Source organism: Billgrantia antri (assembly GCF_019430905.1).
Classification (GTDB): Bacteria; Pseudomonadota; Gammaproteobacteria; order Pseudomonadales; family Halomonadaceae; genus Halomonas; species Halomonas antri.
Genome location: NZ_JAHYCA010000001.1, coordinates 113924 through 169629 on the forward strand (window position 1 = coordinate 113924; position 55706 = coordinate 169629).

At 65.8% G+C, this 55706-nt stretch carries 56 protein-coding genes and 1 tRNA gene (2 of these 57 running past the window's edge); 18 read left to right on the plus strand and 39 right to left on the minus strand.

Annotation, left to right across the window (positions count from 1 at the left end; genetic code table 11):
* From KPL81_RS00510 to KPL81_RS00530, 6 genes are all read right to left on the minus strand, one after another.
* Window positions 1-279, minus strand: the 5' end (the start) of a protein-coding gene (locus KPL81_RS00510) for a hypothetical protein (RefSeq protein WP_338035578.1). It extends 843 nt beyond the left edge of the window; 279 of the gene's 1122 nt are visible here — the first part of the coding sequence; the start codon lies at window positions 277-279; the stop codon falls past the left edge of the window.
* Between the two features lie 26 nt (window positions 280-305).
* Window positions 306-2012: a 2-isopropylmalate synthase gene (leuA, locus tag KPL81_RS00515; RefSeq protein ID WP_219790256.1), complete on the minus strand. Its 1707-nt coding sequence runs from the start codon at window positions 2010-2012 to the stop codon at window positions 306-308.
* A gap of 46 nt (window positions 2013-2058) precedes the next feature.
* Complete coding sequence (locus KPL81_RS20690) at window positions 2059-2190, minus strand: hypothetical protein (RefSeq protein WP_276314007.1); 132 nt, start codon at window positions 2188-2190, stop codon at window positions 2059-2061.
* 146 nt (window positions 2191-2336) lie between these two features.
* Window positions 2337-2678 (minus strand): protealysin inhibitor emfourin, encoded by a 342-nt coding sequence (locus KPL81_RS00520; protein ID WP_219790257.1) that lies wholly within the window; start codon window positions 2676-2678, stop codon window positions 2337-2339.
* A complete protein-coding gene (locus KPL81_RS00525) occupies window positions 2675-3718 on the minus strand; it encodes a M4 family metallopeptidase (RefSeq protein WP_219790258.1) in 1044 nt (347 codons plus the stop codon). The genes KPL81_RS00520 and KPL81_RS00525 overlap by 4 nt, the downstream gene beginning before the upstream one ends.
* A 68-nt stretch (window positions 3719-3786) precedes the next feature.
* On the minus strand, window positions 3787-4620 hold the full coding sequence (locus KPL81_RS00530) for an ion transporter (RefSeq protein ID WP_209473474.1): 834 nt from the start codon (window positions 4618-4620) through the stop codon (window positions 3787-3789).
* 242 nt (window positions 4621-4862) lie between these two features.
* Between KPL81_RS00530 and KPL81_RS00535 the strand changes: the two genes are divergently transcribed.
* Window positions 4863-5717 (plus strand): SDR family oxidoreductase, encoded by an 855-nt coding sequence (locus KPL81_RS00535; protein ID WP_219790259.1) that lies wholly within the window; start codon window positions 4863-4865, stop codon window positions 5715-5717.
* A 93-nt stretch (window positions 5718-5810) separates the two neighbouring features.
* Here KPL81_RS00535 and KPL81_RS00540 read toward each other — a convergent pair whose 3' ends face one another.
* The 6 genes from KPL81_RS00540 to pgi form a co-directional block, all read right to left on the minus strand.
* Complete coding sequence (locus tag KPL81_RS00540) at window positions 5811-6071, minus strand: TIGR02647 family protein (protein ID WP_209473476.1); 261 nt, start codon at window positions 6069-6071, stop codon at window positions 5811-5813.
* A gap of 83 nt (window positions 6072-6154) precedes the next feature.
* Entirely contained in the window at window positions 6155-7375 is a 1221-nt protein-coding gene (gene serB / locus KPL81_RS00545) for a phosphoserine phosphatase SerB (RefSeq protein ID WP_209473477.1), read from the minus strand.
* Entirely contained in the window at window positions 7372-9624 is a 2253-nt protein-coding gene (gene parC, locus KPL81_RS00550; protein WP_209473478.1) for a DNA topoisomerase IV subunit A, read from the minus strand. Before parC ends, serB begins: the two co-directional genes overlap by 4 nt.
* 73 nt (window positions 9625-9697) lie before the next feature.
* Complete coding sequence (parE, locus tag KPL81_RS00555) at window positions 9698-11578, minus strand: DNA topoisomerase IV subunit B (RefSeq protein WP_209473479.1); 1881 nt, start codon at window positions 11576-11578, stop codon at window positions 9698-9700.
* Between the two features lie 79 nt (window positions 11579-11657).
* The gene (locus KPL81_RS00560; RefSeq protein WP_209473480.1) at window positions 11658-12290 is read right to left on the minus strand and encodes a YqiA/YcfP family alpha/beta fold hydrolase; all 633 of its coding nucleotides are present in this window, start codon (window positions 12288-12290) and stop codon (window positions 11658-11660) included.
* 55 nt (window positions 12291-12345) lie between these two features.
* Window positions 12346-14025 carry a glucose-6-phosphate isomerase gene (gene pgi / locus KPL81_RS00565; RefSeq protein ID WP_219790260.1) on the minus strand — a complete coding sequence of 560 codons (1680 nt, stop codon included), beginning with the start codon at window positions 14023-14025 and terminating at the stop codon, window positions 12346-12348.
* Window positions 14026-14241: 216 nt separating this feature from the next.
* Here pgi and cmoA point away from each other — a divergent pair, with 216 nt between their 5' ends.
* Both cmoA and cmoB read left to right on the plus strand, forming a co-directional pair.
* Window positions 14242-14985, plus strand: a complete 744-nt coding sequence (gene cmoA / locus KPL81_RS00570) for a carboxy-S-adenosyl-L-methionine synthase CmoA (protein ID WP_209473482.1) — start codon at window positions 14242-14244, stop codon at window positions 14983-14985.
* A 1-nt stretch (window position 14986) separates the two neighbouring features.
* Window positions 14987-15979 carry a tRNA 5-methoxyuridine(34)/uridine 5-oxyacetic acid(34) synthase CmoB gene (cmoB, locus tag KPL81_RS00575; protein ID WP_219790261.1) on the plus strand — a complete coding sequence of 331 codons (993 nt, stop codon included), beginning with the start codon at window positions 14987-14989 and terminating at the stop codon, window positions 15977-15979.
* A gap of 12 nt (window positions 15980-15991) precedes the next feature.
* Here cmoB and cueR read toward each other — a convergent pair whose 3' ends face one another.
* Entirely contained in the window at window positions 15992-16420 is a 429-nt protein-coding gene (gene cueR, locus KPL81_RS00580; RefSeq protein ID WP_219790262.1) for a Cu(I)-responsive transcriptional regulator, read from the minus strand.
* A 143-nt stretch (window positions 16421-16563) separates the two neighbouring features.
* Here cueR and KPL81_RS00585 point away from each other — a divergent pair, with 143 nt between their 5' ends.
* Together KPL81_RS00585 and KPL81_RS00590 are read left to right on the plus strand one after the other, a co-directional pair.
* Window positions 16564-16761: a heavy-metal-associated domain-containing protein gene (locus KPL81_RS00585; RefSeq protein ID WP_219790263.1), complete on the plus strand. Its 198-nt coding sequence runs from the start codon at window positions 16564-16566 to the stop codon at window positions 16759-16761.
* A gap of 57 nt (window positions 16762-16818) precedes the next feature.
* Window positions 16819-19374 (plus strand): heavy metal translocating P-type ATPase, encoded by a 2556-nt coding sequence (locus tag KPL81_RS00590; RefSeq protein ID WP_240548992.1) that lies wholly within the window; start codon window positions 16819-16821, stop codon window positions 19372-19374.
* 29 nt (window positions 19375-19403) lie between these two features.
* Here KPL81_RS00590 and KPL81_RS00595 read toward each other — a convergent pair whose 3' ends face one another.
* The 3 genes from KPL81_RS00595 to KPL81_RS00605 form a co-directional block, all read right to left on the minus strand.
* Window positions 19404-20612, minus strand: a complete 1209-nt coding sequence (locus tag KPL81_RS00595; protein WP_338035579.1) for an MFS transporter — start codon at window positions 20610-20612, stop codon at window positions 19404-19406.
* 279 nt (window positions 20613-20891) lie between these two features.
* Window positions 20892-22211, minus strand: a complete 1320-nt coding sequence (locus KPL81_RS00600) for an erythromycin esterase family protein (RefSeq protein WP_219790266.1) — start codon at window positions 22209-22211, stop codon at window positions 20892-20894.
* An 83-nt stretch (window positions 22212-22294) separates the two neighbouring features.
* Window positions 22295-22969, minus strand: a complete 675-nt coding sequence (locus KPL81_RS00605; RefSeq protein ID WP_209473489.1) for a zinc metallopeptidase — start codon at window positions 22967-22969, stop codon at window positions 22295-22297.
* A gap of 157 nt (window positions 22970-23126) precedes the next feature.
* Here KPL81_RS00605 and hemP point away from each other — a divergent pair, with 157 nt between their 5' ends.
* From hemP to KPL81_RS00635, 6 genes are all read left to right on the plus strand, one after another.
* Window positions 23127-23318, plus strand: a complete 192-nt coding sequence (hemP, locus tag KPL81_RS00610) for a hemin uptake protein HemP (protein WP_240548993.1) — start codon at window positions 23127-23129, stop codon at window positions 23316-23318.
* Between the two features lie 106 nt (window positions 23319-23424).
* Window positions 23425-25422: a TonB-dependent receptor domain-containing protein gene (locus KPL81_RS00615; RefSeq protein WP_219790267.1), complete on the plus strand. Its 1998-nt coding sequence runs from the start codon at window positions 23425-23427 to the stop codon at window positions 25420-25422.
* Between the two features lie 13 nt (window positions 25423-25435).
* Complete coding sequence (locus tag KPL81_RS00620) at window positions 25436-26494, plus strand: ChuX/HutX family heme-like substrate-binding protein (RefSeq protein WP_209473491.1); 1059 nt, start codon at window positions 25436-25438, stop codon at window positions 26492-26494.
* Window positions 26491-27387 (plus strand): heme/hemin ABC transporter substrate-binding protein, encoded by an 897-nt coding sequence (locus KPL81_RS00625; protein ID WP_209473492.1) that lies wholly within the window; start codon window positions 26491-26493, stop codon window positions 27385-27387. The genes KPL81_RS00620 and KPL81_RS00625 overlap by 4 nt, the downstream gene beginning before the upstream one ends.
* Window positions 27384-28442, plus strand: coding sequence for a FecCD family ABC transporter permease (locus tag KPL81_RS00630; protein ID WP_240548994.1), 1059 nt, complete (start codon window positions 27384-27386; stop codon window positions 28440-28442). Before KPL81_RS00625 ends, KPL81_RS00630 begins: the two co-directional genes overlap by 4 nt.
* Complete coding sequence (locus tag KPL81_RS00635) at window positions 28436-29194, plus strand: ATP-binding cassette domain-containing protein (RefSeq protein WP_219790268.1); 759 nt, start codon at window positions 28436-28438, stop codon at window positions 29192-29194. The genes KPL81_RS00630 and KPL81_RS00635 overlap by 7 nt, the downstream gene beginning before the upstream one ends.
* Before the next feature lie 64 nt (window positions 29195-29258).
* Here KPL81_RS00635 and KPL81_RS00640 read toward each other — a convergent pair whose 3' ends face one another.
* The 8 genes from KPL81_RS00640 to KPL81_RS00675 all read right to left on the minus strand — a co-directional run bounded on the left by KPL81_RS00640 (window position 29259) and on the right by KPL81_RS00675 (window position 36258).
* Entirely contained in the window at window positions 29259-29747 is a 489-nt protein-coding gene (locus KPL81_RS00640; RefSeq protein ID WP_209473494.1) for a 20S proteasome subunit A/B, read from the minus strand.
* A 165-nt stretch (window positions 29748-29912) separates the two neighbouring features.
* Entirely contained in the window at window positions 29913-30995 is a 1083-nt protein-coding gene (locus tag KPL81_RS00645) for an App1 family protein (RefSeq protein ID WP_209473495.1), read from the minus strand.
* A 153-nt stretch (window positions 30996-31148) separates the two neighbouring features.
* Window positions 31149-32588 (minus strand): sulfate adenylyltransferase subunit CysN, encoded by a 1440-nt coding sequence (gene cysN / locus KPL81_RS00650; protein WP_209473496.1) that lies wholly within the window; start codon window positions 32586-32588, stop codon window positions 31149-31151.
* Window positions 32588-33559 (minus strand): sulfate adenylyltransferase subunit CysD, encoded by a 972-nt coding sequence (cysD, locus tag KPL81_RS00655; protein ID WP_422674092.1) that lies wholly within the window; start codon window positions 33557-33559, stop codon window positions 32588-32590. The genes cysN and cysD overlap by 1 nt, the downstream gene beginning before the upstream one ends.
* A gap of 119 nt (window positions 33560-33678) precedes the next feature.
* Complete coding sequence (locus KPL81_RS00660; protein ID WP_209478674.1) at window positions 33679-34413, minus strand: phosphodiesterase; 735 nt, start codon at window positions 34411-34413, stop codon at window positions 33679-33681.
* The gene (locus KPL81_RS00665; RefSeq protein ID WP_209473497.1) at window positions 34413-34862 is read right to left on the minus strand and encodes a DUF1249 domain-containing protein; all 450 of its coding nucleotides are present in this window, start codon (window positions 34860-34862) and stop codon (window positions 34413-34415) included. Before KPL81_RS00665 ends, KPL81_RS00660 begins: the two co-directional genes overlap by 1 nt.
* Before the next feature lies 1 nt (window position 34863).
* Window positions 34864-35508, minus strand: coding sequence for an NUDIX domain-containing protein (locus KPL81_RS00670; RefSeq protein ID WP_219790269.1), 645 nt, complete (start codon window positions 35506-35508; stop codon window positions 34864-34866).
* Window positions 35509-35622: 114 nt separating this feature from the next.
* On the minus strand, window positions 35623-36258 hold the full coding sequence (locus tag KPL81_RS00675) for a TRAP transporter TatT component family protein (RefSeq protein ID WP_219790270.1): 636 nt from the start codon (window positions 36256-36258) through the stop codon (window positions 35623-35625).
* A gap of 172 nt (window positions 36259-36430) precedes the next feature.
* On the opposite strand from KPL81_RS00675, the gene greB reads away from it, so the two are divergent.
* Genes greB through KPL81_RS00690 form a run of 3 tightly spaced genes read left to right on the plus strand, consistent with a single transcriptional unit; the run spans window position 36431 to window position 37468 of the window.
* The gene (greB, locus tag KPL81_RS00680; RefSeq protein ID WP_219790271.1) at window positions 36431-36970 is read left to right on the plus strand and encodes a transcription elongation factor GreB; all 540 of its coding nucleotides are present in this window, start codon (window positions 36431-36433) and stop codon (window positions 36968-36970) included.
* A 17-nt stretch (window positions 36971-36987) separates the two neighbouring features.
* A complete protein-coding gene (locus KPL81_RS00685) occupies window positions 36988-37245 on the plus strand; it encodes a DUF4160 domain-containing protein (RefSeq protein ID WP_219790272.1) in 258 nt (85 codons plus the stop codon).
* Window positions 37214-37468, plus strand: coding sequence for a DUF2442 domain-containing protein (locus tag KPL81_RS00690; protein WP_219790273.1), 255 nt, complete (start codon window positions 37214-37216; stop codon window positions 37466-37468). The genes KPL81_RS00685 and KPL81_RS00690 overlap by 32 nt, the downstream gene beginning before the upstream one ends.
* A 9-nt stretch (window positions 37469-37477) precedes the next feature.
* On the opposite strand, the gene KPL81_RS00695 is transcribed toward KPL81_RS00690, so the two are convergent.
* Genes KPL81_RS00695 through KPL81_RS00705 form a run of 3 tightly spaced genes read right to left on the minus strand, consistent with a single transcriptional unit; the run spans window position 37478 to window position 40832 of the window.
* Window positions 37478-38485, minus strand: coding sequence for a methyltransferase (locus KPL81_RS00695; RefSeq protein ID WP_219790274.1), 1008 nt, complete (start codon window positions 38483-38485; stop codon window positions 37478-37480).
* Entirely contained in the window at window positions 38482-39288 is an 807-nt protein-coding gene (locus KPL81_RS00700) for a methyltransferase domain-containing protein (protein ID WP_219790275.1), read from the minus strand. Before KPL81_RS00700 ends, KPL81_RS00695 begins: the two co-directional genes overlap by 4 nt.
* A 35-nt stretch (window positions 39289-39323) precedes the next feature.
* Window positions 39324-40832, minus strand: coding sequence for an amidase (locus KPL81_RS00705; protein WP_219790276.1), 1509 nt, complete (start codon window positions 40830-40832; stop codon window positions 39324-39326).
* A gap of 120 nt (window positions 40833-40952) precedes the next feature.
* Between KPL81_RS00705 and KPL81_RS00710 the strand changes: the two genes are divergently transcribed.
* Together KPL81_RS00710 and KPL81_RS00715 are read left to right on the plus strand one after the other, a co-directional pair.
* Window positions 40953-41029, plus strand: a tRNA-Arg gene (locus tag KPL81_RS00710).
* A gap of 151 nt (window positions 41030-41180) precedes the next feature.
* The gene (locus KPL81_RS00715) at window positions 41181-42215 is read left to right on the plus strand and encodes a sodium:calcium antiporter (RefSeq protein ID WP_219790277.1); all 1035 of its coding nucleotides are present in this window, start codon (window positions 41181-41183) and stop codon (window positions 42213-42215) included.
* 32 nt (window positions 42216-42247) lie between these two features.
* On the opposite strand, the gene KPL81_RS00720 is transcribed toward KPL81_RS00715, so the two are convergent.
* On the minus strand, window positions 42248-42955 hold the full coding sequence (locus tag KPL81_RS00720; RefSeq protein ID WP_219790278.1) for a Crp/Fnr family transcriptional regulator: 708 nt from the start codon (window positions 42953-42955) through the stop codon (window positions 42248-42250).
* A gap of 234 nt (window positions 42956-43189) precedes the next feature.
* Between KPL81_RS00720 and KPL81_RS00725 the strand changes: the two genes are divergently transcribed.
* Complete coding sequence (locus KPL81_RS00725; RefSeq protein WP_219790279.1) at window positions 43190-43447, plus strand: hypothetical protein; 258 nt, start codon at window positions 43190-43192, stop codon at window positions 43445-43447.
* Between the two features lie 269 nt (window positions 43448-43716).
* On the opposite strand, the gene KPL81_RS00730 is transcribed toward KPL81_RS00725, so the two are convergent.
* The 10 genes from KPL81_RS00730 to KPL81_RS00775 form a co-directional block, all read right to left on the minus strand.
* Window positions 43717-44823, minus strand: coding sequence for a porin (locus tag KPL81_RS00730; RefSeq protein WP_219790280.1), 1107 nt, complete (start codon window positions 44821-44823; stop codon window positions 43717-43719).
* Between the two features lie 409 nt (window positions 44824-45232).
* Complete coding sequence (locus KPL81_RS00735; RefSeq protein WP_219790281.1) at window positions 45233-46282, minus strand: ProQ/FINO family protein; 1050 nt, start codon at window positions 46280-46282, stop codon at window positions 45233-45235.
* Between the two features lie 166 nt (window positions 46283-46448).
* Complete coding sequence (locus KPL81_RS00740) at window positions 46449-46967, minus strand: dihydrofolate reductase (protein ID WP_219790282.1); 519 nt, start codon at window positions 46965-46967, stop codon at window positions 46449-46451.
* Complete coding sequence (locus KPL81_RS00745; RefSeq protein WP_219790283.1) at window positions 46964-47788, minus strand: thymidylate synthase; 825 nt, start codon at window positions 47786-47788, stop codon at window positions 46964-46966. Before KPL81_RS00745 ends, KPL81_RS00740 begins: the two co-directional genes overlap by 4 nt.
* 81 nt (window positions 47789-47869) lie before the next feature.
* Complete coding sequence (gene lgt, locus KPL81_RS00750) at window positions 47870-48664, minus strand: prolipoprotein diacylglyceryl transferase (RefSeq protein ID WP_219790284.1); 795 nt, start codon at window positions 48662-48664, stop codon at window positions 47870-47872.
* Window positions 48665-48671: 7 nt separating this feature from the next.
* Window positions 48672-49466, minus strand: a complete 795-nt coding sequence (locus KPL81_RS00755) for a sulfite exporter TauE/SafE family protein (RefSeq protein ID WP_219790285.1) — start codon at window positions 49464-49466, stop codon at window positions 48672-48674.
* Window positions 49463-50845 carry a response regulator gene (locus tag KPL81_RS00760; protein WP_219790286.1) on the minus strand — a complete coding sequence of 461 codons (1383 nt, stop codon included), beginning with the start codon at window positions 50843-50845 and terminating at the stop codon, window positions 49463-49465. Before KPL81_RS00760 ends, KPL81_RS00755 begins: the two co-directional genes overlap by 4 nt.
* Window positions 50846-50901: 56 nt before the next feature.
* The gene (locus KPL81_RS00765; protein WP_219790287.1) at window positions 50902-51702 is read right to left on the minus strand and encodes an NRDE family protein; all 801 of its coding nucleotides are present in this window, start codon (window positions 51700-51702) and stop codon (window positions 50902-50904) included.
* Between the two features lie 8 nt (window positions 51703-51710).
* Window positions 51711-53972 (minus strand): phosphoenolpyruvate--protein phosphotransferase, encoded by a 2262-nt coding sequence (gene ptsP, locus KPL81_RS00770; protein WP_209478676.1) that lies wholly within the window; start codon window positions 53970-53972, stop codon window positions 51711-51713.
* 157 nt (window positions 53973-54129) lie between these two features.
* The gene (locus tag KPL81_RS00775) at window positions 54130-54621 is read right to left on the minus strand and encodes an RNA pyrophosphohydrolase (protein WP_197566048.1); all 492 of its coding nucleotides are present in this window, start codon (window positions 54619-54621) and stop codon (window positions 54130-54132) included.
* Between the two features lie 219 nt (window positions 54622-54840).
* Between KPL81_RS00775 and KPL81_RS00780 the strand changes: the two genes are divergently transcribed.
* Window positions 54841-55497 carry a histidinol-phosphatase gene (locus tag KPL81_RS00780; protein WP_219790288.1) on the plus strand — a complete coding sequence of 219 codons (657 nt, stop codon included), beginning with the start codon at window positions 54841-54843 and terminating at the stop codon, window positions 55495-55497.
* Between the two features lie 196 nt (window positions 55498-55693).
* Here the strand turns inward: KPL81_RS00780 and KPL81_RS00785 are convergent, their stop codons facing one another.
* A protein-coding gene (locus tag KPL81_RS00785) for a malate dehydrogenase (RefSeq protein ID WP_219790289.1) crosses the window boundary here: on the minus strand, window positions 55694-55706 show its 3' portion. It continues 962 nt past the right edge of the window; only the last 13 of its 975 coding nucleotides appear in the window; its start codon lies beyond the right edge, outside the window — the gene reads right to left on this strand; the stop codon is at window positions 55694-55696.

Genomic DNA, 55706 nt, shown 5'->3' on the forward strand with positions numbered 1-55706 from the left:
CGACGAGCCATAATCGAGCAACGTCCTCCGCGCAATGTCGCCGTGACGCATCATCGCCAGGGAAGCGCTCATCCACAGTGCCGGATCCGAGGCGAAGCCGAGGAACAGCGCACTAAGCTCTGGCGGCTCCTCGCGCAGCATCGGTGCCAGGTCGGGCAGCGTGCGTTGCACCTCCATGCGCACTAGCCTGGCCTCGTATGGCTCGTGAGACGCCGCCGTGGTTACGATGCCTGCAACCACCACGGCGACCAGCACCATGACTCGCCAGGGCCGCATCATCGTCCCTCCCCGCACCACTAGCGTGCTTATCCCAAACTTTCGGCAGTCACATTGGCCGCCACCGGCTGGGTGGAGACGTGGCGGTTGATGGCGCTCATCACCGCCTTCATCGAGGCACTGGTGATGCTCTCGTCGGTGCCTACACCAAACACTGCCTTGCCGTCGATGCGTACCTCCACGTAGGCGATCGCCTCGGCGTCGGCGCCCTGGCCGCGGGAGTGCTCGTGGTAGTCGATGATCTCGACGTCATGGCCGGCCGCCGCCAGGGCCTTGATGAATGCCGCCAGCGGGCCGTTGCCTTCGCCGCCGATGCTGCGACGCTCGCCGCGCTCCTCTATAGTCGCATCGAGCTTCACCCTGGGGCTGTCAGGCTCGGAGGAGAGGCGATGATTGACCATGGCGTAGGGTGCGGTACGGGTCAGGTACTCGTCGGCAAAGGCCTGGTAGATCATCTGCGAGGTGATCTCCTTGCCGGTGCGGTCGGCCACCTCCTGCACCACCTGGCTGAACTCGATGGAGAGCCGGCGCGGCAGCTCGATGCCGTGCTCCTGCTCGAGCAGGTAGGAGACCCCGCCCTTGCCCGACTGGCTGTTGACGCGAATCACCGCCTCGTAGCTGCGCCCCACGTCCAGAGGATCGATGGGCAGGTAGGGCACCTCCCACATGGCATCCGGATTGGCGCGACGCTCGGTCATGCCCTTCTTGATCGCATCCTGGTGCGAGCCGGAGAAGGCAGTGAAGACCAGATCGCCGACGTAGGGATGACGCGGGTGTACCGGCAGCTGGTTGCAGTACTCCACCTCACGCATGATCGGCGTGATGTTGGAGAAGTCGAGCCCCGGGTGCACGCCCTGGGTGTAGAGGTTCATGGCCAGGGTGACGATGTCGACGTTGCCGGTACGCTCGCCGTTACCAAACAGGGTACCCTCGACGCGGTCGGCGCCGGCCATCACGGTGAGCTCGGCTGCCGCCACGCCAGTGCCACGGTCGTTGTGGGGATGCACGCTGACGACCAGGTGGTCACGGTTCTTGACGTTGCGACAGAACCACTCGACCTGGTCGGCGTAGTTGTTGGGCGTGGCCGCCTCCACCGTTGCCGGCAGGTTGACGATCATCGGCTTCTCGGCTGTCGCCCCGTAGGCTTCCATCACCGCCTCGACCACCTCCTTGGCAAAGTCCATCTCGGTGGTGGTGAAGAGTTCCGGCGAGTACTGGAAGGTCCAGTTGGTTTCCGGCGCCGCCGCCATCAGCTCGCGAATCTGGCTGGTGGCGTCCACGGCGATGCCGATGCACTCCTCCTTGCTGACGTTGAACACCACGCGACGGAACACCGGGTCGGTGGCGTTGTAGACGTGCACGATGGCGTTCTTGGCCCCCTTCAGCGCCTCGAAGGTACGCTCGATGAGGTGCGGACGCGCCTGGGTCAGTACCTGGATGGTGACGTCATCGGGCACCTTGTTCTGCTCGATCAGCGCACGCACGAAATCGAAGTCGGTCTGAGACGCCGAGGGGAAGCCGACCTCGATCTCCTTGAAGCCGATCTTCACCAGCAAGTCGAAGAAGCGCTGCTTGCGCTCCTGGTCCATGGGGTCGATCAGCGCCTGGTTGCCGTCGCGCAGGTCAACGCTGCACCACAGCGGCGGCGACTCGATTCGGCGATTTGGCCACTGGCGGTCGGGCAGGTCGACGGCGACGAAGGGGCGGTACTTGGCGGCGGGGTTGTCGAGCATCATGGCGGTGGTCTCCCTGGGCTGGCGGCTCTGGTTCGGCAGGCGGCGTTCAGAAACGACGACGCCCCGGCTGCAAGGAGCATACCGGGGCGTCGAGGCTATGGACGATACGATCTTCGCGACCGATGACGGTCACGGCGAAACGGTGTACGTAGCGTGAAGAAATTCGGTTGGTTGACATTTTGGCACCTCGACTGACCCTGGACAAAAACGCGATGCACATCGCATCGCCCGACGCTCAAAGGCCGGCTAGTAGTCGTAGGTTCAGGCTGAGGTAGCAAAATGTCGTGTTCATGCCCTCTAGAAAATCAGCATGGCCGACGCTTGTCAAGGCTCACCGCCGTTTTCCGCCTGGGCATCAGCCCGTCGCCACCATTCCAGCAGGCCCGCAGGCACCGCATCTTCGGCCACCGTCACGCGCCACAGCGTCGCGCCGTCGGCATCCTCCACGCGCAGGCTGAAGCGACGCTGATCGGCGCCGGGTGCCTCCCCCTGCCCTGCCCCGGCCTCCGCGCAAGAGAGCAAGCGCCACAGCTCGTCGCGCTGGGCCTGGCTGTAGCGGGCACAGTCGATGCAGCGCGGACGCGCCAGGCCGGGAAAGTGTGCCACTCCCCCTTCACGTCGCAGCCGAACCACACTGGCCGGGGTCAGGGGAGGCGGGTGGCTCACGACAGCACCCCGACGCCTTGCCATCCTTGGCGCACCGCCTCGACTTCCACGCTTGCCGCACCGAAGCGCCACTCGGCATTGGCGAGCGTCAGGCCGGCAAAGGCGACGAAGTCGCTGTCCTGGAGGAGACGGGGATCGACCAGGGTGTCGTACCAGATCCGGCCGGCCCGCTCCCAGGCATGGCCACCCAGTGCCATGGCCACAAGGTGAAAGGCCCGGTTGGGAATGCCCGAGTTGATGTGCACCCCGCCGTTGTCCGCCTCGGTGACCACAAAGGCCTCCATGTGGCCGGGCTGCGGGTCGCGCCCCAGCAGCGGGTCGTCGTAGGCGCTACCCGGCTTTGCCATGGAGCGCAGCGCCCGGCCGTCAATCTGCTCAGTGAACAACCCTTCGCCGATCAGCCAGTCCGCCTCGTCGACGCGCTGTCCCAGTTCAAGCTGCTTGGCCAGGCTGCCGAACACGTCGCACAGCGACTCGTTCAGCGCGCCTGATTGCCCTACGTAAGCCAGCGCGGCTTCATGCTGAATGACTCCATGGCTCAATTCATGGGCAATGATATCCAGCGCGACGGTGAAGCGGTTGAACAGTTCGCCGTCGCCATCGCCGAACACCATCTGGCGGCCGTCCCAGAAGGCGTTCTCGTAGTCCTGGCCATAGTGCACCGTGGCCAGTAGTGCCATGCCGTCCCCGTCGATGGAATGGCGCTCAAAGGCCTCCCAGAAGAGCCGATAGGTCGCTCCCAGGCCTTGGTAGGCCTCGTCGACGGCCGGGTCGCCGCTGTCTACCTGCCCTTCGCGCCTCACCAGCCTGCCGGGCAGAACCTGCTGCTGCTCGGCGGAATAGACGTAGCGGGCCGGCTCGCCGCGTCGGGCACTGCCCGACGGCAGGGCCACGGCACCTGCACGAGCTCGAAACCGACCGTCGGCCAACAGGGTGTGCCGAGCACATTCGCTCAGGCGGGACGAGCCAGCGCTGGCGATACGCTCGAGCAGGTAGGGGGGTAGAAAATGTCTGTCACCGGCAGCTGGCAAGTCGGTCATCCGTTTCCTCTCCTTCGCACCATGCGGCTCGCCCATCGAGCCCGGTTGATGAGAGCATAGCGAAAAACCTACCGCTCACGCCGCTCCAGCATCGTCTCCATGCGTGACAACTGGTCGCGCAGTTGGCGCACGTCGTCGCGCAGGCCGTGCAGCTCGGCCGCCTCCCCTTCGCCACTCTCCAACTGGACCTGGATGCTCTCCTTCTGCATCACGTCGAGCACGATGCCGATCATCATGTTGAGAAAGATGAAGGCGTTGAGAAAAATGAAGGTGAGAAAGAAGATCCAGGCGTAGGGGTAGTGCTCCATGGTGGGATAGAGCACCGCCGTAGCCCAACTCTCGAAGGTGGCGACCTGGAACAGCGTCAGCATGGCCAGCGAGATGTTGCCCCACAGGCGCTCGTCGACGCCACTGAACAGGAAGCTGCCGATCGCCGCGTAGATGTAGAAGATGATGAACATCAGCAACGCCACGTAGCCCATCCGCGGGATCGACTTGAACAGCGCCGCGATCAGCATGCGCAGCTCGGGGATCATCGACACCAGGCGCAGCACGCGGAAGATGCGCAACAGCCGCGCCAGCAACACCATCTCGGAATCGTCCATCGGGATCAGGCTGGCGGTGACGATCAGGAAGTCGAAGACGTTCCAGCCGCGCCTGAAGAAATCGCGCAGGCGGCGCTCCGCCGCCATGCGAATCAGGATCTCCACCAGGAAAAATACCGTCACTCCCACGTCGAGCAGCAGCAGCCACTCCTGAAACGGGCTGACCTCCTGCTCGTAGGTCTTGGCGCCAATCAGCAGCGCCGAGAGCACGATGATCGCAATCACCGTGAATTCGAAGATCTTGTTGGCGCGCAGCCGCTCGAAGCGGTCGCGCCAAGTACCGAAGGAAGCGCTCATGGACATTCTCGTAAGCACGCTCTATGGAAGACGACTTCGTTGCCATTCGACGGGCATGCGGCACGCCCCATCGCCATGGCGGAGCGATGGTATCACGAGCGTGAAGCCCGACATGCCCATCACGAACGGCAACACCGGACGTTACGACAGCGAAACCTTTATTCACGCTCCCCGCCTTGTCCAGTCGGTCGCAGCCTGCCTACCTTCAAGTCATCACGTGCATGGGAAAAGGAGTTCGGTACATGAGCGAAGAGAAGCAACCTCCTCAGGAGCAAGCCCATCAGCCCGGCGCCGAGTACAAGATGGATCCGCAACCGGAGTACATCCGCGAGAGCTACCGCGGAGCCGACAAGCTCAAGGACAAGGTGGCGATCATCACCGGCGGCGATAGCGGCATCGGGCGTGCCGTGGCGGTGCACTACGCCCGCGAGGGCGCCGACTGTGTCATCGCACATCTGGAGGAAGATACCGACGCCCGCGACACGCAATCCCTGATCGAAGCGGAAGGACGCCGCTGCGTGGTGCTCAGGGGCGACGTCGGCGAGCCATCATTCTGCCAGGAGATCGTCGCCAGGACGCTCGAGACATTCGGCAAGCTCAACATCGTGGTGCACAACTCGGCCGAACAGTATGACTGGGACGACATCACCGACATCCCCGACGAGCAGATCCAGCGCACCTTCCAGACCAACGTGTTCAGCCATTTCTACCTGACCAAGGCGGCCCTGCCCCATATGCACGAGGGCGACACGATCATCTGCACGTCGTCGATCAACGCCTTCAAGGGCAACCCGAGCCTGATCGACTATACCGCCACCAAGGGTGCGATCCAGGGACTGGTGCGCTCGCTGGCGGTGCCGCTGGCCGAAAAAGGGATTCGAGTCAATGCGGTAGCGCCGGGGCCGGTGTGGACGCCGCTGATCCCGGCCAGTTTTCCGGCCGAGAAGGTCGCCTCCTTCGGCGGCCAGGTGCCGATGAACCGTGCCGGTCAGCCCTCCGAGATGGGGCCGGCCTACGTCTACCTGGCCTGCGAGGAATCTTCCTACATGAGCGGCCAGACGCTGCATCTCAATGGCGGCGTAGTGCTGAATACCTGACGCCAATTGGAAGAGCACCTGAAGCTCACGTTAAAGCGCGACGCCCGCCTCCTGGAGGCGGGCGTCGTCATGTGGTACCAGAACCCTAGCCGTTCAAGTGGTCAGTTCGGCCGGATCGAGAAGCCCGGCGAGTTCCTGGGCATGCAGGGCCGCCTCGCGCCCAAGCGGCGTCAGATAGCCGCCGTCGGCCTGGGTCACCAGGCCCTTTTCATGCAGCCGCCGTGCGGCGGCAACCGCGCTCGCCTCGGCGCTACCGGCATGCACTTTTAGGCCTTCCTGGGTGGTATCGAGATTGTAGAGACAAAGCAGGTTCATCTCTTCCAGCAGTTCGGCGGAGAAATGCGCTTGGGCCATGGCGACCTCCAGTTCGATGGGATCCTTCGAAGGTACGCCACTTGCTTTCGCTGCACCACTACTCGCTGCACCACCACTCTCGATCAACCTGCCAGGCTGTCGTCTTCCAGATCGCCCTCACGATAGCCCATCAGGTAGAGCACGGCATCGATCCCCAGGGTCGAGATCGACTGGCGTGCCTGGCTGCGCACCAGCGGCTTGGCACGGAAGGCGATACCGAGCCCGGCAGCGGCGAGCATCTTGAGGTCGTTGGCGCCGTCGCCCACGGCAATGGTCTGCTCCATGGTCAGCCCCTCACGGGCGGCGATCTCGCGCAGCAGCTCGGCCTTGCGGCTGGCGTCCAGGATCGGCTCGCGAACCTCGCCGGTGACCTGGCCGTTCTCGATCACCAGTTCATTGGCATGAACCTCGTCGAAGCCGAGCTTCTCCTGCAGGTGACGGGCGAAGTAGGTGAAACCGCCGGAAAGGATGGCGGTACGGTAGCCCAGCCGCTTCAGGTGCTTCATCAGCCGCTCGACGCCATCCATCAGCGGCAACTCCTCGGCGATCTCGGCAAGCACCGCTTCGTCGAGGCCCTTGAGCTTGGCCATGCGCTCGCGGAAGCTCTGCTGGAAGTCGAGTTCGCCGCGCATGGCACGTTCGGTGACCGCCGCCACGTCCTCGTAGACACCGTGGCGCCGCGCCAGCTCGTCGATCACCTCGGCCTGGATCAGGGTCGAGTCCATGTCGAAGCAGACCAGGCGACGATGGCGGCGCCAGATCGAGTCCTCCTGGATGGCGATGTCGACCCCGTGCATGGCCCCCAATGCCAGCGCCTTCTCGCGCAGGCTGTCGAGGTCGACTTCCTCGCCACGCAGCCAGCACTCTACGCAGGCACCGAACGCCGGCACGCCACCATCCAGCGGTTCGCGACCGGAGAGGCGGTGGATCAGCTCCACGGTGAGGCCGTGCTCGGCGGTGAGCGCACCGACTTCGGCCAGGATACCGGCGGGTAGATGCGGCGCCAGCAGGGTCAGGATCAATCGCGGCTGGCTGGCATGAGCACTCCAGCGCTGGTAGTCCTCGGCGCTGACCTGGATCGCCTGGACGTCGAGGCCCAGGCTGTCTCCCGCCTCGTGAAGGGCCCCCTCCAGGTCACTGTCGCGGTCGAGCCCGACCAGCGCCTCGAGCGAGACCATGCCGAAAGTCACGCTCTGGTTGATATCGAGCAGCCGTGCGCCGCTGCGCGCCAGAGCCTGGCCCAGGCCGGCCAACTGGCCGGGTCGTGCCGCGCCGGTGGCGCGAATCAGCAGTCGTCGTGTCATTCCCCACTCTCCAGGCGATCCACCTTCTGCAGGCCGCGGGGCAGCTTGCTGCCACGACGGCCACGTTCGCCGCGATAATAGTCCAGATCGGCGTCCTTGAGGGTCAGGTGACGCTTGCCGGCATGAATGATCAGCGCCCCCCCTGCGGGCAACAGGGCAATATCGCGTACCAGTTCCTCGCGCCGGGCGGCACGCGCCCCGGGGATATCGATCATCTTGTTGCCCTTGCCCTTGGCCAGCTCGGGTAGTTGTTCCAGCGGGAACAGTAGCAGACGCCCCTCGTTGGAGACCGCCGCTACCCAGATGTCCTCACCCTCCGGTATCCGCACCGGCGCCATCACCCGGCAACCCTTGGGCACCGAGAGCACCGCCTTGCCCGACTTGTTCTTGCCGATCAGCTCATCGAGCCTGGCCACGAAGCCGTAGCCGCCGTCGCTCGCGAGCAGGTAGCGGGTCTCGGGCGGGGCCAGCATCAACCCGGCCATGTGGGCACCCGCCACCACATTGACTCGGCCGGTAACCGGCTCGCCCTGGCTACGGGCGCTGGGCAGGTTGTGCGCGGCCAGGGTATAGGCGCGGCCGGTGTCGTCGAGCAGCACCAGCGGCTGGTTGGTCTTGCCGCGCCCGGCCAGGGCGAAGCGGTCGCCGGACTTGTAGGAGAGCCCTTCCGGATCGATGTCGTGGCCCTTGGCAGCACGAATCCAGCCCTTCTCGGACAGCACCACCGTTATGGGATCGGCGCCCATCAGCTCGACCTCGGAGAGCGCCTTGGCCTCCTCGCGCTCGACGATAGGCGAACGACGCTCGTCGCCGTGCTCGCGGGCCGCCTCGCGCAGTTCCTCCTCGATCAGGTCGGTGAGCTTGGCCTCGCTGCCGAGCAGCGCCTTGAGGCGCTTGCGCTCGGCTTCAAGCGCATCCTGCTCCCCGCGAATCTTCATTTCTTCGAGCTTGGCCAGGTGGCGCAGGCGCAGCTCGAGGATGGCCTCGGCCTGGCGGTCGGAGAGGCCGAAGGCAGACATCAGCGCGCTCTTGGGCTCGTCCTCCTCGCGGATGATGCGAATCACCTCGTCGATATTGAGGTAGGCGACGAGCAGGCCTTCGAGGATGTGCAAACGGTCCTCGACCTTGCCCAGGCGATGCTCCAGGCGCCGCCTCACCGTCTTGCGGCGGAAGCTGAGCCACTCGCCGAGCAGGTCCGGCAGTGGCATCACCCGCGGGCGGCCGTCGAGGCCGATGACGTTGAGGTTAACGCGAATGTTCTTCTCGAGGTCGGTAGTGGCGAACAGGTGCGCCATCATCGCCTCGATGTCGACGCGGTTGGAGCGCGGCTCGATCACCAGCCGGGTCGGTTCCTCGTGGGTCGACTCGTCGCGCAGGTCGTCCACCATGGGCAGCTTCTTGGCCTGCATCTGGGCGGCGATCTGCTCCAGCACCTTCGATCCGCTGACCTGGTAGGGCAGCGCGGTGACCACCACCTTGCCCTCCTCCATCACGTAGCGCGCGCGCAGCTTCACCGAGCCGCGGCCGCTCTCGTAGAGTTTGCGCAGGTCGTCGCGAGAGGTAATGATCTCGGCCGCGGTGGGGAAGTCCGGCGCCGGCAGGTGTTCAACCAGGTCGGCAGTCGTGGCCTCGGGATGGCGCAGCAGGTGGCAGGTGGCCTCGACCACCTCGTGCACGTTGTGCGGCGGAATGTCGGTGGCCATGCCCACGGCGATGCCGGTGCCGCCATTGAGCAGCACATGGGGTAGGCGCGCCGGCAGCACCACCGGCTCGTTCATGGTGCCGTCGAAGTTGGGTGTCCAGTCGACGGTACCCTGGCCCAGCTCGGCGAGCAGCACCTCGGCAAACTTGGAAAGGCGCGATTCAGTGTAGCGCATCGCCGCGAACGACTTGGGATCGTCGGGGCTGCCCCAGTTGCCCTGGCCGTCCACCAGCGGGTAGCGGTAGCTGAACGGCTGAGCCATCAGCACCATCGCCTCGTAGCAGGCGCTGTCACCGTGGGGATGGAACTTGCCCAGCACGTCGCCGACGGTACGCGCCGACTTCTTGTACTTGGCGCTGGCGTTCAGCGCCAGCTCGCGCATGGCGTAGACGATGCGCCGCTGCACCGGCTTCATGCCGTCGCCGATGTGCGGCAGCGCCCGGTCGAGGATGACGTACATCGAGTAGTCGAGGTACGCCTTCTCGGTGTATTCGCGCAGCGAGAGGCGCTCGACGTCGCCCTCCGCCACCTGGATATCCATGGTCATACGATATGCCCTAGGTCAGGGTTCAATGTCTCTTGTTCCCACCGCGGCTATCCCGGCGCCGCTCGTCTTGGCGCTATACCTCTATGTCTGCGAGGTTGCCATAGTCTTCGAGCCAGCTCTTGCGGTCGGCGGCGCGTTTCTTGGCCAGCAGCATGTCCATCATCTCCATGGTGCCGTCGCCGCCCTCGCGGGTGAGCTGCACCAGGCGGCGGGTTTCCGGTGCCATGGTGGTCTCGCGCAGCTGCAGCGGGCTCATCTCGCCCAGGCCCTTGAAGCGCTGCACGTTGGGTGTGCCGCGCTTGCCCTCGAGGCGGCGCAGGATGGCCGCCTTCTCGCTCTCGTCCAGCGCGTAGTGCACCTCCTTGCCCAGGTCGATGCGATAGAGCGGCGGCATGGCGACGTAGACGTGCCCGGCATCCACCAGCGCCGGGAAGTGGCGCACGAACAGAGCGCACAGCAGCGTGGCGATGTGCAGGCCGTCGGAGTCGGCATCGGCAAGAATGCAGATCTTGTGATAGCGCAGCTGGGTGAGGTCGTCGCTGCCCGGGTCCATGCCCACCGCCACGGCGATGTCGTGGACTTCCTGTGAGCCGTAGATGTCGTGGCTGTCCACCTCCCAGGTGTTGAGAATCTTGCCGCGCAGCGGCAGGATCGCCTGGGTCTCGCGGTTGCGCGCCTGCTTGGCGCTGCCGCCGGCGGAGTCGCCCTCGACCAGGAACAGCTCGCCCTGGGCCGGGTCCTGGCCGGAGCAGTCGGCCAGCTTGCCCGGCAGCGCGGGACCGGCGGTGACTTTCTTGCGCGCTACCTTCTTGGCGCTCTTCTGGCGCCGCTGGGCGGCGCTGATGACCAGCTCGGCCAGCGCCTCGGCCTGGTCGACGTGATGGTTGAGCCACAGCGAGAAGGCATCCTTCACCACGCTGGAGACGAAAGCCGCGACGGTGCGCGACGAGAGCCGCTCCTTGGTCTGGCCGGCGAACTGCGGGTCGAGCATCTTCACCGAGAGCACGTAGGCGACGCGCTCCCACAGGTCTTCGGCGGTGAGCTTGACACCCCGCGGCAGCAGGTTGCGGTATTCGCAGAACTCACGCAGCGCCTCGAGCAGGCCTGAACGCAGCCCGTTGACATGGGTACCGCCCTGGGGCGTGGGAATCAGGTTGACGTAGCTCTCCATCAGCGTCTCGCCGCCTTCGGGGAGCCACTGCACCGCCCAGTCCACGGCCTGCTCGTCATCGGCGAAGTGCCCCACCAGGGGCGAGGCGGGCAGTACCTCGAAGCCGTCGGTGGCCTGGGCCAGGTAGTCGCGCAGGCCGTCCTCGTACTGCCACACGCTCTCGGCACCGTCGGTTTCCACCAGGGTGACCTTGAGTCCCGGACAGAGCACCGCCTTGGCCCGCAGCAGGTGCTTGAGCCGGCCCATGGCCAGCCGGGGGCTGTCGAAGTAGGACTCGTCGGGCCAGAAACGCACCAGGGTACCGGTGGTGCGCTTGGCCACGCTGCCGATCTCGGCGAGCTCCGAGACCTTGTCGCCATGCTCGAAGGCCATGGCGTGACGGGCACCGTCACGTGACACCTCGACTTCCAGGCGCCGCGACAGGGCATTCACCACCGACACCCCGACGCCGTGCAGGCCGCCGGAGAAGCGGTAGCTGGACTGGGAGAACTTGCCGCCGGCGTGGAGCCGGGTAAGGATCAGTTCGATCCCCGAGACGCCGTGCTCCGGATGGATGTCGATGGGCATGCCGCGACCGTCGTCGGCCACCTCGATGCCGCCGTCCTCGAGCAGGCGCACGGTGACCTCTCGGGCATGGCCGGCCAGCGCCTCGTCGACGCTGTTGTCGATGACCTCCTGGGCCAGGTGATTGGGCCGCGAGGTGTCGGTATACATGCCGGGGCGTTTGCGCACCGGATCGAGACCGGAGAGAACTTCGATTGAGCTGGCACTGTACTGTGTCATGCGTGTTCCAAAGCCATTGCGAATTCGATTGCGCTCCCAGCCGGTTTCACGCTTCGTCCCTGAAGCCGGTCCCGTGAGCTCACCGCGACGCTACGGCAGTCACGCGCCCCGGCGCCAGGCGGTATCCGCCGTGAGCCAGCACGGCCGGCAGGTAGTGCTCCAGCATGCCGAAGACATGATCGCCGCCGGGGTGCAGCACGGTCCGGGCACCGCGGTAGAGCGCAAAGGCGTCGGCCGGGTCGAGCGTCTCGTCGGCGGTCCCCAGCAGCAGAAGGTAGCGTTCGGGGGTGACTCGCCGAGGTGCCAACGCGGCCAGCTCCTCACGATGCGCCGGCTCGACGACGAAGCGCTCACCGCTATGTTCGTTGACGAAGGCCTCGCCGATCCATTCTGCCACCAGCCGTGCCGGCCGCACCGCAGGGTTGATCAGCACCGCCGGCAGCCCGTGACGCTCGGCCAGGCAGGTGACCAGAAAGCCCCCCATGGAGCTGCCGACCAGCAGCGGTCTCGGCCCCAGCGACACCAGCAGCGCCGCAGCCATTTCCAGCGCGGCTGCCGGTCGATGCGGCAGCTGAGGCGTCTCACAGGGCAGCGCCAGCTCCGCACAGGCGGCCCGCATCAGCACCGCCTTGGGCGAGCCATAGCCACTGTTGAAACCGTGCAGGTAGAGCAGGCCGCTGGCGGGCGCGGCCGCCAATGGAGCCGTCAGCATACCGAACCTACTGTATACATTGCCAGCCTTTCCACGCGCTTGCCCTTACCCTGCTTCAACGGTCGCTTCCCCCTTCGGCACGCCAGACCGCTTCGAGCAGGGCCCGGGTGGAGGCATCCATCTGCTCGTGTCCGTGCTGATCGGCCAGCATGCGCTCGGTTTCGCCGGCGATCTGCTTGCCCAGCTCCACCCCCCACTGATCGAAAGGGTTGATATCCCAGATGGCAGCCTGAACGAACACCTTGTGCTCGTAGAGCGCGATCAAGGCTCCCAGGGTCGCCGGCGTCAGGCGATCGAGCAGCAGCGTCGTGGAAGGCTGGTTGCCACGGTAGCGTTTGTGCCCCGGTCGCTCGCCCGGTTCGTCGATGGCGTCGTCACCAAGCATCAGCAGACGCGACTGGGCAAAGCAGTTGGCCAGAGTCAGGCGGTGCTGGGCCTTGAGATGATCGCGAGTCGCCGCGTCCTCGACATCGTCGTAGCGCTTGAGCGGGGCAATGAAATCGCACACCACCGGCTGGGTGCCCTGATGCAGCAATTGATAGAAGGCGTGCTGGGCGTTGGGGCCGAGCTGCCCCCACAGCACCGGGCAGGTGGAGTAGCTCACCTGGCGGCCGTCGTGGGTCGCCGACTTGCCGTTGGACTCCATCTCGAGCTGCTCGAGGTAGGCGGCGAAGTGCTCCAGGCGGCCGTCGTAGGGCAGGATCGAGTGGGCGCGAATGTCGAGGAAGTTGACGTTCCAGATCCCCGCCAGCGCCAGCAGCACCGGCAGGTTGTCGCCGAGAGGCGCCTTGGCGAAGTGCTCGTCCATGGCGTGGGCGCCGGCGAGCAGCTCGCGGAAGTTGGCCATGCCGATCACCAGCGCAATGGGCAGGCCAATCGCTCCCCACAGCGAATAGCGACCGCCGACCCACTCCCAGAACAGTAGTTGGTTGGCCTCGGCGATGCCCCACTCGCTCATCTTGTCGGGCTTGGCCGAGACGCCGACGAAGTGCTGGCGCATCACCATCTCCTCGTCGACACCTTGGATGCCGTCCTCAACCAGGCGTGCCATCAGCCAGTCGCGGGCAGTGCGCGCGTTCGACAGGGTATCGATGGTGGTGAACGACTTCGACGAGATCACGAACAGCGTGGTCTCGGGGTTGAAGCGGGTGAGATAGTCGGCGAGCTGAGAGCCGTCCATGGTAGAGGCGAAGTGAACCTCGACATGGTGCGCATCGGCAGGCCGATAGTCGGCCAGCGCATGGGTCACCATCAGCGGGCCGAGATCGGAGCCCCCTACACCGAGATTGACCACGTCGTGAATCGGCCGACCGGTGGCACCTCGCCACTGGCGGGCGTGCAGGCGCGCGACCATGGTGGCCATGCGATCCAGCGTGGCATGCACGCCGGGCACCACGTCCTCGCCGTCGACGACCAGCTCGGCCTCGGGTGGCAGGCGCAGCGCCGTATGCAGCGCCGGACGATCCTCGCTGATGTTGACGTGCTCGCCATTCAGCAGCGCCTGGATGCGCTGTGGCACCTCGACTGCACGCGCCAGGTCGAGCAGGCGCTCAAGCGTGGCGTCGCTCCAGCGCTGCTTCGACAGGTCGAGGGTCAGCCCTGCCGCCTGTCGCATGAAGGCGCCGCCTCGATCCTCATCGACGAACAGCTCGCGCAGGTGGGTAGTGCGCATCTCCTCGGCGTGTTCCATCAGCCGCTGCCAGGCGCCAGTCTGGTCGATCGGAGCGTGGTTCATAGCAATCCTCCTTGACGTTTTGCGGAAGCAACCGCGTCGTTGACGGCCAGCGTGAGACGAGCGAATCCTTCGCTCACAGGCTAGCCTTGTATCCGCCTGTAAATCCATAGGCCTGCAGGATCCGGGTACGATCCCGCACCGGCATGGCGCGTCGACCGTGCAGTCGACCGGCGGCAGGCGTAGAATACCGGCCTGTTCCACGTTACCGGCCTGCTCATGAGTGACGCATCTTATCGCGACGCGATCTTTTCCACACCCCTGGACCGGGTGGCGCGCTTCTCCTTCGACGAACGCGTCGTGGCCTGCTTCCCCGACATGATCCGCCGTTCGGTACCCGGCTACGGCCAGATACTGGGCATGCTGGGGCTGATCGCGGGGCGCCACCTGCGCCACGGCGCCCATGTCTACGACCTGGGCTGCTCGCTGGGTGCCGCCAGCCTGGCCCTGGCCGGCCAGTTGCCGGCGGACGCCTTTCGCCTCACCGCAGTGGACATCTCGCCGGCCATGGTCGCCCGCGCCCGTGAGACCCTCGCCGCCGAGTGCCCCGAACACGCCATCGAGGTCATCGAGGGGGACATTCGTACGCTCGACTACCGACAATCGGGCATGGCGATCCTCAACTTCACCCTGCAGTTCCTGCCGCCCGAGGATCGCGAGGCACTGCTGGCGCGCCTCTACACGGCGCTGGAGCCCGGCGGCGTGCTGGTGCTTTCGGAAAAGGTGGTCGATCCCGACGAACGCGACAACGCCTGGCGGGTGGAGCGCTACCACGACTTCAAGCGCGCCAACGGCTACAGCGAACTCGAGATCAGCCAGAAGCGCACGGCGCTGGAGAATGTGCTGGTGCCGGATACTCTGGAAGCCCACCATGCACGTCTGGCCCGGGCCGGCTTCTCACGCTCGCTGACCTGGTTCCAGTACCTCAACTTCGCCTCGCTGATTGCATTCAAGGAGGCCTGAGGTGGCGATTCCTCCCGAGCAGCGCCCGCTTTATAGCGCCTTTATCGATCAGGGCCTGGAAACCTGGCTCGCCAACCTGCCGGAACAGCTGGCCCGCGGCCTCGACCGCCAGCGCTACGGCGACTTGCCGGCCTGGGAGAAAGCGGTGGCCAAGCTACCCACGCTGCCCGAGGTGCGCGACGTCCAACTGGATAAAGATACGGTAGCGGTGGATTGCGCCCTCGACGACAGCCGGCGGCGCCAGTGCGAGAACCTGCTACGCAAGCTGATGCCGTGGCGCAAGGGTCCCTACCGGCTCGCCGGTATCCACATCGACACCGAATGGCGCTCCGACTGGAAATGGCAACGGGTCGCCCCGCACCTGGCCTCGCTGGTCGGTCGGCGGGTGCTCGACGTGGGCGGCGGCAGCGGCTACCACGCATGGCGCATGGCCGGCGCCGGGGCCGCCTTCGTGCTGGTGATCGACCCCTCGCCGCGCTTCTATTACCAGTTCCAGGCGCTGCGCCACTTCGTCGGCGACGCCGACGGCGGACGCACCCACTTCCTGCCGGTAGGCATCGAGGACATGCCCGAGCGGCTCGCCTTCTTCGACACGGTGTTCTCCATGGGCGTGCTGTATCACCGCCCTTCTCCGCTGGAGCACCTGCAGCAGTTGAAGGAGGCCCTGCGCCCCGGTGGCGAGCTGGTGCTGGAAACGCTGGTGGTGGAGGGCGACGAAACCACGGTGCTGCTGCCCGGCGAGCGCTACGCCGCCATGCCCAACGTCTACTTCCTGCCCTCTTCCGCGGCGCTGTGCCAGTGGCTCGAGCGCTGCGGGCTGATTAACGTGCGGGTAGTGGACGAAGCGCCCACGTCGCTGGACGAGCAGCGCACCACCGAGTGGATGACCTTCCAGTCGCTGGCCGATTTCCTCGACCCGACCGACCCGACGCGCACCCGCGAGGGCTATCCGGCGCCGCGGCGGGCGGTGGTGATGGCGACAAAACCGCTGTAGCGACAAGACACGTCAGGACGTTTCGACGTCCCGCTCGTGGCTCTCCGCGACGCTCTCTGCCGCCAAGTCACTCAGGATCGGACAGTCCGGCCGCTCGTCCCCGCGGCAGTGCTTCACCAGGTGTTCCAGGGTTCGGCGCATGTCCTGCAGCTTCTGGATCTTGCCATCCAGCTCCTCGATGTGCGCCTGGGCGACGGCCTTGACGTCGGCACTGGCCCGATGGCGGTCCTGCCACAGGGCGAGCAGGTTGCCCATCTGCTCCACCGAGAAGCCCAGGTCACGGGCCCGGGAGATGAAACGCAGCGCGTGAACCTCCTTCTCGCGGAAGACCCGGTATCCCGCCTCCGTGCGACTGACCGGGCCGATCAGGCCAATGCTCTCGTAGTAGCGGATCATCTTTTCCGAGATGCCGGATGCCTTCGCCGCTTGTCCGATATTCATCGGTCTCTCCCGCATGCTCACGTGAATCCAGGGAAGTGCCCCGACCGCAAGGGCGCTTATGCATTTGACCTTACAACAATGGGAAGGTTTATGCTGACTGTCGTCAAGGCAAAACCCTTGCTTCCACAAATAGGAGCCTGTTCATGCTGACTCTCAGGATACCGGACATGTCCTGCAACCATTGCGTCTCGGCGATCTCGGCCGCAGTGAAATCCGTCGATAATGACGCCAGTCTGGAATTCGATCTTGCCCAACGGCAAGTCAAGGTGGATAGCACGGCTGAAGACGAGGCGATCCGGACGGCCATTGAAGACGCCGGTTACGCCAGCGAAGCGGCATAGCGCTATGCCCTTCCCACACTGAAGGATACAACCTCCATCCAAGCGGAGTCACACGTCATGTCGACCCATTCGGCCCCACCAGCAGTTCAAGAAGTTCACAACGCTGACGAAGCGCTTTCCTTGCCCATCGAAGGCATGAACTGCGCATCTTGCGTGGGCCGGGTCGAGAAAGCGATCCGCGGCGTGCCAGGGGTCGTCGACGTTTCCGTCAACCTGGCCACCCAGCGCGCTCAGGTGGTGTTCGCTTCCGGCCAGGCGGATCTCGCCGGTGTCGTGGCGGCAGTGGAAAATGCTGGCTACCCCGCCGTCAGCGAGACCATCGAGCTATCGGTCGAGGGGATGAGCTGTGCCTCCTGCGTCGGCCGCGTGGAGCGCAAGCTCGCCGACGTGCCCGGAGTACTCGAGGCCAGCGTCAACCTGGCCACGGCGACGGCCACCGTGAAAGTGGTGACCGACGCCGTGACCGCGCCGCGCCTGATCGAAGCCGTGAAGGCGGCGGGCTACGACGCCGAGGCCACCAGCGACGCACCGGATCGCAGTGATCGCGAACGCGAGGCCCGTGAACGGGAGATCGCCGAGCTGAAGCGTGCGGTAACCATCGCCACGGTATTCACATTGCCACTCTTCGTGCTGGAGATGGGCTCGCATTTCATACCAGGGCTGCATCACTGGCTACAGATGAGCCTGGGCCAGCAGAACCTGTTCTATCTGTTCTTCGTGCTGGCTTCGATCGTGCAGTTCGGCCCTGGCCTGCGCTTCTACCAGAAGGGCTGGCCCGCCCTGATGCGCGGCGGCCCCGACATGAACTCGCTGGTAATGCTGGGCACCTCCGCCGCCTGGGGCTACTCGGTGGTGGCCACCTTCCTGCCCCAGGTGCTGCCGGCCGGCACGGTGAACGTCTACTTCGAGGCCTCGGCGGTGATCGTCACGCTGATTCTCGTCGGCCGCTACTTCGAGGCCATCGCCAAGGGCCGCACCAGCGAGGCGATCAAGGCGCTGATGAAGCTCCAGGCCAAGACCGCCCGCGTGGTGCGCGACGGTGAGGAAATGGAGATCGGCATCGACGCGGTGCGCCAGGGCGACATCGTGCTGGTGCGACCCGGCGAGAAGGTCCCGGTGGATGGCCAGGTCATCGACGGCAGCTCCTTCGTCGACGAGTCGATGATCACCGGCGAACCCGTGCCGGTGCGCAAGGAAGCCGGCGCGGACGTGGTCGGCGGTACCCTCAACAAGATGGGCAGCTTCAGCTTCCGCGCCACCAAGGTCGGCGCCGACACCCTGCTTGCCCAGATCGTGCGCATGGTCGAGCAGGCCCAGGGCTCGAAGCTGCCGATCCAGGCCATAGTGGATAAGGTCACTACCTACTTCGTCCCTGCCGTGCTCATGGCAGCCCTGATCACCATCGGCGTCTGGCTGGTCTTCGGCCCCGCCCCCGCGCTGACCTTCGCCCTGGTCAACGGCGTGGCGGTGCTGATCATCGCTTGCCCGTGTGCCATGGGCCTGGCCACCCCCACCTCGATCATGGTGGGGACCGGCAAGGCGGCGAGGATGGGCGTTCTGTTCCGCAAGGGCGAAGCCCTGCAGTCGCTGCGCGACGCCAAGGTGATCGCATTGGATAAGACCGGCACCCTGACCAAGGGCCGGCCCGAGCTCACCGACCTGGTTGTGGCCAAGGATTTCGACGAAGCCGATACCCTGCGCCTGGTGGCCTCCGTCGAGCGTCAGTCGGAGCACCCCATCGCCGAGGCGATCGCCAGCGCGGCCAAGGCCCGCGGGCTGGAGCCCGGTGCCATACAGGGCTTCGAGGCCATTCCCGGTTTCGGCGTCACGGCCCGGGTCGATGAACACCGGGTGGACGTCGGTGCCGATCGCTACATGCGCCAGTTGGGCCTGGACGTGGAAACCTTCGCCGAGAGCGCGCACCGGCTTGCCGACGAGGGCAAGTCGCCGCTGTACGCCGCCATCGATGGCCGCCTGGCCGCCATCATCGCCGTCGCCGATCCGATCAAGGAGTCTACCCCGGCCGCCATCCGCGCGCTGCACGCCGAGGGTCTGCAGGTGGCGATGATCACCGGCGACAACAGGCGCACCGCCGAGGCAATCGCCCGCCGCCTCGGCATCGACAAGGTGGTAGCCGAGGTACTGCCCGACGGCAAGGTGGATGCGGTGAAGCAACTGCAGGCCGAAGGCGGCCTGGTGGCCTTCGTCGGCGACGGCATTAACGATGCCCCGGCACTGGCCCAGGCCGACGTGGGGATCGCCATCGGCACCGGCACCGACATCGCCATCGAATCCGCCGAGGTGGTACTGATGTCCGGCGATCTGCGCAACGTGCCCAATGCCATCGCGCTGTCCCGGGCCACCATCCGCAACATCAAGCAGAACCTGTTCTGGGCCTTCGCTTACAACACCGTGCTGATCCCGGTGGCCGCCGGCGCGCTGTTTCCCGCCTTCGGGATCCTGCTCTCGCCGATCTTCGCCGCCGTGGCAATGGCCGCCTCGAGCATCTGCGTGCTTACCAACGCGCTGCGCCTCAAGGGCTTCAAGCCGCCGCTCGCGATCGAGACGGATAATCATGTCGAGCCGAATTCGCACCGCTCTGCGCCGGCTTGACAAGAGGTTTGTCACTGAAGCCCACCGTTTCATCGACTCCCATGGGAAGCGCTTTCGTTAATAACGGCTCGCCTGGTCGCCCAGGCGAAGCCGAGCAGCCCCACGATCGGGCCGGGAACGAGCAGCCAGGCGGCGTGCAGCCCCACGCGTTCGAACAGCGTCGTCGTGGCGGCGATGGAGACCACGGTGATGGCGAAGCCGATGGAATTCTGAATCGCCAATGCGGCACCGACCAGCTCGCGCGGGCAGGCCTGTGCCGAGAGGGCGGAAAACTGCGGCGAGTCCGCGATCACGGTCGCTCCCCACACCAGCAGTAGCAGGCCCAACGCTATGGCCGGCAACGCCTGCCAGAACAGCGCGAACACCAGGGCGCAGACACCCGAGGACGCCAGGGCGCCCAGCGCCACCCTGGCGCTGCCGATGCGTCGCGATAGCCATCCGCCGACGACACAGCCCAGCGCCCCGACGCCGATGATGGTAAACGCCATCCCGGAGACTCCCAGCGCGCCGTACCGACTGGCTAGCACCGTCTGCGACACCAGCAGCGGTACCACCGTCCAGAAGGCGTACAGCTCCCACATATGGCCGAAGTAACCCAGCGCGGCCGCGCGAAAGCGATGGATCCGGAACGCGTCCAGCACAATGGGCCGCCGCCCTGTCTCGGGGTCCAAGGATGTCTTGCGCTGGCGGGCATCCGGCAGGTGAGGTATGTCGCCCAGCCAGCGGATCATCACCGCACCGAGCAGGGCGAGTCCGGACGAGGCAAGAATGATTGTCTGCCAGGGGAGTTCAGCCCCCACCTCCCGCAGCCCATGAGGCAGCGCCGTACCCAGCGTCAGCATGGCCACCAACTGAGCCAGCGCCTGACCGGTACGCTCCGGCGCCCAGCTGACGATCAGCTTCATGCCTACCGGATAGATGCCCGCCAGCGACAGCCCGACCAGGAAACGAAACGCCAGCGCGCTGGCCAGCCCTTCCGACAGCAGGGCAAAACCAGCGTTGAATAGGGCGCCAGCCAGCGCACAGCAGACGAAGATCCGGCTGGCGCGATAACGATCCGCCAGGCCGCCGAGGGCCATGGTCAGCGTACCGAGAATGAAGCCGACCTGCACCGCGCTGGTCAGCCAGCCGATATCGGCGGCGCTGACGTGCCAGGTGCGCATTAGGTCGTCCGCCGCGCTGTTGGCGCTGAACCACAGCGAGGTACCGAACAGCTGGGCTATGGCGATCGTTGCCACGGGCCACGTATCGCTTCGGGGGTTCCCCTCTACGTTGCCTGACGTCATTGTGGTTCTCCGGGTCGCTCGAGCCAGGCACTGACACGACCCGGCCATGATCGAGGCACGGCCAGCATGCTTCGCCAGGCACGAAGACAGGCTCCCGACAACCTCGGCATTAAAGCAAGCGCAGCGAGTCGACCGTGCGCTACGGACTACACCACTGCGCCATGTTTCAATGCTGGCAGAATCCCGACCACCCGTACATCAGCAGAATTCGATGGTAACCGCCGCCAGGCCCTAGACCCCAAACGGATAGGTATCCGGCACCTCCTCCGGTCGCCACAGCTCACCCTTGTCGAACGGCTCCACGGCACGGGTCTCGTCGACATGGAAAACGGCATCGAACTGCTGCGCCACCGAGGCCTTGAAATAATGGCTGATGCGTTCCGATTCGGGCCGGTAGATCACGCCGATGGCGCGCTCCCATTGCGGCTCCTTCAAGGGGGCGGCTCGCTCGCCCAACGGCAGGTAGAAGTCGCCGGGGCCGCTATCGTGAAGCAGCCGCTCGACGCTGCCCTCCATGGAAGGGCGCACCTTGCGATGTTCCACCGGGCCATCCCAGTCGCGGGCCGCCGAGACGAAGCCGGTGTGAGTGGTGAACCCCACCAGCAGAGCCTGCTCGGCACCGAAGCGATGACGCACAAGCTGGCCGACATTGTGCTGACCACGATGCCAGCCCATGTCGGTGAACTCGGCATCGCCCAGGTGCGAATTGTGCGCCCATACCACCAGCTTGCCCTGCCCACCCTGACGACGCAGGTGCTCGCGCAGCTCGGCGATGGTATCGGTCATGTGCTCGTCGCGCAGGTTCCAGGTATCCACCCGCGAGCCGAACATGGCGCGGTAATAGTGCTCCGCATTGACCACCACGCGGGCATTCTGTTCGGCGAAGAACTGCTCGTCCCGCGAGCGCCGGCCATCCTCGCGCAGGTAGCCGGTCGATTTTTTCAGCAGGTCGGCAAGCAGGCGCACGGCGGCATCTTCGCAGATGCGGCTGAGGCCGAAGGCAGCGTCGTGCCCATAGCGCACCGGGTCGCCGCCATGATCGAGGCAGCCGTAGCCCTCGCGGGCGATGCGCGCCTGCTCCGGGTCAATGCCTTCTAGATACTCGATCACCGCTTCCGCCGAGCGGTGCAGGCTGTAGATGTCGAGGCCGTGGAAACCGACCTGCTCATCGGCATGCTTGCCGGCATTGTACTCCTTGAGCCAGCCGATGAAGTCGTGCACCTCGGTGTTGCGCCACATCCAATGCGGAAAGCGCTGGAAGTCGTCGAAGGCGCTCTTGAGCGTGTCGTCGTCTTCGCCGCGCGCGTAGCGGTTGAGCCGTAGCGCATCGGGCCAGTCGGCCTCGACGATCACTGCCTCGAAGCCCTTCTCGCGGATCAGGCGGCGGGTGATCTCGGCACGCATGCGATAGAACTCGGCGGTGCCGTGGGAGGCCTCCCCGAGCAGCACCAGTGAGCGCTCACCGACCTGCTCGAGCAGGCGGTCGTAGTCGCTGCTACGGCCGTCGAGCGGTATGGCATTGTCGAGAACGTAGTCCTGGGGAGTGGTCATGAACGCACCTCCTCCGTGAGTTCGTTGACTTCACCCAGCACTTTAGGAACCGCTCCCGCTTACGCTCAAGGGTTGGGAGAGGGTTAGCGACGAAGTATCACCAGCCAGCGCCCCAGGTTCAGTATGCTCGCCAGCGAGGCGGCCACGTAGGTAAAGGCGCAGGCGGTCAGCACGTGGCGGGCCCCGGGCATGTCGTAGGGTGGCACGTACTCGCGCAGCAGCGGCAGGGCGCGATTGAAACTGGCATCGAATTCCACCGGCAGGGTCACCAGGTGCACCAGTGCCGCCGTGCCGAAGCTGATCACCGCCGCTGCAATCACGATGGCGAGCCCTCCGGGCAGGCGGGTCAGGATGAACAGGAAGGGAGCGGCCATCATCAGCAGCGCACCGAGCTTCTCGGCCCGCTGCGCCACGCCCACCATGCGTGCTCGGGCGGTCAGCGGCGCATAGCCCTCATGATGCTGAATCGCGTGACCGACCTCGTGGGCGGCCACGGTCACCGCGGTGAGCGAGCGCCCCTCGTAGTGCTCACGGGAGAGCCGCACCCGGCGCGCCTCGGGGTCGTAGTGATCGCCCTGCTCGGTCAACTCCACCTTGACTCCCTCGATACCCAGGCGGCGCAGCAGGTGGTCGGCCAGCTCGGCGCCGCTGCCTGGATAGTCGTCGCGCCCGCGTGAATGCCGCGCCAGCACCCACTTGGCCCAGGCGTTGGGCAGCACGAAGATGGCCAGCAGCAAGGCAATCAGCAGCACGATCATGCGTTTCGGATCTCGTTTCGGCGTCTTTAATTTTGACCAAGCCTACCCGTTTCGCGTTCATGCGTCGCCCGAGGACTTCATGCCGGGGCTTGACGCCAGCCAAACCACAAACAATAATTATTCGCGTTTAACACCATAACCCATTCAGGCCAATCCCATGTGCGCAACCTCCCCCGACCCGACCATGGCCCGCGCGCAGGCCGCCAAGCCGCAGCAGCTCTCGGGCAAACCCGGCATTGTCGAGAGCAGTGCCCTGCTCGACGAGCAGGGTCAGCTGATCATCGAGCATCGCGGCAAGCGCTACCAGCTTCGTGAAACGCGCAACGGCAAACTGATACTGACCTCATAACCCCGACGACCGATCTCACAACTTAGACGAAAAGAACGCCAGCCAGGTAGCCCACGCCACCCAGCCAGCCGCTCATCGCCTGATACGACAAGGGAACTTCAGGAACATGAAGCGAGCAACGAGCTGCATCGGCGCCTTGGCACTACTTCTGCTGCCACCGCTGGCCCTGGCCCAGGCAACGCCCGGCCAGTCCACTGCAGCGCCGCAACTGGCGCCGCTGGTGGTCACCGGTACGCGTACCCCCACCGACACCTTCTTCGCCCCGCTGATCATCGATGTGATCGACCGCCACGATCCGACGCTCGCCACCGCGTCACGGGTCGAGGACATCCTTGCCGATCAGCCCGGCCTGCACGTCGCCGGCCAGGGTCGGCGCAACGGCCAGACCCTGAGCCTTCGCGGCTTCGACAAAAGCGGCGTGCTGGTACGTCTCGATGGAGTGCGCCAGGACATCAACACCGGCCACCTGGGCAACTTTTTCCTCGATCCATCGCTGTTGCGCGAGGTTCAGATCGCCCGCGGCGCCCTGTCAAGCCTCTACGGCAGCAATGCCATGGGCGGCGTGATCAGCTTCGAGACGGTAGACGCCAAAGACCTGCTGCGCCCGGGCGAGACGCGCGGAGCCCGGCTCTCGCTACGTGGTACCACGGCCAACGACGAGCTCGGCGCCACCCTGTCGCTGTTTGCCAAACGCGACCTGGCTGACGGCAGCAGTCTCGATGGCCTGCTCGCCTTGGGTCGCAGTGAATCCGGCGACATCCGCCGCGCCGGCGGCCAGACCACGCCGGAGGACGCCAGCCTGAACAGCCTGCTGGCCAAGGGCGGCTGGCAGCTCAGCAACGATCACCGCCTGTTCACCAGTTGGCAGCACTATCGTGAAGACGCCACTCAGCCGGCCAATCCACAGAACCTGGTGATCGAAGACGGCGACCTGCGCGATCGCGACACCGCCAGCGACAACCTGCAACTGGGCCACCGCTGGACGCCGACGCCGGTCACCCAGCTCGAGACCCGCCTGACTCTGAGCCGCCAGGACATCGAAGAGACCGCGGCGGAGCGTACCCTGCAGCGCCTCGGCGTGCAGAGCGACGGCTACCATCGCCTGGAGCACGGCTGGCTGTCCCAGACCCTGGCCTTCGGCGTCGAAGCGAGCCACGCCACCCAGCGCCCGGGCGGCACGGCATCGGGCTTTCCCGATGCCGACATCGATAGCGCCGCGCTCTATCTCGACGACACCCTCACCGTCGGCCGCTATCTCGACCAGGGCGGTGCCGGCGAGTTCGACCTTGGCCTCGGCGCCCGCCACGACAGCTATCGCGCCGAGGACAGCGAAGGCCGCGAGAGCGACCAGAGCCACCTGTCGCCGCGCCTGCGCCTGGCATGGCGGCCCACCGGCGACCTGATGCTCTACAGCGGTTACGCCGAGGCCTTCCGCGCCCCCACACTCTCCGAGCTCTACGCCGACGAGCGCCACTTCGGCGGCTTCTGCATGGGCCCCTTCGTCTGCGTGCCCGACAACTTCTGGGTGCCCAACCCCGACCTGCAGCCGGAAACCAGCAAAAGCTGGGAGAGCGGCCTGGCCTGGCGCTTCGGCAACTGGGGCCTGCGCGCCAGCTACTTCGACACCCGGGCCGATGACTTCATCGACACCGAAGTCGATCTCTTCGCCGGCACCACGCGGGCGGTCAACGTCAGCCGTGCCCATCTGTGGGGCTTTGACGCCCGTCTCGACTGGTCGCCTGCCGCCGCGCCCGTCACAGCCTTCCTGGGCCTGGCCGAAGTCAGCGGACGCGACCGCGACAGTGGCGAACCGCTCGGCAGCCTGACACCGCTGGAGGCACTTACGGGGCTCGACTATCACCTCGCCGGTCCCGAGTTGACGCTGGGCTGGCGCGGCCGCTTCGCCCGCGCCTTCGACAAGCAGGGCGATGACGCCACCCTACCCGGCTATGGCCTGCACGACGTGCAGCTCGCCTGGCAGGTCACGCCAACCCTTTCCGCTTCACTCAAGCTGCGCAACGTCGCCGACAAGGAGTGGTATCGCCCCGACGGCAACCTCGGCGACGGGCGCAGCCTGCTCGCCAACGTCAGCCTGCAATGGTGACTAGGAGACTCCCATGAACGCCACCGCTCAGACCCGTCAAGCCATTCTCGAAGCCCTGGACGCCACCCGCGCGGCCTGCCCTCACCTGCCGGCTCTGGAGATCGCCCAGCGCCTGGAGATCAGCGAGGGCGAGCTGCAGGCCGCCCGCCTCGGCCGCGACGTGCTGACCCTGCCGCTGTCGCCGCATGCGCTGGCCACACGCTTTCACCAGTTGGGCGAAGTCAAGGCGCTGACCCGCTCGCGCCACGCAGTACTCGAGCAGCAGGGCCGCTACCCGGCGCTGCGCGGCTCGGAACAGGCCGGCCTGCTGCTCGCCCCGGGCGGGCTCGACCTGCGCCTGCACCTGGCCCAGTGGCACTGGGCCTGCCTGATTCGCGACCGCCTGCCACGCCGTGATGGCGAGACCACCGAGCGCCTGAGCCTGCAGGTCTTCAACCGCCATGGGATTGCCCTGCACAAGGTCTTCTCGCTGGCAGACGAAGCGCCCGAGGCATGGCATGAGCTGGAGACGCTGGGTGTTTGCGATGCGCCCGCCTTCACCCAGTTCGTCGAACCGTCGCCGCGGTCTCTTCCACGGCTTCCCACCCTGGCCGACGAGTGGGCGCGAATGAGCGACGTGCACCAGTTCCTGGGCCTGCTGCGCCGCCACGAGCTGCGACGTCACGAAGCCAATACGCTGATGGAAGGCCGCTTCACTCGCGCTCTTCGGCCATCGACATGCGGCCAGGCACTGTTCGAGGCGGCCGCAAACAACCTGCCGCTGATGCTGTTCGTCGCCAGCCCCGGCTGCGTACAGATCCGCACCGGAAAGGTGCCGGCACCGCAGCGTATGCGCGGCTGGCTCAACCTGTTCGGCGAGGATTTCACCCTGCATCTGGACGACGCCAATATCGCCAGCGTATGGCAGGTGCACAAGCCCAACCGCGACGGCGGCGTGACCAGCCTGGAGGCCTTCGACACCCAGGGTGGGCTAGTGCTGCAGATCTTCGCCGAACGCCGTGAGGGCCAGCCCGAGCGCAGCGAGTGGCGCCAGTTGCTGGATGGCCTCGACGCCCGGGAGGCAGCGGCATGATGCTCCCGTCATGGCTGAGCTGGCTGGCCAGCCTGGCCTTGCTGGTGTGGCACATGCAGGCGTCGGCCGCACCGCCACGCACCGTGCTGATCGGCAGCGACGTGGCCGAGATCGTGGCCGCCCTCGATGACCTGGAGGGCGTGGTGGGGCGCGACGATACCAGCCAGTATCCCGCAGCGATCGCCGCCCTGCCCTCGGTGGGCTACCTGCGCCAGCTGGCAGCTGAGGGCATCCTGACGCTGGCCCCGGAGCGACTGATCGTGGGCGCCGCGGCCGGCCCACGCGAAGTGCTGGCCCAGCTCGAGGCGGTGGGTGTCGAGGTGGTGCGCATCGAGCAGGGGACGAGCCTGGCGGAGCTGCCCGACAAGGTGCTGGCGGTAGCCAACGCCATCGGTCGCGACGCCGAAGGCGAAGCGTTGGCGATCGAGGTCGAGACAGATCTCGCCCGGCTCGAAGCACTGCGTGAGGAAGCGCAAGGAGCCGAACTGAGCGCCATGTTTCTGCTCAGCCACAGCGGCATGACGCCCATGGCCGCGGGACGCGATACTGCTGGCCAAGCCGTTATCGAGGCGGCCGGGGCACGCAACGCTTTCGCAGGCTTCAGCGGCTACAAGGCGGTGGGCGCGGAAGCTCTGGTGGGTGTGGCGCCGGAGATAGTGATCGCCACCCGCAGTGGGCTCGCGGGCATAGGCGGCGAGGCACGGCTATGGCAGCTCCCCGGGCTCGCCATGACGCCGGCGGGACGCGAGCGCAACCTGATCGTATGTGACGACCAGGCGCTGCTCGGCTTCGGCCCGCGCACGCCCGCCACGCTGATGGCCCTGCATGCGGCGCTGCACTCCGCGGGTGACGCTACCGTCATCGAGGAGGGCTGCTGGAGAGTGACATCATGAGCCGTGCCGCTGCTCTCTATCAGCGGCGCATCGCCACCATGCCTGGCCGGCATCGTGGTGCCCTGACAGAAGTCCGCATACTGCTCGCCCTGACCATGGTCGTGCTAGCAGCACTGCTGGTCGGAGCCATGAGCGGAAGTGCCGGATTGTCGCCCAACGTGCTGCTCGGCGAGTGGCCGACACCACTGGCCTGGCAGGTGTGGTGGCAGCTGCGCCTGCCGCGCCTGCTGCTGGCCGCGCTGGTGGGCGCCATGCTGGCCGGCAGCGGGGCGGCCATGCAGGGACTGTTTCGCAATCCGCTCGCCGATCCCACCCTGCTGGGCCTGGCCAGCGGTGCGGGGCTTGCCGTGGCACTGTGGATCGTACTGTTCGATGGTGCCGCCGGCACTTTCGGCCTGTATGGCCAATTCCTAGCCGGCTTTCTCGGCGCGCTGTGCGTGTGCGTGCTGGTGTTCGCCCTGGGCCAGCGCCGGCACGGCCAGGAGGCGCTGTTCACGCTGCTGTTGGCGGGGCTCGCGATCAATACCCTGGCGGGTGCAATGGGCGGCGTGATGGCCTTCATCGCCAGCGACGAGCAGTTGCGCCAGCTCAGCCTGTGGGGCATGGGCAGCCTGTCGCATGCGCTGTGGAGCGCCACCCTGGGGGCGCTGATCGGCATACTGCCAGCGCTGTGGTGGCTATTGCGCTGCGCCCCTGGGCTCGATCTGCTGCAACTCGGCGAGCTAACCGCCTACGGCGCCGGGCTAGATGCCCCGCGGCTCAAGCGCCGCGTGGTCGTCGCCACGGCCCTGGGCGTGGGACTGTGCGTGGCGCTGGCCGGTATCATCGGTTTTCTCGGCCTGCTGGTGCCCCACTGCCTGCGCCTGTGGCTGGGGCCAGGGCATCGGCTGCTGCTGCCCGCCTCGATGCTGGGCGGCGCCCTGCTGTTGATCGTGGCGGATACCCTGGCGCGCACCCTCGCCAGCCCCGCCGAGATCCCGGTGGGACTGCTCACAAGCCTGCTTGGCGGCCCCTATTTCCTGTGGCTGCTGCTCAAGCGGAGGGCACAATGCTGAGCCTGATCGACGCCGGCTTCACCGAAGCCCCTACGCTCGCCCCCTTGAGCGATCACCTCGAGCCGGGAGAGCTGACGGCGATCGTCGGCCCCAACGGCGCCGGCAAGAGCACCCTGCTGTCGCTGCTCTCGGGCTATCGCGCTCCCGGGCGCGGCAGCGTCTGCCTCGATAGCAAGCCACTGTCCTCCTGGGCAGCGGTCGAACTGGCCCGACGCCGCGCCGTGGTGGCGCAAAAGCTGACTCTCGGCTTCGACTGGCCGGTGCGCGAACTGGTCGCATTGGGCAGCGAAGCCTCGCCAGAGGAAGTCGAGGAAGTACTGGCCATGCTCGATCTCGAGGTACTGGCCGGGCGCGGCGCGCAGAATCTTTCGGGCGGCGAAGCCCAGCGTGTGATGATCGCCCGGGCGCTGTGTCAGTTGCGCCTAGGCCGCACCGCCGGGGTCTCGGCCAACAGCGTTCTGCTGCTCGACGAACCCACCAGCGCACTGGATATCGGCCAGCAGCAGCGCCTGATGCGTCTGCTGCGCCAGCTAGCTGAGCGGCAGCGTCTGGCGATCGCCTGCGTGCTGCACGACCTCAACTTGGCGGCGCGCTACGCTCATCGGGTCTGGTTGTTGGAGCGCGGCAGGCGGATCGCTGCTGGGCCACCGATCGAGGTGCTCGACGGTCGCATCCTGGCGCGGGTATTCAAGGCAAAGCTGGTCACCAGCCGTCAGGCCGATGGTTCACCACTGGTAGTGCTGGCGCCTTGACACGACCCACCCCAAACGCAGCAGCCCCGGTCGATGACCGGGGCTGTGCGGAGTCTTGCCGCCTTCAGGCCGTGACGGGATCCGGTTCCGTCTCGACGTCACGCATCATCGTCTCGAAGGGCATGCCGGCCCGGGTCGCTGGCGTCACGGACTGCACCTCGCCCCCGGTGTCGTGGTCGCGCGTCTTGGCGTACTCCACGGCCTCGATGGCGCTCTTGCCGTGATCGATGGCGGCCAGCGCCCATTTCCAGCCGGTGCCATACGCCACCGGGCCGCTGACCGGAATGCGCACCAGCTTGTTGAACATCTCGAAGACACCGTCGGGCCCGGCGATGATCATCTCGACCCGCGTCACATGCGGCTTGTCGTTGCGCGGCGCCCCGGCGTTGAGCCACTCCATGACCTCCCACCACTCCTGCTGCTCTCCGGCGAAGGCGACCCACTCACCGCTGTCGAGCTGGAACAGCTTCTGCGCATGGTTGTAGGTCGAGCCGTTGACACTGATCAGCGAATCCGTCGCCAGCGTGGTCCCATCCCATACGATCGTGGTCATGCGAGTACCTCTCTGAAACGTGCGCGGGCCTCAACGTAAAAGTAACGAAGCCCCTTGCGTCAGGCGCAGAGTAGAATCGAAAAACGCAAGAAATCGACACATAGAATAACCAATTCGTCACCCGCCAAAACGAGGGACTAGCGCCGGGGGCGGCATCAGATCGGGCTATGGACGCGATGCCTGACTCACCCGCTCGAGCCCCTCCTCGGCAATCAGTCCCTGGGTGAAGGCGTGCTCGGCCATGGCAAGACTGTCGTCGGCCAGCACCAGGTCGCAGCCGATATGGCGGATCTCTTCGCGCAGCGCGTCGATGGCACGCTCGCGCTCGGGCCGGCGCTCCACCCGGCGAATGTAGACCGCACGGATCCGCTCGGGATGCTCGTGCACGATGCGGGCGTAGACCTCGGGATCGTGCTGGCCGCTGTCGCCAATCAGCACGCAGGGCAGCTCGTCACGCATCGACAGCATGTGCTGGATCATTTCGTATTTGTGGTCTTCGGCACGCCGCGGCCAGGGCTTGCGCCACGAGATGCCCCACTCGCGCAGGAACAGGATGGGCCCCACCGGGATGCGGTTGAGCTGGAAGAACTCCTCCAGCATCTCGTAGATGCTCCAGGGGCCGCGCGAAACGTAGAGGATCGGTCGCTTGGCCGTGCCGCTACTGCCGACATGCAGCGCTTGGTAGAAGGCTGCCACGCCGGGAAAGGCCATGCGCTGATGCGCGCGCTTGACGAACAGACGATGCAGCATGCGCAGCTTGTTGGCTACGCCGGTGTACATCACCGTATCGTCGATATCGCTGATGACCAGTAGATCGGCCTCGGCCGGGGGAATGTAGACCTCGGTGAAGGACTGCACCGGCTCCACGCCCGGCAGCACCACGTGAAGTTCGGCGTGGTGCCAGGCGCTGTCCCGCGGCAAGGGAGCATCGAGGGGCATGTGGACGTCGAAGTAGCCGTCGCGATCGGTCGTGACGGTGGTGACGTTCTCCCCCAGCGTCACCTCGACGGTGGCCTCGGGAAGCCCGTGGCGAACGAGACGCCTCAGGATATCGGCAAGATCGCGCAGTATGCCATAGCGGGGGATCACCTCGCCCAGCGCGGCCTGGCGGAACACCCGACCCATCAGGAAGACCTCATGGCGGGAGCCGTAGCCACGGTAGGGGTGCACCACGTAGCCACCTCGCCCGCGGTCGCGTCTCATCGGACGGGCAGCAATGTGCAGCAGGCGCCGGAGAAATCCGCTCATCGTCTCCCCCGAGGCAACTGCAGCCGATCCTGGCAATACGTCATCGCTTCCTCCCTGAAACTCGACAGGGTCCGGCTTACGCCGGACCCTGACTTTAGTGTGGAGGATCTTGTCGCAGAATCAACCGCCTATGTATTGCTTAGTTACGCTCGTTCAACGCAGCAGGTCGCGCACGTCCTTAGCCTCCCAGTGAGGGAAGTGTCGGCGGATCAGCGCATTGAGCTCGAGTTCGAAGGCAGCCCAGTCGACCTCGCCGTATGTCTGTGTCGACCCCTCGGCAGCGCTGCGCACCATGCCCGCCCCCACGGTCACATTGGAGAGCCGGTCTATAACGATGAAGCTGCCGGTCCCGGGGCTCTGGTCGTAGGCGTCGAGCGGCACCTCGGCCGTCAGCTCGAGCCGGCAGCGGGCGATGGCGTTCAGCTCGAGTCGCTCGGCCTCGTGCCGCTCCAGGGTGTTGACGTCGACCTGGTGGTGAATCGCAGTCACGCGGCCGGCCACCGAACGTCCGGCCAGGCGGATGTCGTATTGCCGTCCGGGTGACAAAGGCTGCTCGTGCATCCACACGATGTCGGCATCGAAAGCATTGGTCAGGCTGACCTCGGCATCCTCGGCGACGATCCAATCGCCGCGGGAGATATCGATCTCGTCTTCCAGGGTCACCGTCACCGCCTGGCCCGGCCACGCCGCCTCCAGATCGCCGTCGAACGTGACGACCCGCTCGATGCGGCTGGTCTTGCCCGAGGGCAGCGCCTTCACGGCCAGACCGGGGCGCAACACTCCGGCCTCCAGCGTGCCGGCATAGCCGCGGAAATCAAGGTTGGGCCGATTGACGTACTGCACCGGGAAGCGCAGGTCGACCAAATTACGGTCGCGGCTCACCTCCACCGTTTCCAGCAGTTCCAGCAGGGCCGGCCCTGCCTCGCCATCGATTTGGTACCAGGGCGTGCGGTCGCTACGGTTGACCACGTTGTCGCCCTCCAGCGCCGACATCGGCACGAAGCGCAGGTCCTTGACCGAGAGCTGCTCGGCGAAGCGCCGGTAGTCGGCGACGATCTCGTTGAAGCGCGCTTCGTCGAAGTCCACCAGATCCATCTTGTTGACCGCGATGACCAGGTGCTTGATGCCCAGCAGGTCGGCAATGAAGCTGTGGCGCCGGGTCTGGGTCTGCACGCCGTAGCGGGCATCGATCAGGATGATCGCCAGGTTGGCAGTGGAAGCCCCGGTGGCCATGTTGCGGGTGTACTGCTCGTGCCCCGGGGTGTCGGCGATGATGAACTTGCGCTTGTCGGTGGAGAAGAAGCGGTAGGCCACGTCGATGGTGATGCCCTGCTCGCGCTCCGACTGCAACCCGTCGACCAGCAACGCCAGGTCCACGGCGTCGCCGGTGGTGCCGCTCTTCTTCGAATCACGGGTCAGCGCCGCCAGGTGATCGTCGAAGATCATCTTGGAGTCGTGCAGCAGCCGACCGATCAGGGTCGACTTGCCGTCGTCGACGCTGCCGCAGGTGATGAAGCGCAGCAGGTCCTTGTTCTCGTGCTCGTGCAGGTACTGCTCGATATTATCGGCGATCAGTGTCGATTGGTGTGCCATCAGAAGTACCCCTCGCGCTTCTTCTTCTCCATCGAGCCGGCCTGGTCGTGGTCGATGGCCCGGCCGCTGCGCTCGCTGGTGCGGGTCAGCAGCATCTCCTGGATGATCTCGGGTAGGGTGTCGGCCTTGGACTCCACCGCGCCGGTCAGCGGGTAGCAGCCCAGGGTGCGGAAACGCACCCAGCGCTCCTCGGGCACCTCGCCGTGGGCCAGCGGCAAACGCTCGTCGTCGACCATCACCAGCATGCCGTCGCGCTCCACCACCGGGCGCGGGGCGGCGTAGTAGAGCGGCACGATGGGGATCTGCTCGAGGTAGATGTACTGCCAGATGTCCAGCTCGGTCCAGTTGGAGAGCGGGAAGGCGCGAATCGACTCGCCCTTGTTGACCCGGGCGTTGTAGAGGTTCCACAGCTCGGGACGCTGGCTCTTGGGGTCCCAGCGATGGAACTTGTCGCGGAACGAGAAGACCCGCTCCTTGGCGCGACTGGCCTCCTCGTCGCGGCGGGCGCCGCCGAAGGCGGCATCGAAGCCGTACTTGTCCAGCGCCTGTTTGAGCGCCTGGGTCTTCATCACGTCGGTATAGCCGCTGGAGCCGTGGTCGAAGGGATTGATGCCCGCGGCACGCCCCTCTTCGTTGATGTGCTCGATCAGCTCCATGCCCACCTCACCCGCCATGCGGTCGCGGAAGGCGATCATCTCGCGGAACTTCCAGGTGGTGTTGATGTGCATCAGCGGGAACGGCGGCGGCCCAGGGAAGAAGGCCTTGCGCGCCAGATGCAGCATCACCGAGGAGTCCTTGCCGATGGAATAGAGCATCACCGGGTTGCGGAACTCGGCCGCCACCTCACGGATGATGTGGATCGACTCGGCTTCCAGCTGCTGGAGATGGGTCAACCGGCGCGGCGACAGGGAGGCCGGCGAGTCGGAAGCCGGGGAGGCCGGCTTGTGCTCGGGAGCGTTGAGACTGGTCATCGGCCCGGATACCTCGCATGACGATGGGCAGTAAAAATCATGCACACAGGGTAACGTCGAGCCAATAATAACGTAAAAGAATGATTGCCTATCTTTTTAGACCAAAAAAGAATCAAAGCTCATAGGTCAATCCGCTCGATCCAGGTCAGCCACTCCTCGCCCTGCAGGTCGAAGATTCGAAAACCGGGACGCGACGCCTCGTCGATGGCGAAGCCCTCGGAGCCGGCCAGGAACTGATCGGTCGTGGAAGGGCAGCCGTAGACCCGCACCTCGCCATGCTCGAGCACTTGCCGCCCGGCAAAGGCCTGATGGATGTGACCGCAGAGAATCGCCTTGACCTGGGGGAAAGCGGACAACCCTTCCCACAAGGCATCGCGATCCTTGAGCCCGATCTCGTCGAGCCAGGCCGAGCCCACCGCGAGCGGCGGGTGGTGCATTGCCAGCAGAGTCGGTCGGGCGTCCTCGGCAAGACGTTCGACGAGCTGCCCCAGGCGCTCCTCGCCCAACTCACCGTGCGCATGCCCCTTGACGCAGGTATCGACGATCAGCAACCGCCAGGCGCCCAGATCGATATCGTCGTGGATGACCTTGACGTCCCGCATCAGCTCCTGCTGGTCGTGATTGCCTCCCAGCCAGAACCAGGGACACTCCAGTGTCGAGAGCACTCGATGGGCATGCTGGTAGGAAGCAGCCGTCTCGTCCTGACTGATATCGCCGCTGACGAGGACGACGTCCGGACGCTCGGCGCGAACGGCCGCCACCACGGACTCGAGCTGGCGCAAGGGGAAACCGGCACGCGAGCGGGCAGCGGGGTCGGCATGCAGGTGGCAATCGGTGAGCTGCGCCAGGCGCATCATCCCGGCAGTTCCGTCACGTTGGTGGGGTGGCCGTGCTCCAGGCCATGGGCCAACCATTCCCCCAGGAAGCGGTTGAGCTGGAGCTTTTCGTCGGGTTGGTGCATGCGCACGTTGGGATAGCGGTAGCGCCCGTTGAAGTGGCGCTCGCGCTGGAAATCGGTGACTTCTGCCATGCGCACGTCGTGATAGAGGTGCACGCGCATGCAGGGGGGGTCGATGACGGCGTCCATCAGGCCGCTCTGGCTCACACGCGCGATGGTCGTGTAGGGCGCCCGCTCCAGCACCGACAGCCACAGGGTGCCGAATCGACCCCGCCCGCCGGTCAGCTCGAGTTCGCGCGTTTCGCCCGCCCCCAGATCGCCCAGCAGCCGAACCAGGCGCAGGTAGTTGGCGCTGCACTCCCCCTGCAGGCCTTTCAGATCGGTGACATAGGCGGTTCTCGCCACGCTACCCCCTTGCTCTTAGAGATGCTCGTTCGGCCGCCAACCACTGGAGGGCGATCAGACACATGGCATTGTCGAGTCGTCCAGCCTGCAAGAGTTCCCAGGCATGATGAAAAGGTAACACGTGAACGCGAATATCCTCATGCTCTTCGTCCAGGCCATGCACGCCACCCAGCCCGTCACAGTCGACCAGAGCACAGAACAGCGTCACTCGCTCCGAGCAGGCACCGGGGCTCGGATAGTAGGTATACAGCTCGATCAGGTCGGAGACCTCGCAGCCGGCCTCCTCCATTGCCTCCCGCCGGGCCACCTCGGCAGCACTCTCGCCCCCCTCGACCAGACCGGCGACGATCTCGAACTTCCACGGGGACTCGGGATCGTCCAGCGCACCTGCACGGATCTGCTCGACCAGGGCCACGCTGTCGCGCTCTACATCGTAGAGCAGCACGCCAACGGCGTCATGCCGCACATGCACCTCACGCACCATCTTGCCGCTCCAGCCGCCCTCGAACAGGCGATGGCGCAAATGCACCTCGTCCAGGCGGAAGAAGCCCTGGTGCAGGCAGCGACGCTCGATCAGCTCGACATCGGCGCCGCCAAAGCTGGGCAAGCGGGCAGCATCCCGGCCGCTTTCCTGATTATCGGTCATGCAAACCTCCGAGTCTGCGAATGGCGACCATTATCGTGACCGGAGCCGGCCATGCCAACCATCGCCATGCCGATCCATGCGCCCCTTGCACGAGGCGCACGGGCAGGCAAGCCGTCAGAGCCGGGAGAGCAGCGCCCTGGCCTGCGCTCGCAGCGCCTCGTCCGATGCCTGGCGATCCTCGCGGGCAGTGCCGTCGGCGGCACGCTGAGCATGCTCGCGTGCCTCCTCGGGGCGCCCTTCTTCCTCGAGGAAGGTAGCATAGTAGTAATTGACGTCGATGCCGTCGGGGCGGATCTCCAGGGCGCGCTGGAACATGCGCTCGGCGGTCTCGCTGTCACCAAAACCGATGGGGAAGCCCGGCGCACGGTCGTACAAGGCGCCCAGCGTCACGTAGGCCGAGCCGTTGCCGCCCTGCGGATCGAGCTCGATGGCGCGCTCCAGGGCATCGCGCGCCGTGCGGGCGCTGCCCAGCGCCCCCAGACCGCTGCGCTCGCGCGCATGCGACGCCTCGATGATGCCGTACCAGATCAGCGGCTGGGCCTCGTCGGCATTGGCCTCGGCCAACCGCTCGGCTTCGCTGGCCAGCGACTTGAGTGCGCTGCGACGCTGCCCCTCTGCTTGCTGCGTGTTGATCCGCTCCCAGCGCTGCTTGAGCGCTTCCACTTCGCTCTCCCAGGCCAGGGCACCTGCAAGGGGGGCGAGCAGCAGGCCGGTACCCAGGGCGGCGGCGAGTAACTGACGTCGTAGCATGTCCAGACTCCTTTCTTACCTTTGGCGGATTGTTCTTGGGATACGGCGTTGCCGTCTCTCGGAATGTAACGAACGTTTGAATGATACGCCAGCCCATCATCGGTCCGAGACTGGTTCCGGCGGTATCAATGACGTATGTTGCTCACGCTAGGCAACGAAGGAGCGCTACGGCATGAAAGGCCGCAACATGACGCGCTGGCGCGACCCGGCCAAGGATCCGCGCCAGGAACCCAAGAGCAACCTGATCACCGCCGAGGGCGCCGAGCGACTGCGCGGCATCCTCGATCATCTCTCCCGGGTCAAGCGTCCCGCCCTCTCGGCCAAGGTGGGTGAAGCCGCGGCGCTGGGCGATCGCAGCGAGAACGCCGACTACACCTACAACAAGAAGGAGCTCAATCGGGTTATCGCACGCATCCGCTACCTGACCAAGCGGCTCGATGAGCTGCAGGTGGTGGACCGGCTGCCGGCGGATACCGACAAGGTCTTTTTCGGCGCCTTCGTCACGCTGGAGGACGAAGAGGGCGAGGAGCTGCGAATCCGCATCGTCGGCCACGACGAGACCGACACCGCCAAGCGCTGGATCAGCGTCGACGCCCCGCTGGCCAGGGCCCTGCTCGGCAAGGCGCTGGACGACGAGGTCACGGTAAAGGCGCCGGCAGGCGACACCACCTATATCGTGACCGAGATCGCCTACCGGGACCCACAGCTATAGGACATGGAGACGGTACGATGCCCGTCGTTTTCCGCTACAAGGGAATTCGCTTCTTCTTCTACTCGAATGAAGGCAATCCTCTGGAACCCATACACATCCATGCCGAGAGCGGAGACGGTGAAGCCAAGATATGGGTGCTGCCGCAAATCGCTATCGCCCACAGCAGTGGCTACAATAGAAAACAGCTTGCACAGCTCATGCAGCTGGTGGAAGAACATCGCAGTGAGATCGAGAGGGCCTGGAATGAGCATTTCTGCCAAAACCATCAGCTTTGACGAACATACCATGTGGGTCGAGCTTAGCGACGGCAGGACTCTCGGCATCCCGTTAGCATGGTTTCCCCGCCTCCTACACGCCAGTGCTGAAGAGCGCGAGCAGTGCCGTATCAGCTATTCCGGTAAAGGCTTGCACTGGGATGACCTGGATGAGGATATTTCCGTCGAAGGACTCATTGCCGGTCGAGGCGACACGACCCAACAGCATGGGCGCGTCGCCTGACGATAGTCCTTAGCGCCTTTCCTGCTTCGCTGTATAAACCCGAAAGCGGCGGTCGTCGGCAACAATCTGAAAGCCGCCGAAGGCGCTTTCCAGCAGGTCCGGATAGGGCAGGAAGGCATTGGCAACGAGCCACAGTTCGCCGCCCGGCATCAGGTGTTTTGGCGCTTCGCGGATCAAACGGCCAGCCGGTCCGTAGTCGATACTGCGCTCCTGGTGGAACGGCGGGTTGCTGACAATGGCAGTGAAACGTCGGCCGTCGAGCACCGAATAGACGTCGCTGCTCAAGGCCTCCCCCTCGAGGCCATTGGCAGCCAGGGTGCGCCGGGTGGCTTCAACCGCGAAGGCATTGACGTCGACCGCGGTCACGCGATGGCCGCGACGCGCCAGCCAGGCGGCGAGGATGCCGTCGCCACAGCCCATGTCGAGTACGTCTTGCGCCTTGTCATGCCCCGGCAGTTCCGCTTCGAGCCACTCGAGCAGCAGTCGGGTACCCTCGTCCAGCTTGCCGTGGCCGAACACGCCGGGATGGCTGACGAGCGTCAGTCCCTCGGCTTCGAAGGTGGTCCAGGCCGCATCCGGGTCGATGCCGACCTTGCCGAGGCGCGTCTCGAACAGGATGCAGCGCCGCGCACTATCGAGCTTGCGACAGCCCAGCCCCAGAGCCGCCAGCACCTTGAGCACCCGCTTGATGCCGCCCTGGTTCTCGCCGACCAGTTGGAGCGGCGTGCCCGGCGGCAGATTGGCGCACAGCCACAGCAGCCACCACTCGCCGAGCAAATGGCTCTTGGGCCAAAACAGCACCGCGCCGGGCAGCCCCTCGCCGGGCACGGCATCGAACGGCGAGAAGGCCGGGCGCCCGCGCTCGCGCCAGGCTTGCAGTACGCCATGATCGGCACTGACGACACTGCCCTGCCCCGCCTCGAGCCAGGCATCGCGCGGCGGCGCCACCCACAGCCAACCGCGATAGTCGGCCTCCTGGCGCTCCAGCAACTGGCAGACGGGCGTTTCGGCACTCATGGCGCGCGCTCCTCGTTTGTCGGTTCGTCCTTCGTCAGCGTATAGAGCAGGTAGCGGCCCAGTCGCCAGTGCGGCTCGGCCTGGCAGTAGCGACGCTCCAGGGCCACCAGACGCTGCCAGTCGTCCTCGCTGGCCGGCGGCTGGCGCAGGTAGTCATGAAAGACGCGGATGCCCGCCACGCCGCGGATCGACAGGCCGCACTCGCGGCTCCAGGCAACAACCTGCGCATGGCTCAGCGGCGAGATGGGGGTCAGCCGCTGACGCTTGCCGGTACCCTCGAGGCGGTCGTCCAGCGCCTTCTGCAGATTACCCTTCACCACGTTGGACATGCGCAGCGCATCGCGATTGAAAACCATCAGCGACAGCTGGCCACCGGGGGCAAGCCCCTCCGCCAGAGTGGCAAAGGCGGCGCGGGGATCGCTGAGCCACTCCAGTACGGCGTGGCAGGCGATCAGCTGCCAGGGGCCGGGCGCATGATCCAAAAGTGCCTGCAGCGGCGCCTGCACGAAGCTCACCGGCAGGCCATCGAGAGCCTCCCGGGCCTGGTCGAGCATGTCGCCAGCGGGCTCCAACAGCGTCACCGGGTGGCCGCGCCGGGCGAACCAGGCGGAGAGCTGGCCCAGACCGCCGCCCACGTCCAGCAGCGGCTGGCCGTCAAGGTCGAGCAGGCGCGGCAGCAAGTCGTCGAGCAGAGCCAGGCGCAGCTCGCCGCGCGGGCCGCCATAGAGGCTGCCGGCGAACTTCTCGGCCAGGCCGTCGAAGTGACGGTCACCGGCAGACGAGAGCGGGGTGGAATCGGTCATGGCGGGAACCACGTCAGCAAGGTGTGGCGCGCATTCTACCTATCTTGCCAAGGCCTGGGCAGGTGTCGTCCCCAGCCCGACTCGGCCTCGACCTGAGCCGCCAGCGCCAGCAGGCGGTGCTCGTCGCCCATCGCACCAACCACCTGCACGCCCACCGGCAGGCCCTGCGTCGTCACGTGCAATGGCAGCGACATGGCCGGCTGGCCGGTCAGGTTGGCCAGTTGGGTGTAGGGCGTACGTGACAGCGCATCGCGCGCCAGATGCTTGAGCATGCCCGCCTTGAGCGCCAGCGCCGCCAAACCGGGAATCGCCAGCAGCCCCATCAGGCGCTCGTGCGACGGAGGCGGGTATAGCTCTCCCAGGCGCGGCGCCGGCGCCGCGGTCACCGGCATCAACAGCACGTCGTAGCGACGGTGGAACGCCCCCATGGCGCGTGCCGCGGCGTTCCAGTCGCGCTTGGCCAACTCGTAATCGCGCACCGGCAGGTGGCGTCCCAGGCGAGCGATGGCGCGGGTGGAGGGCTCGATCTCCAGACGCGTAACGGGCACGCCGGTCTCGCGGGCGATCCAGGCCAGGTCGGCGCTCAAGTGCCCCAGGTAGAGCGTCAGGTAGGAGTTGGCCAGACGCTCGCCATCGACCGGCGGATCGGCCCACTCGACATGATGGCCGAGCCCTTCGAGCATGCCAGCCGCGGCTTCCACGGCCTGGCGCACCTCCGGATCGAGCTTGGTGCCGAGCGGCCTGCCCAGCGGTTCACCCAGCGATACCGCCACGCGCAGCGGCTCGGGCGGGCGCTCGATACCGGCCAGATAACCCTGCTCGCGCCTGATGGGATGGGGCGAACCCTCGTCCATGCCGTTGATGGCGTCGAGCAACGCAGCGCTGTCCCGCACCGAGCGGGTCACGGCATGCTCCACCACAGCGCCCTGCCATACTTCGGCGTGCAACGGGCCCTGCGGCACCCGCCCGCGCGACGGCTTGAGCCCGAACAGGCCGCAATAGCTGGCCGGAATGCGGATCGAGCCGCCGCCGTCGCCGGCCATGGCCAGCGGCACCAGCCCCGCTGCAACCGCTGCCGCCGCCCCGCCGCTGGAGCCGCCGGGCGAGTGAGTCGGCCGCCACGGGTTGACCGGATGCGGGAAGGTCCGCGGCTCGGTGATCCCCATCAGTCCCAGCTCGGGCGTCGCCGTCTGGCCGAGGATTGCGAAGCCCGCCTGGCGCAGGCGCGAAACCAGGGTCGAGTCGACAGGCGGCTTCCACTCGGCCAAGGCCGCACTGCCGAAGGCCAGCGGCTCGCCCTCGATCGCCATCAGCAGGTCCTTGGTCAGTGTCGGCACCCCGGCGAACGGCGCCGCCGGATCGACGCCACCGGCCTCTTGCCGGGCACGCTCGAAGCGCGTGCGGACCACCGCCTGAAGCCGCGGATTCCCTCGCTCGATGGCACGGCAGGCGGCGTCGAACACCTCCTCGCGACTCACCTCGCCGCTGCGTATCAGCTCGGCCAGCCCCAGGGCATCGTGCCGGCGGTACTCTTCGATTTCCATGCGCGCTTCCAGCTACTGAGGACAGGCTCGATGATGGCCGCACGACTCCCGGCTTGGCAACACACGCAGGGCAAGCGGTTTATCTCGCTGCCACAAGCGCTTATAATGCGCAGCCGTGCGGCCCCCATAGCTCAGCTGGATAGAGCGTCCCCCTCCTAAGGGGAAGGTCCCAGGTTCGAATCCTGGTGGGGGCGCCAACCTGTTTCCACTCCCCTTCCGCGCTTCTGCCCGGCGCATCTGGCTCCGTGAAGCAAACCCTGCCTTGACGAACGCTTGCAGGCGATCGCTTGTGCTCTCCGTCGCTGGCGGCTACGGTCAAATACCCATGCCGCCAAGACGAAAGGCCAGATGCCCATACCGTTCACCATTACCTCCTTGCCCATCGCCATCGTCCTGTTCGGCATCTGCACCTTGGTGATCGGTATCGTAGGGACCAGGCTGGCCGGTATCGTCGACCATCTGGCAGATCGCACCGGGTTGGGGGAAGCCATGGCCGGTGCGGTACTGCTGGGCATGGTCACCTCGCTTTCCGGCATCGTCGTCTCGGTCTCGTCGGCCTGGACCGGCAAGCCCGAGCTCGCCATGAGCAACGCGCTGGGGGGAATCGCCGCCCAGACGGTGTTTCTCGCATTTGCCGACATCGTGCACAGACGCGCCAATCTCGAGCATGCCGCGGCTTCTCTGGGCAACTTGATTCAGGGGGGATTGCTGCTGTGCCTGCTGAGCCTGCTGCTGGTCGGGCGCTTCGCGCCGGAATGGACCATCTGGCAGATTCACCCGATCACGCCGCTGCTGTTCATTGCCTATCTGTACGGCCTGCGGCTGGTCAAGATCTCCAAGGCCAACCCCATGTGGCGACCAGCGAGGACGCGCGAGACACGCCCCGACGTGCCCGAGGAAGCCTCCTACGAACGCTCGCTGACCTTCCTGTGGCTGTTGTTCCTGCTGCTTGGCGCCAGCATCGGCATCGCCGGCTGGGTGCTCGAACGCAGCGCCACGGTCATCGCCGAAGAGACCGGGCTCAGCCAGGCCGCCGTAGGCGTGCTGCTCACCTCGGTGGCTACCTCGCTGCCCGAACTGGTAACCACTGTCGCGGCGGTGCGGCAGGGAGCGCTGACCCTCGCCGTGGCCGGCATCATCGGCGGCAACGCCTTCGACACCCTGTTTGCCGCCGCATCGGACGTGGCCTACCGCGACGGCTCGATCTACCACGCCATCCCCGATCACGTGTCGCTATGGGTGGCCTTGGCGATCCTGATGACCAGCGTACTGATCTTGGGCCTGCTGTTTCGCCAGGAGAAGGGACCCGGCCGGATCGGCTTCGAGAGCGTGACGCTCATCGCCCTGTACCTGGCGGGAATCGTCATGCTACTGGCGGGATAGCCCGCGGGGAGCCGCTTTCGAGCCGGCAGGGCTCAAGCCGCCTCGCCTCTCAGATGCAGGTAGAGCGGATCGAACTCCCCTGTCTCCATCAGGCCTTCCCAATCTGGCAGATGGATCCGCGTCCTGGTGGTTTCGATCAGCCCAGCGTTGCGCAGCGCCTGGAAGGTGCGACTTACGTGGACGGCGCTGATGCCGATGGTATCCGCCATCTCCTCCTGGGTGATCGGCAATTCGAAAGAGTGATCCTCGACCAGCCCCACCGCCCTCAGGCGTATCAATAGCTCACAGAGCAGGTGGGCGACACGGGCGTAGGCATCGCGCTGGCCGATATTGAGCAGCCACTCGCGATAGATCGAGGCATCGATCAGCGTCTCTCGCCAGAAGGCGGCGGTGAGGCGCGGGTGGTGCTCGCACATTCGCCGTGCGTCTTCGTGTTGAAAAAAACCGACCGCGCATGGGCTTATCGAGGCGATGCTGATGTCCATGACCTCCAGATGCAGGCTCTGCAGGTCGGGGATGTCGCCCGGCACGTGCAGCGCCATGATCTGACGCTTGCCCCCCACGCTCAGCTTGTAGACACAGGTGAAGCCCTGCAGGATCAAGCAGCACTGGTACGGTCGCTCGCCCAGGCGCACGATGTCCTGGCCGGACTTGAGCTCCACGACCTGGATCGGTAGCTCCCGGATGGCCCGCGCCTCCTCGTCCGTGAGCGGAAATATGCTCGACAGCTTGCGGTTCATCAAGGCGTTGGCGCTGAGAGAAGGGAAAGAGGACTCGCGGTCATGGTGCGCTCCGGGCCTTTGGCTGTGGATAAATCTCCGTGCGTCTGTGCAGTGTAGTGGCGGAAGGGAGATACCGGCCAACCGCATTAGATCGCAGCGATGATGCCTCGCATGCCACGGACAGTCACAAGACGGTAGGAAAAATTGTGGTAGGGTAAAGGCTTCCAAAGGAAGTTCAGGCAGGAGGCCCGAATGTTTCAACGCACAAGGAAGGTCGCATGTCCCCACTGCAACGGTGCCAACTTCTGGCACGGCAACCCTAGGCCAACGGACGTGCTAAGCTGCCGCTACTGTGACGCCGATGTCATCCGTTACGACGAGTACGTCGAGCAGGCGGCACGACACGAGGCCGAGCGGCTGCTGGCGGAGTTCGTCGAGAGCGACATTTCACGCGACCTCGCCCACCTCAAGGCCGTGCTGGCGACGCCCGAGCAGAGACCGTGCCAGTGAGTAGACATATTGTCCGAGGCGACTGAGCCCATCTCATCGAAGCGGCCACCCCATCGGGTGGCCGTTTCGTTTGCGCACTTCTTGTCCGTGAGGCGAATCGGAAGGCTTCGGCTCCGCCCTGCTACCAGCGCGGTGTCCCAATCAGGAAGAACCAGCATAGTGGCCGGAACGCAGCAAATCGCAGGCGCAAAAAAACCGGCCCCGAAGGGCCGGTTCTATCGTCGAGTGAATCGACGTAGCTTGCTGTCCTTGCTGGACGGCGGGCTCGCTTAGAAGTGGTAGCGAGCGCCGGTCAGCCAGTACATGTCGTCGCCGTCGGCAACGTCGACATCGGGATCGGTGACTGATACATCGATGTCAGGCTGGTCGCCCTGGTACAGCTCGAGGAAGACGTCAAAGTTGCTGGAGACCTTGTAGTAGGCACCGGCAGCCCAGGCGGTACGATCATCCCAGCCGTTGTCTGCATCTTCGTTGTCAACACTAACGTTATAAACGTCAGCGTTGAAGGCCCACTGACCCATGGCGTAGGTCATACCCAGGCCCCAGGTGTCAAAGCCATCGAAGTCTTCGGCATCACCACCAGCTTCAAGGGCAGCATCATTGCTGTCGCGAGTTTCGTAACCGAGGCGAGCGGAGAAGTTGTCAGTGAAGGCGTAGGAAGCGGTAGCCCCGTAGAGCACCTCGCCAGAACCACCAGCACGGCCGTCCTCGTCATCGACATAGCCCAGCGCCAGGCGCAGCGGGCCAGTCTCGTACTTCACGCCACCCTGGGTAACGATCTCGTCGTCCCCATTGGTTTCGATTTCAGCGTTTGTCTCGCCGCGCTCGCTGTAATGCTTAGCGGAAAGGAAAGCCTGGAAGCCGCTCAGGTTCGGGGTGATATAGCCCACGGAGTCACCACGGGCCTGGTAGCCGCCACCAACTCCTTCGGTCAGGTTGAGACCTTGGTCGATGTAGACATCGAACGGAGCGGCAACGTGGCTGTTGTAGAAGCTGTCGTAGTTACCGGCCATCACGGTACCGAAGCTGGCGCTCTCGAGGCCGATATAGCTGTGACGCACTTCGTTGAAGCCGTTGGCGGTATTGCGCTCGTCGCCGGTGAAGCGCCACTCGACGCGACCGAAGGCCTTGAGGTCGCTGTTGATCTGGTGGCTCATGGAGATGCCGAGGCGAGAGTAGACATCGACGAACTCGGCGCCGTTGTCTTCAGCTTGGCCATTACGCACTTCTTCCGGGCCGCCGCCGGCGATACCCATGGCGATACGGCCGTTGACGATCAGCTGAGTGCCGTCCTGGTCGTAAACGGTGGCGGCCTGAGCGGCAGCGGAGGCGCCCAGGGCACCGGCAATGGCAGTCGCTAACAGTGTCTTTTTCATCTCTATAGTTCCTTTACTAGCTTACTGTTTCGATCGTTACTGCACGATCAGGGATCGGTGCAGGTAGCTTGCCGGGCATGGGTCCCGCCGTACTCGGGCCGGTTCCTTCTCAGGAAGCGCCAGGGCCGGTCATGACCTCAGCGAAGCCTTGTTATAGTCCAATGCTCGCAGGTAGAACTCTATACCGGGAAAAATGGGAACGCAATAAGAAAAAACACTGTTTTCCTTCGACGCTCGCTTCCCCGACGGAACTTTTCCCTGCCAATGCGGTCTTGGGCGCTCCCGCCCAGGGGCCGCGTGCCGCAGGCAATGGCAGTAAGTGTTGCCTGGCAGCGATGAGCCCGCACATCATGCCCCGCTGATTAAGCAGAGGCAAGCACCCTAATAAACGCTCAGGAGAAGCGAGCCTTCAGGGCCCCTTCGCCTGGCCGTTGTGCTTGGCCAGCAGAGCCGAGAGCTTGGCCTCCATGCGTGCTTCCGGGTCGGCCGGGGTGGCAGGAGTCGCACTGGCCGGCGCCCCCCTCTCCTTGGCTGTCGGGGCGGGCTTGGGCTTGGCCTTGCGCGGCTGGCCCCTTGTGTCGTCGCGGCCGCGGGGGGCCTTGCCGTCGCGCCGGGGCGTGGCGCCCGCTGCACGGTCACGCTCGCGCCGCTCGCTCTGCAGGCGTTCGAGCTTGCGCTTGGCATGCTCGGCGGCCTGGGCATCGACGCTGCCGGCGGGCTCGCCGTCGAGGTCGAGGCGCTCGGCGCCCTCGCGCACCGCCTTGAGGTAACGCGGCAGGTTGACGTAGCCCGCCAGCGCCCGGCGCACCAGCTTCTCGGGCCAGGGCTCGCGGGCGGCGAGGTCGTGGTGGATGCCGACCTTGAGCGGCCGGGTGTGGCCCTTGAAGAAGGTTCGGGGATAACGCTGGTACCACTGTTTCAGCAGCGCATCGGCGGATGGCGCCTGCTCGATGGCCAGCGCCCCCTGGCGCTCCCTGTCGGCAACGCTTTCTGCATTCGGCTCCGGGGTCGCCTGGGGCGAGCCGGAGGCAGCCGGCCGCCAGACCGGGGCGGGGCGTGATTCGACCGGGGGCACAGCCTCGGCCGACGACTCGGCGCCGGTTGGTGCATCGCCTGGGCGCGCCGGGGCTGCCCGCAGCCCTGCAGCTTGATCTTCCCGCGGGCGCTGGCCGATCAGTGCCGCCAGCCCTTGGGCGCGGCGCGCCGGGCCGGGAAACGCCGGTGCCGGCTCGCCCTTGCGCAGCCGCTCGCGCAGGCGGGCATTGTCCTCCTCGAGCTCGCGATTCTGCTCATCGAGCTCGCGGTTCTCTTCCATCAGCTCGAGCCGCTCCGCCTCGAGCTCGGCCACTCGCTCCTGCACCTGTTGCAGCCGTTCGCGGCAGGCGTGCAGCTCCGTGAGCGCATCGGCGGCACGTGCCTCCAGGGCGCTTAATAGTTGTCGTGAACGCTCTTCGATCAAACCGGCATCCTCCCGGAAAAACGCGGCACCAGTGCTGGGCGAGCGATTCGCCGCGTTGCCCCATGCCTCCGCCTAGTGTGTGTCACAAGCGAGGCGCTGACAAACCATCCGTTGAATGGAACGTTTTCGCCCGTCAAGACCGGCCGAAAGGCCCGGCGCAGCCAGCCTAGCGGCGACGATACTCGACGAAGCTGAACGCCGGCTGGCCCGGGTTGGGCAACCCCGGCACCCGCTGCACTTCCTCCCATTCGCGCTCGTCGAGCGCAGGAAAGCGGGCGTCGCCCTCCACCTCGACGTCCACCTCGGTCAAATAGACGCGACTGGCATGCGGCAACGCCTGGGCGTAGATCTCGCCGCCGCCCATCACCATGATCTCCTCGGCGGCGTCGATGGTGGCCTGCTGGTCGGCCAGGAACAGCGCCGACTCCAAGTCGTGGCAGACGCGCACGCCGTCGTGCTGGAAGCTGTCGTCGCGGGTGACCACGATATTGAGCCGTCCGGGCAGCGGCCGGCCGATGGAGGCGAAGGTCTTGCGCCCCATGATCAGCGGCTTGGCCTGGGTCATGCGCTTGAAGAACTTGAGGTCCTCGGGCAGATGCCAGGGCAGCTTGTTGTCGATGCCGATCACGCCGTTGCGCGACACCGCGGCGATCATCGCCACCGGCACCAGGGTCTCGTCGGTCATACCGCTACCTCGGCCTTGATATGGGGGTGGGGGTCGTAGCCCTCGATGGCGATATGCTCGAAGCGGAAGTCGAACAGCGAATCGACGTTCGGGTCGAGCACCAGTCGCGGCGCCGGGCGCGGCGTGCGCGACAGCTGCAGCTCGGCCTGTTCCAGATGATTCAGGTAGAGATGCGCGTCGCCCAGGGTGTGCACGAAATCGCCTGGCTCGAGCCCCGACACCTGGGCGATCATGCGGGTCAGCAGCGCATAGCTGGCAATGTTGAACGGCACGCCGAGGAAGATATCGGCGCTGCGCTGATAGAGCTGACAGGAGAGCTTGCCCTGCGCCACGTGGAACTGGAACAGGCAGTGGCACGGCGGCAGTGCCATCTCGTCGACCAGCGCCGGGTTCCAGGCCGAGACGATCAGCCGTCGCGAGTGCGGGTGGGTGCGGATCTGCTCCAGCAGCCTGGCGATCTGGTCGACGTGGCCACCGTGGGGATCGGGCCAGCTGCGCCACTGGTAGCCGTAGACCGGGCCAAGATCCCCCTTTTCATCGGCCCACTCGTCCCAGATGCTGACCCCGTTCTCCTTGAGGTAGGCGATGTTGGTGTCGCCGCGCAGGAACCACAGCAGTTCGTGGATGATCGAGCGCAGGTGCAGCTTCTTGGTGGTCACCAGCGGAAAGCCGCGGGAAAGGTCGAAGCGCATCTGGTGGCCGAACAGCGAGCGGGTGCCGACGCCGGTGCGGTCGGCGCCATCGACACCCTGCTCGAGAACCTGGCGCATCAGGTCCAGGTAAGGCTGTTCGAGCGGGGGCTTGGCATTGTCATCTGGCATCGTTGGGCAAAACTCTGAAAGGATGATCTATAGGACCGAAGTCTACCGCCTCTCCGGCCCCCCTCCTACTCCCGTTCGGTTTCACTGCGTGACCAGCACTTCATCCATCGGCTGACGCCGCGACCAGGCGATCAGCGCGATGCCGAAGGCGATCATCGGCAGCGTCAGCAGCATGCCCATGGTGAACCAACCAAAGGCGAGATAGCCGATATGGGCATCGGGCAGGCGGAAGAACTCCACCAGGAAACGGAACGTGCCGTAGAGCAACAGGAACAGGCCGGACACCAGGCCACGGCGACGCGGCATGGTCGAGACCCACCACAGCACGACGAACAGCACCAGCCCCTCGAGCAGGGCTTCGTAGAGCGAAGTGGGGTGGCGCGGCTCTGGCCCCATGCCGGGAAACGGCATGCCCCAGGGCAGCTCGGTGACCCGCCCCGGCAGCTCGCGGTTGATGAAATTGCCGATGCGCCCCGCCCCGAGGCCGATGGGCACCATGGGGGCGATGAAGTCGGTCAGCGTGAAGAAGGCCATGCCCTTCTTGCGCGCGAACCACAGCGCCGCCAGCAGCACGCCGATCAGCCCACCGTGGAAGCTCATGCCGCCGTCCCAGACGCGAAACACCCACAGCGGATCGGCGGCCCACTGACCCAGGCCGTAGAACAGCGCATAGCCCAGCCGGCCGCCCACCACCACGCCGAGGGCCGCGTAGAACAGCAGGTCGCCGACGTCGTCTCGGCTCATCCCGAAGCGCTCGGCCCGCAGCCGGCCGAGCCACCAGGCCCCCACGAAGCCAATGACGTACATCAGGCCATACCAGTGAACCTGGAAGGGGCCGAGGGAAATGGCCACCGGGTCGATAGCGGGATAGTTCATGTCCACCTCAGAACAGGAAACGGAGTCCCACGGTCAGCAGCAGCGCCGCGAAGGCGAGCCGCAGCACGCGGGGCGAAAGCACATGGGCCAGGCGTACGCCCAGCCTGGCGAAAGGCACGCTGGCCACCACGATGCCGAGAAAGGCAGGCCACATCACGAAGCCGGTGGCCCCCGCCGGCAGTGCCGGGTGCCCCCAGCCAACCACGATGAAGGTCAGCGCGCCGAACAGGGCGATGGGCAGGCCACAGGCGGCGGAGGTGCCCACCGCCTGGGTCATGCTGGCACCGCAGCGGGACAGCCAGGGAACGCAGAGAGTGCCCCCGCCGATGCCGAACAGCGCCGATACGCCACCGATGACCCCGCCGGCGAGGCCCATGGCCAGCCGCCCGGGGGCCGCGCGCCCCGCCTTGGGGCCGATACCCAGCGCCATCCTGAGCGCCATCAGCACCACGAAAACGCCGAACAGGGTACCCAGCCGTCCGCCCGACAGCGCACCGGCGACGAACACCCCGGCCACCGCGCCCAGCATCAGCCCGGGCAGCAGGGAGAGAAACCACTCGCGGCGGATGCTCCCCCGCTGGTAGTGCGCCCAGGCCGACGAGGTACCGGTGACAAGGATGGTGGCCAGCGAGGTGCCGACCGCCAGGTGCATCGTGACCGCCCCGTCAATGCCCTGAAAGCCAAAGGCGAAGACCAGGGCCGGCACGATGATCAAGCCACCGCCGACGCCGAACAGTCCCGCCATGGTGCCGGCCGCCGCCCCCAGCCCCAGGTAACCCAGAAACGTGACGAGGACGGTCATGTCGTTGACGATTCCTCGAAGGCATCGGGTCGCCAACGCTGGAGAAGCTCGATCAGCTCCCGTGGCCCATAGGGCTTGGCAAGGTAATCGTTCATGCCGGCCTCGTCGAAGCGACGCCGGTCGCTCTCGGTGGCATTGGCCGTCAAGGCCACCAGGATGCTGCGAGCGGTATCGGGCCGCTGCGCTTCCTGCTCACGCCAGCGTCTGGCCGTCTCCACGCCATCCATGCCGGGCATGAAGATATCCATCAATACCAGGTCGTAGGCATGGCGACGCTGCAGCTCCAGCGCCTCCTGGCCGCTGGCAACACTGTCGACTCGCAGCCCTTGCCGCTCCATGACCTGACCGGCCAGCATGCGATTGACCGGGCCATCGTCCACCACCAGCACGCGCAGCGAAGCAGCCCGCCCCGCCGGCAGCTGCATATCGCGCAGTGCCGCTTCGCCCTGCTCGCCTGCCAGGCTGCTGATCAACAGCAGGATATCGGCGATACGTTCGCTCAGATGGGCATTTCGCTGCGGATCGATACGGCCGTCCTCGACCTTCATCTCACGGGACAGCTCGGAGAGCAGAGGCTCCAGCTCACGCTGCAGCAGCGTCAGGTAGCGCGACTTGAGCCGTGAATCCTCACGGGCTCGCTCCCGGGCCGCCAGCAACCCACCCAGTTCATGCGATCCAGCGCGTTCGAAGAACAACAGCTGGTAGGGCGGCGCCTCCAGCCACGCCACCTGAAAAGCGCGCCAGCGGCCTTCTCCGTCCAGCAGCTGCACCTCGCCGGGCTTGCTCCCGGCCGCTTCGGCAACGATCAGGCGAGTCGCCGGATCCTGCCCGGCCAGTGTCTCCAGGCTCTCACCGAGCAGTTGCTCCATGCCCAGGTTGGCGCTCACGATTCGCCCGTGGTAAAGCAGCATGGCCGGGCGCTGGCTGGCCGTCAGCAGGTCATCCAGGTTCGGCATCTGCTCGAGTCGGGACTGCAGCTCGAGCATGCCGTCATGCAACGTCTCCAGGCGCGCGATGACCGCCCCCTCCTCGTCGGACGGCTGGCAGGGCGCGCCGAGCCAGCGCGGCAGGCTCTGCTCGGTCTCCTGCAGCAGCCTTTCGACGCGGGCGAGACGGCCCTCGATCTGTCCCTCGCACTCGCGGATGGCGTGACGCAACTGCAGGAGAAAGGCCGAAACGGTCAAGGTGGTGCCCACCAGCAAGGCCACCAGCAGCCAGGCGGATTCGGCCCAGGAAGTCGGATCGGGGGTGGCCACCCACAGCACGGCCCCCACCAACAGGCAGAGCAGCACCAGGGCTGCCTGGGCCAGCAGCAGTGGCCAGAGCAACGGCCAGATCAGGTACGACCAGAAGCGGTCCTTGCGGGTTCCGACGGGCATTCGCATCCCTGTGCCAGGCTTTGGTGCAGTGAGTTTACGTCGCCGTGTCCCGACTGTCATGGACAGTGCGAGGCATCCAAGTGCGCACGCTGCAGTGAGATTCTTTCCCGGCTATGGCCCTGTGCCACCCCCTCGGGGCCGTAGCGATACTCCTCCAGCTCGATGGCACCCGCTTCGGCATCCCAGGCGAGCCAGGTCGTGGCGCGAGTGCCGTAGTGCTCACCGACGATGAAGGGCGACGACAGGCGCCGCTCCAGCTCGAGGCCAACGCCGGTATCCGGCAAGTGCGCATCATCGGCCGGTTGTGTCGCGGAAAACGCCGCCACGGCATCCTCCGGCCAGCGACGGCGCAGCGCCTTCGCCAGGCCCTGACGGGCCGCGATCAGCTTGGGCCAGGGTGTGTCGAGGCTGGCGTTCGACAGGCCATGGGTACCGGGTGACACCTCCGTGAGCAGCAGTCGCTCACGGCTGCGATGCAGGTGCCAGAGGCGATGGCCGTCGCCGGCCAGCAGGTTGAAGCCGGCATAGCGCCAGCCGTCGCCCTCGGCCAGTCTGGCCAGCCATCCGGGCAGGTCGGGGCACTCCAGCGCCTCGCGCACCAATTGCCCCCGGCTTGGCGCATCGGCGGGCACCCTGAGCGCCGGGTCGCGCACGTTGGTGACGGCCGCCATGCGCCCGCGGCGATGCACCGCCAGCCAACTGCCGCCCGCCTCCAGATCGCGACCGCCGACGATATCGGGCGCATCCTGCCAGGGCCCCAGCGACGCCGTGGGGCGCTGGTAGAACTCGTCACGGTTGGCGATCAATCGCAGCGGCACGGACGCTCGCGGGCGGTAGTCGAAGGCGATCAGGCACATGGACGCGCTCAGTCCCGTGGCGGCAACAGGTGTGCCAGCTGCCACTCGTTGAGCCGGGCGAACAGGTGGCTGCGTACGGCGGCCGGGGTGTTCAAGGCCAGGATCTCATGCACCAGTGCCTTGGCGGCATCGAGGGAGACCCGGCGAATCGCGGCCCTGACCCGCGGCAGGCTGGGCGCATTCATGGAGAGCGAGTCGAAGCCCATGCCCATCAGCAGCAGCGCCCCGGCCGGGTCACCGGCCAGTTCGCCGCATACCGAAATCGGCTTCTTCAGGCGTGCCGACTCCTCGGCCAGGCGTGCCATGGCGCACAGCACGGCCGGGTGGCAGGCATCGTAGAGGCTCGCCACGCGCGGGTTGTTGCGATCCACCGCCAGCAGATACTGGGTCAAGTCGTTGCTGCCCACCGAAAAGAAGTCGGCGCGCTCGGCCAGGGCATCCAGCTGGTAGAGGGTCGCCGGCACCTCCAGCATCACGCCGACCTTGGGCCGTGGCGACACGATGCCCTCCTCGCCCAGCTCGCGAATGGCGCGATCGAGCATGCGCAGCGCATCGTCGACCTCGTCGACGTTGGTCACCATCGGCAGCAGGACCTGCAGATTGTCGAGGCCCTGGGAGGCACGCAGCATGGCACGTAGTTGCACCATTAGCACTTCGGGGTGGTCGAGGGTGACGCGGATGCCGCGCCAGCCGAGGAAGGGATTGGCCTCGTCGATGGGAAAATAGGGCAGATCCTTGTCGCCACCGATGTCGAGGGTGCGCATGACCACCGGCAGCGGCGCGAAGCTCTCGAGCTGGTCGCGATAGAGGCGCGCCTGCTCCTGCTCGCCGGGAAATCGTTCGGCGATCATGAACGGCACTTCGGTTCGATACAGCCCCACCCCGCTGATGCGTTTCTTGAGCGATACCGTGGTGTCGATGGCCAGACCGGTGTTGACCATCAGCGGCATGACGTGGCCATCGGGAGTCTCGCTGGGCAGGTCCTGCTCGTGCTCGAGCACTTCGACCAGTGCCGCCTCTTCGGCGATCAGGCTTTGGTAGCGGGTCTTGAGTTCCTCGGAGGGTCGCACGAAGAGCCGGCCTCGATGTCCATCGAGCACTACTTCGGCACCGGAGAGACGCGGCAGTGGCAGGTCGACCATGCCCAGCACGGTGGGCACCCCCATGGCCCGCGCGACGATCGCCACGTGGGAGGTACTCGAGCCGCGCACCGAGACCAGCCCGGCAAGCCGCTCCCTCGGCACCTCGCCGAGCGTGGCCACGCTGATCTCGTCGCCTACCAGGATGGTGCTCTCGGGGAAGGTGTCAGGGACCTGAGGCGTCTCTTCCTGAAGGTGGGCGAGTACCCGACGGCCCAGGTCGCGGACGTCGGCCGCCCGCTCGCGCAGGTAGTCGTCATCGACCCGCTCGAGATACTGCACGTGGCGGCGCACTACGTCGGCCAGGGCCCCGGGAGCCCACTGCCCCTCGCGTATGCGCTTCTCGACCTCCTGGGAGAGCGCCGCCTCGCTCAGCATCTGTTGATAGACCTCGAACAGCGCCAGCTCCTGGGCCGAGATGCGGTTGGCCAAGCGTTCACCCGCGGCGCGAATCTCCTCGCGCACGCGTTCGATGGCCTCCTTGAGACGCACGATCTCGTACTCGACATCGGTCGGGATCAGGTCGGGCACGCTGTCCAGGTCGGCCAGCGGCGCCACTACCACCACTTCGCCGATGGCCATGCCGGGCGAGGCGGCAACCCCGGTAAACAGCGCCTGGCCATCAGGCAAGGCGGGCCGGCTGAGGCTGCCAGTTGCCAGGGCATGGGCCAGCACGCCGGCGAGCTGTGCGCCCATGGTGATGAGGAAGGCTTCGTCTTCCTCATCGTAGCGCCGCTTCTCCGCCTGCTGTACGACCAGCACGCCAAGCATGCGACGCTGGTGGATAATCGGTACGCCGAGAAAGCTGGAGTAGCGCTCCTCGCCGGTGGCCTCGAAGTAGCGGAAGCGTGGATGTGAGGGGGCGTCCTCGAGGTTGAGCGGCTCCTCGCGCTCGGCCACCAGGCCGACCAGGCCTTCCCCTACCCGCAGGCTCACGTGCCCCACCGCCTGACTGTGCAGGCCGATGGTCTCCATCAGCACGAGCTCCTGGGTCTCCCCCTCATAGAGATAGAAGGAGCATACGTCGGTGTGCATGGCCTTGCGGATACGCCGAACCATGGTCGCAAGCGCCGCATCGAGATTACGGGCACCGTTGACCTCTTGTATGACCCGGCGCAGCACCTCCAGCATCGGCGTCTTGCTTTCCATTATTGTCGTACCTCGCCTGGCTGAGGAATCAAGACCCAGCTCCGTCACCCGGGGAGAACGGGGCTTGGTTGGCGGGGCCCTGCGTAGCCCCTCGTATTGCGCTCACCAATTGCTTGCTTCGGCAAGTGGACGCCTTCGATCAGCGTCCTTCGAGCGCCAGCCGCTGTGCACGCGGGGACAGCTCGCTCAGCGCGCGGCGATACACCTCACGCTTGAAAGGCACCACCTGACCCAGCGGATACCAGTAGCTGACCCATCGCCAGTTATCGAACTCGGGTTTTTCCGAGCCATCCATACAGATACGATTCTCCTGGCAGCGAATCCGCAGCAGGAACCATTTCTGCTTCTGGCCAATACAGACCGGCCTGGAATTCATGCGCACCATGCGTCGCGGCAGGCGATAGCGCAGCCATCCCCGAGTACAGGCCAGTAGCTCGACGTCATCGGCGGTCAGGCCGATTTCCTCTTCCAGCTCACGATAGAGCGCCTGCTGCGGTGTCTCGGTTGACTTGATGCCTCCCTGGGGAAACTGCCACGCATTCTGTCCAACCCGACGCGCCCAAAGCAGTTGCCCCCTGGCGTTGGCGATGATTATGCCAACGTTGGGGCGAAAGCCGTCAGCGTCGATCACGGACGTCACCTTGTGAAATACGTCATTGAGAGCATTCTTCCACAAGGGCACAAAGCGCATCAATACAACGATCCGGTGGTCGTCAACGCCCGCCGCCGCCCACTGCGAGAAAAAGCGCGGCGGGGCTTAGCAGTGCGCGGCGTTGTCTGACATAATCGCCAGCTTTCACGCAATGCAGCATGACGTTACGACAACTCACCACATCGCAAGGGGTAAGCCGTGAGTCTGGCCATCTTCGATCTGGACAACACCCTGCTCTCCATCGACAGCGATCACGCCTGGGGCGAGTTCCTGCTCGAACAGGGGGCCGTGGATGCCGAGGCCTACCGTGAGGCCAACGACCGCTTCATGGCCGATTACGAAGCGGGCACGCTGGACATTCATGCCTTTCTGTCGGTGGCGCTCAGGCCGCTGGCCGACAACAGCCCCGAGCAGCTTGCGGCCTGGCACCAGCAGTTCATGGCCAGCAAGATCGAACCCAGCATCCTGCCCAAAGGCGAGGAGCTGCTGGCACGCCACCGCAGTCGGGGCGATACCCTGCTGATCATTACCGCCACCAACCGCTTCATCACCGGCCCCATCGCCGAGCGGCTGGGCGTCGATCATCTCATCGCCGTGGAACCGGAGGTGCTGGATGGCCGCTATACCGGCAAGGTGAGCGGCACGCCGAGCTACCGCGAAGGCAAGGTGAAGCGCCTGGAGGAGTGGCTAGCCGACAAGGATCTGACCCTGGACGACGCCTGGTTCTACAGCGACTCGCACAACGACCTGCCGCTGCTGCGACTGGTGGAGCATCCGGTAGCGGTGGACCCCGACCCCACCCTGCGCGAAGAGGCCGAGATGCGCGGCTGGCGCATCATGAGCCTGCGCGACTGAACCAGCCTTACCTCAAAAACGGAAAAACCCTAAAGCGGGTGCCTTAGGGTTTTTATCGTTTACTGACTAAGCGCTGAGCAAATAGCCGAGCGAGATGAAGCGCAAGGCGCGCGGCGCACAGGAACCCGAGCATATGGGGTATATGTGAGGGTTATGAGCACCGCGCAACACAGCGATTCGCTCGCGCAGGCATTTGTTACCCAAGCAAA

Excerpts from the sequence above, each read along its gene's own strand:
- KPL81_RS00675 (WP_219790270.1), bottom strand. The coding sequence starts at position 36,258 with ATGCTACGACGTCAGTTACTCGCCGCCGCCCTGGGTACCGGCCTGCTG.
- KPL81_RS00605 (WP_209473489.1), bottom strand. The coding sequence starts at position 22,969 with ATGATCGTGCTGCTGATTGCCTTGCTGCTGGCCATCTTCGTGCTGCCC.
- KPL81_RS00540 (WP_209473476.1), bottom strand. The coding sequence starts at position 6,071 with ATGGCCCAAGCGCATTTCTCCGCCGAACTGCTGGAAGAGATGAACCTG.
- KPL81_RS00660 (WP_209478674.1), bottom strand. The coding sequence starts at position 34,413 with ATGCGCCTGGCGCAGCTCACCGATTGCCACCTGCATGCCGACCCCGCT.
- cysN (WP_209473496.1), bottom strand. The coding sequence starts at position 32,588 with ATGGCACACCAATCGACACTGATCGCCGATAATATCGAGCAGTACCTG.
- KPL81_RS00525 (WP_219790258.1), bottom strand. The coding sequence starts at position 3,718 with ATGACCGACTTGCCAGCTGCCGGTGACAGACATTTTCTACCCCCCTAC.
- KPL81_RS00635 (WP_219790268.1), top strand. The coding sequence starts at position 28,436 with ATGCTGAGCCTGATCGACGCCGGCTTCACCGAAGCCCCTACGCTCGCC.
- KPL81_RS00740 (WP_219790282.1), bottom strand. The coding sequence starts at position 46,967 with ATGACCGACGAGACCCTGGTGCCGGTGGCGATGATCGCCGCGGTGTCG.
- KPL81_RS00705 (WP_219790276.1), bottom strand. The coding sequence starts at position 40,832 with ATGGAAATCGAAGAGTACCGCCGGCACGATGCCCTGGGGCTGGCCGAG.
- KPL81_RS00600 (WP_219790266.1), bottom strand. The coding sequence starts at position 22,211 with ATGACCACTCCCCAGGACTACGTTCTCGACAATGCCATACCGCTCGAC.
- leuA (WP_219790256.1), bottom strand. The coding sequence starts at position 2,012 with ATGATGCTCGACAACCCCGCCGCCAAGTACCGCCCCTTCGTCGCCGTC.
- KPL81_RS00715 (WP_219790277.1), top strand. The coding sequence starts at position 41,181 with ATGCCCATACCGTTCACCATTACCTCCTTGCCCATCGCCATCGTCCTG.
- KPL81_RS00530 (WP_209473474.1), bottom strand. The coding sequence starts at position 4,620 with ATGAGCGCTTCCTTCGGTACTTGGCGCGACCGCTTCGAGCGGCTGCGC.
- KPL81_RS00535 (WP_219790259.1), top strand. The coding sequence starts at position 4,863 with ATGAGCGAAGAGAAGCAACCTCCTCAGGAGCAAGCCCATCAGCCCGGC.
- hemP (WP_240548993.1), top strand. The coding sequence starts at position 23,127 with ATGTGCGCAACCTCCCCCGACCCGACCATGGCCCGCGCGCAGGCCGCC.
- parE (WP_209473479.1), bottom strand. The coding sequence starts at position 11,578 with ATGACACAGTACAGTGCCAGCTCAATCGAAGTTCTCTCCGGTCTCGAT.
- KPL81_RS00625 (WP_209473492.1), top strand. The coding sequence starts at position 26,491 with ATGATGCTCCCGTCATGGCTGAGCTGGCTGGCCAGCCTGGCCTTGCTG.
- KPL81_RS00755 (WP_219790285.1), bottom strand. The coding sequence starts at position 49,466 with ATGACCGTCCTCGTCACGTTTCTGGGTTACCTGGGGCTGGGGGCGGCG.
- KPL81_RS00690 (WP_219790273.1), top strand. The coding sequence starts at position 37,214 with ATGAGCATTTCTGCCAAAACCATCAGCTTTGACGAACATACCATGTGG.
- KPL81_RS00640 (WP_209473494.1), bottom strand. The coding sequence starts at position 29,747 with ATGACCACGATCGTATGGGATGGGACCACGCTGGCGACGGATTCGCTG.
- KPL81_RS00695 (WP_219790274.1), bottom strand. The coding sequence starts at position 38,485 with ATGAGTGCCGAAACGCCCGTCTGCCAGTTGCTGGAGCGCCAGGAGGCC.
- greB (WP_219790271.1), top strand. The coding sequence starts at position 36,431 with ATGAAAGGCCGCAACATGACGCGCTGGCGCGACCCGGCCAAGGATCCG.
- KPL81_RS00670 (WP_219790269.1), bottom strand. The coding sequence starts at position 35,508 with ATGACCGATAATCAGGAAAGCGGCCGGGATGCTGCCCGCTTGCCCAGC.
- KPL81_RS00630 (WP_240548994.1), top strand. The coding sequence starts at position 27,384 with ATGAGCCGTGCCGCTGCTCTCTATCAGCGGCGCATCGCCACCATGCCT.
- KPL81_RS00745 (WP_219790283.1), bottom strand. The coding sequence starts at position 47,788 with ATGCCAGATGACAATGCCAAGCCCCCGCTCGAACAGCCTTACCTGGAC.
- KPL81_RS00720 (WP_219790278.1), bottom strand. The coding sequence starts at position 42,955 with ATGAACCGCAAGCTGTCGAGCATATTTCCGCTCACGGACGAGGAGGCG.
- serB (WP_209473477.1), bottom strand. The coding sequence starts at position 7,375 with ATGACACGACGACTGCTGATTCGCGCCACCGGCGCGGCACGACCCGGC.
- KPL81_RS00700 (WP_219790275.1), bottom strand. The coding sequence starts at position 39,288 with ATGACCGATTCCACCCCGCTCTCGTCTGCCGGTGACCGTCACTTCGAC.
- cmoA (WP_209473482.1), top strand. The coding sequence starts at position 14,242 with ATGAGTGACGCATCTTATCGCGACGCGATCTTTTCCACACCCCTGGAC.
- pgi (WP_219790260.1), bottom strand. The coding sequence starts at position 14,025 with ATGAACCACGCTCCGATCGACCAGACTGGCGCCTGGCAGCGGCTGATG.
- cueR (WP_219790262.1), bottom strand. The coding sequence starts at position 16,420 with ATGAATATCGGACAAGCGGCGAAGGCATCCGGCATCTCGGAAAAGATG.
- KPL81_RS00760 (WP_219790286.1), bottom strand. The coding sequence starts at position 50,845 with ATGCCCGTCGGAACCCGCAAGGACCGCTTCTGGTCGTACCTGATCTGG.
- KPL81_RS00765 (WP_219790287.1), bottom strand. The coding sequence starts at position 51,702 with ATGTGCCTGATCGCCTTCGACTACCGCCCGCGAGCGTCCGTGCCGCTG.
- KPL81_RS00730 (WP_219790280.1), bottom strand. The coding sequence starts at position 44,823 with ATGAAAAAGACACTGTTAGCGACTGCCATTGCCGGTGCCCTGGGCGCC.
- KPL81_RS00615 (WP_219790267.1), top strand. The coding sequence starts at position 23,425 with ATGAAGCGAGCAACGAGCTGCATCGGCGCCTTGGCACTACTTCTGCTG.
- KPL81_RS20690 (WP_276314007.1), bottom strand. The coding sequence starts at position 2,190 with ATGTCAACCAACCGAATTTCTTCACGCTACGTACACCGTTTCGCCGTG.
- KPL81_RS00645 (WP_209473495.1), bottom strand. The coding sequence starts at position 30,995 with ATGAGCGGATTTCTCCGGCGCCTGCTGCACATTGCTGCCCGTCCGATG.
- KPL81_RS00585 (WP_219790263.1), top strand. The coding sequence starts at position 16,564 with ATGCTGACTCTCAGGATACCGGACATGTCCTGCAACCATTGCGTCTCG.
- parC (WP_209473478.1), bottom strand. The coding sequence starts at position 9,624 with ATGACCATGGATATCCAGGTGGCGGAGGGCGACGTCGAGCGCCTCTCG.
- lgt (WP_219790284.1), bottom strand. The coding sequence starts at position 48,664 with ATGAACTATCCCGCTATCGACCCGGTGGCCATTTCCCTCGGCCCCTTC.
- KPL81_RS00725 (WP_219790279.1), top strand. The coding sequence starts at position 43,190 with ATGTTTCAACGCACAAGGAAGGTCGCATGTCCCCACTGCAACGGTGCC.
- cysD (WP_422674092.1), bottom strand. The coding sequence starts at position 33,559 with ATGACCAGTCTCAACGCTCCCGAGCACAAGCCGGCCTCCCCGGCTTCC.
- ptsP (WP_209478676.1), bottom strand. The coding sequence starts at position 53,972 with ATGCTGGAGGTGCTGCGCCGGGTCATACAAGAGGTCAACGGTGCCCGT.
- KPL81_RS00620 (WP_209473491.1), top strand. The coding sequence starts at position 25,436 with ATGAACGCCACCGCTCAGACCCGTCAAGCCATTCTCGAAGCCCTGGAC.
- KPL81_RS00685 (WP_219790272.1), top strand. The coding sequence starts at position 36,988 with ATGCCCGTCGTTTTCCGCTACAAGGGAATTCGCTTCTTCTTCTACTCG.
- KPL81_RS00560 (WP_209473480.1), bottom strand. The coding sequence starts at position 12,290 with ATGCTGACGGCTCCATTGGCGGCCGCGCCCGCCAGCGGCCTGCTCTAC.
- KPL81_RS00590 (WP_240548992.1), top strand. The coding sequence starts at position 16,819 with ATGTCGACCCATTCGGCCCCACCAGCAGTTCAAGAAGTTCACAACGCT.